Genomic DNA, 57,671 nt, shown 5'->3' with positions numbered 1-57,671 from the left:
CGACGGCGCCAACAGCCTCACCCGCGAGGCGATCGGCGGCGTGTGGGAGGACCTGCGCTTCGAGGAACGCTGGACCGTCATCGACGTTGAGACGACGGGCCCCGTCCGTTGCTGGGAAGGCGTCGACCAGGTCTGTGACCCGGGACGGCCGGCCACCTTCATGCGGGTGAACGACACCCGCTACCGCTGGGAATTCCGGCTCGGCGAAGGCCAGGAGACCGTGCGCGAGCTGATCGCCCCATGGCTGCCGCCCTCGTACGACGGGGACTTCGAGGTCGTCCGCGAGACGCAGTACACCTTCCGGGCCCGCGTCGCCGACCGCTGGCGCGACGGACGGGTCTTCCTGCTCGGGGACGCCGCCCACCTCACCCCGCCGTTCATCGGGCAGGGTCTGTGCGCAGGCCTGCGGGACGCCTACAACCTCAGCTGGAAGCTCGCCCGAGTGCTCCGACAGGGAGCGCCCGAAGGGCTGTTGGACACCTACGAGAGCGAACGCAGGCCGCACGCCCGGCATATGGTCCGACTCGCGGTCGCCATGGGCTGGGCCATGACCGGCGGCCAGGACGGTGGCGCCGCGTTCCGCCGCCGGGCGCTGGCCGCGGCCTGCCGTGTCCCCGGCCTGGCCGAGCTGGCCGGCCGCGACCTCAGCCCGCCCCTGACCGCCGGACCGCTGGTGCGGCGCGGGGTCCGCCGGAGCCTGCCGGGCAGGCACTGTCCACAGCCGTGGGTGGACGCCGACGGCGGGCGCACCCGTCTCGACGAGGTGCTCGGCGACTCCTTCACCGTCCTGACCGCCGCCGAACCCGGGCCCTCGCTCACCGCGCTGGCCCAGGGACTCGGCATACGGACGGTCCCCGTGACCGAACTCGGCGACGACGGCACACTCGCCGCCTGGCTGCGCGCCGGACGCGCGGACGCGGTCCTGCTGCGGCCCGACCGTGTCGTGATGGACGTCGTCCCGTCCGGCGGCCGTGACTTCACCTCGACCGCCGACTGGGCGCCCCTGCTGCACACCACACGAAGCCCGGTTCCTTCCGAACGAACCGCTCCGACAAGCCTGTTGAGGAGTACGACGCGATGAGCACGCCCTTCTTCACCCCCGATCCGGAGACGGCGGCCGGCAGTCGCATCGCCGAGTTCGCCCGGCGGCAGGGCATCGCCCCGGACGACTACGCCGCCCTGCACCGGTGGTCGGTCACCGACCTGGAGGGGTTCTGGGGCGCGGTGTGGGAGTACTTCGACATCGACGCCGACACCCCCTACGAACGGGTCCTGGCCGAGGAGACCATGCCGGGCGCCCGCTGGTTCGCGGGGGCCACCCTCAACTACGCCCACCACGCCCTGCGCAAGGTCGGGGACGACGACGTGGCGATCCTCGCCCTGGACGAGACCGGCTCCGGGTACGAGGTGACGGGGCAGCGGCTGCGCGCCCAGGTGGCCTCCGTGGCCGCCACCCTGCGCGACCTCGGTGTCGGCCGGGGCGACCGGGTCGTCGGCTACCTGCCCAACACCCCGCACGCGATCGTCTCCTTCCTCGCCGCCGCGAGCCTGGGCGCCGTCTGGTCGGTATGCGGGCAGGACTACGCCCCCAAGGCCGCCGCCGACCGTTTCGGCCAGCTCGAACCCACCGTTCTGATCGCGGCCGACGGCTATCTCTTCAACGGCACCACCCACGACCGCCGCGACGCCGCCCTCGAACTGGCCGGCGCGCTGCCGACGTTGAAGGCGACCCTGCTGGTGGACCACATGGGTCTGCCGTGGCCGTCGCGGCCGTATCCGTCGCTGGTCGTCCCCTGGGAGGACGCCTCGACCCGGACCGAGGAACTCGCCTGTGTGCCGGTGCCGTTCGACCATCCGCTGTGGATCGTGTTCTCCTCCGGCACCACCGGTCTGCCCAAGGGCATCGTCCACGGCCACGGCGGGGTCCTGCTGGAGCACCTGAAGACCCTCGGCCTGCACTCCGACCTGGGCCCGGGAGACCGCCTCCTCTGGTACACCACCACTCACTGGATGATGTGGAACCTGGTCGTCTCCACCCTCCTGACCGGCGCCACGACCTGTACCTACGACGGCAGCCCGGCGCCCTTCGCCACACTCGACGTCCTGTGGGAACTGGCCGCCCGGCACCGCGTCACCGTCTTCGGCACCAGCCCCCAATACCTGCTGGGCATGGCCAAGTTCGGCATCGACCCCTCCGGGCACGACCTGTCGGCGATCCGCGTCGTCGGCTGCACCGGCTCGACCCTGCCCGCCTCCGCCTACCCCTGGGTCCGCGACCACGTGGGGAGGCAGGCGCTGCCGGCGTCCATCAGCGGCGGTACGGACGTCGTGTCCGGCTTCGCGGGCAGCGCGCCCAACACCCCCGTGTGGGCGGGTGAGTTGTCCGCACCCCATTTGGGCGTGGCGCTGGCCGCGTACGACGACGCGGGCGAGCCGGTGGTGGACCAGGTCGGCGAGCTGGTCGTCACCCGGCCCATGCCGTCGATGCCGCTGTACTTCTGGAACGACCCCGACGGCACCCGCTACCGCGACGCCTACTTCACGGCGTACCCGGGCGTGTGGCGGCACGGTGACTGGATCACCCTCACCGGCCATGGCTCGGTGATCGTCCACGGCCGCTCGGACAGCACGCTGAACCGCAACGGCGTACGCCTCGGCAGCGCCGACATCCACGACGTCGTCGAACGCCTCCCGGAGATCGCCGAGGCCCTGGTCATCGGCGCGGAGGAGGCGGACGGCGGCTACTGGATGCCGCTGTTCGTGGTCCCGGCCACCGGAGTGGTCCTGGACGACACCCTCCGCGCGCGGATCAAGGACGCGATCCGCACCGGAGCCTCGCCCCGTCACGTCCCCGACGAGATCCTCGAAGTCCCGGGCATCCCGCACACCCGCACCGGCAAGAAACTGGAGGTGCCGGTCAAGCGCCTGCTCCAGGGTGCCCCGGTCGAGCAGGTCGTCAACCCCGCCACCGTGGACAACCCCGAACTCATCGACCACTACGCCCGCCTGGGCGCCGAGCGCCGTGCGGGAAGGGCCACCGCATGACCGTCGTGCTCACCGTGGCGCTGTCCCTGGTCTTCCTGCCGTTGGGCCTGGCGAAGATCGCCGCGGTGCCGTTCATGCGGCAGGCGGCGGCCCACCTGGGAATGTCGGTCCGCCTCTACCGCGTCGTCGGCGCGCTGGAGGTGGCCGGGGTCGCCGGACTGCTGGGGGGACTGGTCCGGCTGCCGCTCGGGGTGGCCGCCGCGGGCGGGCTGGCGGTGCTGATGACCGCGGCCGCCGTGGCCCACCTGCGCCACGGCGACCCGCCGCCCCGGGCCGCCCCGGCCGTCGCACTGGCTCTCGTCGCCGTGACCTACGTGGCCATGGCAGCGGCAGGCTGACGCGCCTCCTGAACGAGCCGGGCGTGGGCAACCCCGTGAGGGTGGCGGCTGCCCTTTGCCTGGCTCCCCGCGGGTCGCCGTCGCACACCGGCCTCCCCCTCCCCCCGGGCCGGGGTGGCCCGCGTCGACGTCCGGGGCCTGCGAGACGGCTGTGCTCGTCAGGCCCCGGACGTGGTGTCCCTGCTCCCGGCGATGTCAGCCGCACCGGAACAGTGGAGGGTTTCGCTCCGCTGTGCCGCGGGCTTGGGCAGGCCGCGTCCGGCGCCCCGACATCTCCCGCGGGTAGGCTCTGTCCGATCAGGGAGACTCTGCGGGGACGGGGCATGGGCGGGGTGGAGAAGACGCGGGGCGGCGGGGCCGAGCGGGCGACCTCGCGGGATGTCGCCCGGCTCGCCGGGGTGTCGCACACGGCCGTGTCCTTCGTCTTCAACGGCCGCGCCGACGGCAACCTCTCCGCCGAGACACAGGCCAAGATCCGCAAGGCGGCCGCACAGCTCGGCTACCGGCCGAACGCGGTCGCCCGCGGCCTGCGCCGACGCCGTACCGCCGTGATCGGTCTGGTGACGGACGAGATCGCCACCTCGCCGTTCGCCGGGCGGCTGCTGCGCGGGGCCATGGACACGGCGTGGAGCAGTGAGCATCTGGTGCTCACCGTCGACTCCGGGCAGGACCCGGTCACCGAGGACGCGGCCGTCGCCGAACTGCTCGACCGGAGGGTCGACGGGATCATCTACGCCGCGCTGTCGCTGCGCCGCGCCCGCGTCCCGGACGGGCTGCACCGCACGTTCGCCGTGCTCGCCAACTGCCTCCCCGAGGACGGCTCCCTCCCCGCCGTCATCCCCGCCGAGCGGGCCGGCGGCCGCAGCGCCGCGCGCGCCCTCCTCGACGCGGGCCACCGCCGTGTCGCCCTGGTGGGTGGCCTGGACGACATCGCGACCGCCGAGCGGCTGCGCGGCTTCCGTGACGCGCTGCGGGCGGTGGGACTGACCGCCGAGAAGGAGTGGCTCCTGCGGACGGGCGGGGAGATCTCCGCCGGGTACGAGGGGGCGTTGCGGCTGCTGGACGGTGTTCCCGCCGATCGGCGGCCCACCGGGATCGTCTGCTACAACGACCGGGTCGCCGCCGGCGTCCTCCACGCCGCCGCGCGCCTGGGCCTCGACGTGCCCGCCGATCTGTCCGTCGTCGGCTACGACGACCAGGAGCACATGGCCGCCTTCCTCAGCCCGCCCCTCACCACGGTCGCCCTGCCCCACCGCGCGATGGGGGAGACGGCCGCCCGTCTGCTCCTGGACGCCATCGACAGCGGGACCGCGCCGCCCGTCACCACCCGGCGGCTGGAGTGCCAGGTCGTCATGCGGGGTTCGGTGGGACCAGCTCCCAGCCCGTGACCTCGACATCCGTCCCCGACACGGTCAACTCCGCGATGTCGTCGTCCCGTTGGTACACCCGTTCCGTCGCTGCCGCGCGGTCGCCCGCGAACAGTTCCAGCAGGGAGCCGTCCACGAGGATCCTTACGGTGAGGGTCTCGCCCGGCGGGGTCGGCAGGACCGGCAGTATCAGGGGGGCCGTGCCGTCCGGGCGGTCGCGTGGCCAGGCCGTGCGGTCCAGGGTCACCGTGCCGGAGGCCGGGTCGAGCCGCACGGTCAGCTCCGCCCCGGACGCGGCCCGCAGCAGAGTCACGGTCGCCGTCGAACGGGCGGTCACCAGCAGGTCGTAGGCGAGGGGGAGCGGACCATGCGGTCCCGGTGCGGTGGTGAACGGGTCTGCCGCCCGCAGGAGTTCGAGTTCCGGCGCCGGTACGACCCGTAGCGTGCCGTCCTCGTGGGTGTCCACCACACGGGGTGCCGTGAGGACGCCGGACCAGCCCGCGCGGGCCACCACCTCGGGCGGGCGCGACTCCCAGGACCAGCCCCAGAGCAGGGCGCGGCCGGACTCCGTGTCCTGGAGGACGGAGGGGGCGTAGAAGTCACGGCCGAGGTCCAGGGGGCCGCCGCCCTTGCCCTCCGTGAACCTCAACTGCCCTTCCTCCACCTTGATCAGACGCCCCGTCAGATACGCCGTGCTCAGCGGGTCGCCGTCCCACAGCGCCACCGCCAGTACCCAGTCGCCCCCGGGGGTCACCCACAGCTGCGGGCACTCCCAGCCGATCGCCCGCGTACCGAAGGCGCGGGCCGCCGCCGGGTCTTGGCCGTCCAGCAGGACCCCGGCGAACCGCCACGCGTACAGGTCCTCGCAGTCGTACACCAGGACGGACGGGGTGCCGTCGGCGTGGCCGGCGCCCACCAGCGCCCAGCGGCGTCCGGCGAAGCGGAAGACGAACGGGTCCCGGAACATCGTCACGTCCAGGCCGGCCGGCGGGCCGGCGACCACCGGCACCGGGAGCTGCTTCCACTGCCGAAGGCCGTCGTCCTCGGCCACGGCGAGACAGATCGTGCTCAGGCCCTGGTGGTCGTGGTCGATCCCGGAGTACACCGCTGTCGGTGCACCACCGTCGTCCACCACGCAGCCGGACCAGCAGCCCGCCTCGTCCGGGCCGCCGGGCGCCGGGCGCAGGGCGATCCCGTGGTCGTCCCAGTGGGCGAGGTCGGGGCTGGAGGCATGGCCCCAGTGGACGTTCGCGTGGACGGGGGCGTCGGGGTTGTGCTGGTAGAAGAGGTGGTACCGACCGCCCCAGCGGAACGGGCCGTTCGGGTCGTTCATCCAGTTGGCCGGCGGCCGGACCCGGAAACGCGGGCGGTGAGCGTCGGTCGACCGGCTGACGGAACGCGAACTCAACGGTTGACTCCTGCGGATGTGATGCCCTCGCGCAGAGGGCGCTGGCCGACGACGAACACGACGACGGCGGGGATCATGGAGAGGACGACTCCGGCGAGGACGACGGAGATCGAGCCGGTGCCGAGGTTGCCCTGAAGGGAGACCAGGCCCAGGGGCAGCGTGAGGTTCTCGGTGGAGGTCTCAAGGATCAACGGCCGGAAGAACTCGTTCCAGTGGTAGTTGAAGGCCAGTACGCCGACGATGGCGAGGCCGGGGGCCGCCAACGGGGCGTACACCGACCGGAAGACGCGCCACGGGCCCGCTCCGTCGATCATCGCCGCCTCGCCCAGGTCCTTCGGCATGCCCAGGAAGTACTGGCGCATCAGGAAGGTGCCGAAGGCCGTCGGGAAGGCCGGGACGATGAGACCGAGCAGGGTGTCGGTCAGACCCAGCGTCTTCAGTTCCAGGAAGACCGGGACCATCGTGACCTGCAAGGGCACCATCATCGTGGCCAGGACCAGCGCGAACAGCGACTTCTTGAAGCGGAATTCGAGACGGGCGAAGGCATAGCCCGCAAGCCCCGCGGTGATCATCTGACCGACCGCGATCAGCGCGGTCACCAGGGTGGAGTTCAGCGCGTACAGCCACACGTCGATCTGGTCGAAGACCCCGCGGTAGGCGTCGAGGGTGGGGTCCGCCGGGATGATCCTCGGCGGCAGGTCGAAGGACTCCGCCGGCGTGCGCAGGGACGTCGACACCGTCCAGATGACCGGGCCGAGCGTCACCAGGGCGCACAGCGCCAGTCCGGCGATCCGGCTCCAGGGCGCCAGCCCGTGCCGTACGCGTGACGCGACTGGGCTCGTAAGAGAGGTCGTACTCATAGGACTCACCCGGCTCACTGGTAGTGGACGTAACGCCGGCTGAGCCGGAACTGGAGTGCGGTGACCGCCATGATCAGGACGAAGAGCAGGACACCCACGGCGGACGCCTCGCCGAAGCGGAGCTGCTCGAAAGCCGTCTCGTAGATGACCATCACGACCGTGCGCGTCGAGTCGCCGGGACCGCCGGCCGTGAGGACGTACGGCTGCTCGAAGACCTGGAGGGCGTTGATGATGCCGACCACGGACGCCACCAGCAGCGTGGGCGACAGCAGCGGCAGGGTGATCGCGAGGTGCTTGCGGATGCCGCTCGCGCCGTCCAGCGAAGCCGCCTCGTGCACCTCCTTCGGGATGGTGTTCAGGCCGCCGACGAACAGCAGGAACGAGAAGCCGAACTGCTGCCAGACATACGCCAGGACCACGGCCGCCATCGCCCCGTTCTCCGAGGTCAGCCACGGGACCGAGGGGATACCGACGGTGCCGAGAAGCCAGTTCACGGGGCCGAAGTCCTGGTTGAACAGGTACTTCATCACCACCGAGATGGACGCGGCGGACAGCACCAGCGGGAAGAAGAACGCCGAACGGAACACCGACCGCAGCCACTTGGGCATCCGGCCGTTCACCGCGATCGCCAGCACGAGCGCGATCAGCAGCTGCAGCGCGACCGCGAGCACCATGAAGACGAGCGTGTTGCGGAAGGAGACGAGGACCGTCGAATCGGTCAGGATCTCACGGTAGTTGGCCGCTCCGGCCCAGCGCGGATCCTCGATCACGTCCCACTGGAAGAGGCTGAGGACGACCGAGCCGACGATCGGTACGACCGTGAAGACGACGATGCCGACGACGGTGGGCGCGAGGAACAGGACGGCGAGCAGGCGGGCGCCCCGACTGCGGGCGGTGGGGGCGGCGGGCTCGGATGCCCTACGGGTCGCACGACTCCTTCGAGGACCGACGGACTCCGGGCGTACGGCCCTGATATCGGTGTTCGTCATACCTCACGCTCCATGGCCTTCTCCAGGTCCCCCTGCAGCCGGCGCAGCGCGGGGCGCACCGCGCCCGGGCTCGCGAGGGCGGTTCCGGTGTGCTTGATCAGCAACTGCTCGACCTCGTTGACCTGCGGCGGGGCCGGGATCGGGCCGGTGCTGGGGATCTTGTCGAGGGTGTCGTAGAAGACCTGCCAGTGAGCCGGGCCGGTCACCCGGTAGCGGGCCGCGTTCACCATGGAACGGCGGGCCGGAGTGGTCTGGTTGGCGGCGAAGAGCTGGGTCATCACGTCCTTGCGGGCGGTGTACTTGATGAACTCCCAGGCCTCGTCCCGCATCGTCGACGTACGCAGCATCGCGTACCCGGCGGCGCCGAACTGGTGACGCCGGGTACGCCGACGCGGGAAGTACCGGACGTCGTAGTCGGTCGGTTTCAGACCGGCTTCATGCAGGCCGCCCGCCCAGAAGCCGCCCGCGGGCGTGACACCGACGCGGCCCGTGGAGAAGACGCCGACGAGGTTCCGGCCGTCGCCACCCTCCGGGCGGGTGCACAGGTCCTCCTGGACGAGGGAGGCCAGGTAGTCGTAGACCTCCGCGACGCGGTCGGTGTCGGCCAGGGGCGTCGTCCACCGGTAGCCGCCGCCCCGGCCGCGCCGATCCGCCTCGGGGTAGAAGGAGTTCCAGAGCCATTCGCCGCCCGGGGCCTTGGACTCGGCGAGGAGGTTGGTGCCGTTGGCGAAGAGCCAGGGGACCACTCCGCCCCACAGCCGGTTGGTCCAGAAGTACGGGGTGAACTGGGCGCCGTTGCTGCGTTTCATCGCCCGCAGCAGCGCCGTGAAGTCGTCGTGGGTCCAGTCGTCGTCGGGGAGTTCGGCGCCCGCGCGCTCCAGGACCCGGGTGTTGAGGTACATGTCGGCCGCGTTGAACTCGACCGGCAGCTGGTAGAGGCTCCCCTCGTACATCATCGACTCGACCAGCGAGGGGTGGACGTCGGCGAAGTACGCGCGCAGCTCGGCCGCGTCCCGCTTCGCCCACTCGTCCAGCGGTACGCCGAGCCGCTGGGCGAAGAGCTGCACGCCCTCGGTGGCGACGTACACCAGGTCGGGGGCCGTGCCCGCGGCGATCTGGGTGAGGATCTTGGAGAAGAAGTCCGACCAGTCGTAGGCCTGTACGGGGTTGATACGGATCCTGATGTCGGGGTGCACCTCGCGGAATCCGTCGCGCAGGGCGCGCTGCGCGTCGAGGTTGAAGGCGGAGCCCAGGGTGGCGATGACGAGTGAGCCGTCGTCGCGGCCGGGGATGTCGGCGGCGGTGAGGCGGTCCCAGCTTGCTGCGACACCGGCGAGAGCGGCGGCACCGGCGCCGTACGCGCCGTAGCGCATCAGGCCCCGGCGGGAGAGGAGCGAGTCGGTCATCGGCGAGCCTAACTCGTGTTAGCCGAAGGATGATGCCCCGATGATGGGAACCTCTCTGCTGCTCTGTCAAGGCATGTGTGGAGAAGAGCAGTTGGCGCGCGAGGGGTTGACCTTTAACGAGTTAGGTATACGGTTCCGGCCACATGAACCATGAACTTTGAACCATGGACCATGAACCATGTCCCGACGACGATGTCGGGGGAGGGAGCCGCACGATGCATGGGATGAAGAGGCGTTCGCTGCTGACGGCATCGGCCTTCGGCGCCGTCGGCGCGCTGCTGCCGGATCTCGCGCGACCGGCGGTGGCGGCGGTGCCGGCGGTGGCCGGTGAGGCGGCGGTGTCGGCGGCGGTCGGCGAGGCGACGGCCGCGTGCACCGGCAGCTACCGCGCCGCGTACCACTTCACGGTCCCCGACCAGTGGATGAACGACCCGCAGCGCCCGGTCTGGATCGACGGCGAGTACCACTACTACTACCTCTACAACTCCGACTACTCGACCGGCGGCACGACGGCCGGCACCGCCTGGCGCCTGGCCACCAGCACCGACCTCGTCACCTTCACCGACCGGGGCATCGCCGTACCGAAGAACACGACCCCGAACGGCGACGTCTGGTCCGGCTCGGCGGTGATCGACACCGGCAACACGGCGGGCTTCGGCGCGGGCGCGGTGATCGTCCTCGCCACCATGGCACCCGGCGACGTCACCCAGGCGCAGTACCTGTACTACTCGACGGACGGCGGCCGTACCTTCACCAACCACGGCACCGCCCCGGTCCTCCCCAACCCCGGCGTACGGGACTTCCGCGACCCCAAGGTGATCCGCGACGAGGAGCGCGGGCGGTGGGTGATGCTGCTGGCCGAGAACGACAAAGTCGGGTTCTACCACTCGGCCGACCTCAAGGCGTGGACGTACGTCGGCGGCTTCATCAAGGGCGGCATCGGCGTCCTGGAGTGCCCCGACCTGTTCCGTATCAGGGCGGAGGACGGCACCTGGAAGTGGGTCCTGGGCGTCAGCGCCAACGGCAAGGGCTCAGGACTGCCGAGCACGTTCGCGTACTGGACGGGTTCCTTCGACGGGACGACCTTCACCGCCGACGCGTCCGATCCCCAGTGGCTGGACCACGGCTGGGACTGGTACGCGGCGGTCACCTTCGACAAACGTGACGCGAACGGGGCCCTGGACCCGGCCGGGCGGTACGCGATCGGCTGGCTGAACCACTGGGACTACGCGGGCACCACGCCCACGATGGAGTGCGACGGCTTCAACGGCACCGACTCGATCGTCCGTGAGATGCGGCTGCGGCGCGCGTCCTCGGGTACGTACTATCTGGCGTCCCAGCCGGTGGCGGCCCTGGACGACCATGTCTCGCGCACGGTGAACCTCGGCGACATCACGGTCGACGGCTCGCGACTGCTCGACTACACGGGTACCGCGTACGAGTTGACCTGCGACATCACCTGGGCCCAACTGACCGGCGCCGGGCTTCAGTTGCGGCGGTCTTCGGACGGCGGGCGGCACATCGACGCGGGGGTCTACGGCGACTACGCCTTCGTCAACCGCGGTTACACGATCGGCCCGGACGTCTCCGGCCGCTGGCAGGAGAGCCGGACGCCCTTCGACCGCTCCGCCGGCACGGTCCGCCTGCGGATCCTCGTCGACCGCACGTCCGTCGAGATGTTCGTGGACGACGGCCGCTACGTGCACTCCACCGAGGTCTTCCCCGACCCGTCCGACACGGGACTGGCGCTGTTCACGATCGACGGGCAGGCGGTGTTCCGGAACACGGTGATCCGGGAGTTCGCGGTCTGACCCGACGTGAGGCGGTGAAGCAATGGACGGGCGCGGGCGCACGCGCCGGCGCAGGTTCGAATCCTGTCGTCCGGGCTACTACTGTCGCGCGCATGGTCGAACACGATGCCCTCCAGAAAACCCACAGCACCCACAGCACCACCACCGCCACCACCCACACCCGCGACGCGTACGACGCCGTTGCCACCACCTATGCCGACATGTTTCGCGACACCCTGCGGGACCGGCCCCTGGACCGGGCGATCTTAGGTGTCTTCGCCGAGGCCGTTCGGGAGAGCGGGGACGGCCGGGTGGCGGATCTGGGGTGCGGGCCCGGTCATGTCACCGTCCATCTGGCCGGGCTGGGGCTGTCGGTGTTCGGCGTCGATGCCTCGCCCGCGATGATCGAGCTGGCCCGGGAGGCCTGTCCCGGCCTGCGGTTCGACGTGGGCGCGATGGAGGCGCTGGACATCGCCGACGGCGCACTGGGCGGCGTCCTCTCCCGTTGGTCCGTCATCCACATTCCGCCGCCCGAACTCCCCGCCGTCCTGGCGGAGTTCCACCGGGTGCTGGCCCCCGGCGGTCATCTGCTGATCGGCTTCCCGGCGAGCGAGGACGCGTCGCATCCGACCCAGGTCTACGACCACGCGGTCGCACCCGCCTACCGATGGTGGCCCGAGCACCTCGCCGCGCTGCTGCGCGACTCCGGTCTGGAGGAGGTGGCCCGTATCGTCCGCGAGCCCCAGCCCACCGACCGACGCCAGTTCCGGGAGGTCCAACTGCTCGCCCGCAAGGCCCAGCCCGACGCTGTCTGATCCCCTGGTGCCGATCCAGGTACCCCTGTCGCTGAGGGCGTGCAGGGGGAGCCGGGATCGGCCGGATGCGGTCTGTGCACGGGCGGGTGAACGCCAGTAACTTGTGCGGCCTTCGCGTCCTGGGGGGTCTCGTGAACGGTCTCCGTACGGTCGTTGTCTGTCTGTTGATCGCGTGTGCGGCGGTCGTGTCACCGGCCGGGGTGGTGACGTCGGCCGGGGTGGTGACGTCGGCTGGGACGGTGACGTCGGCCGCGGCTGATACGACGGCCGTGTCCGTCGCCTCGGCCGCGGTGGTGAAGCCGAGTTGGTCGGCGCTGCCCGTGCCGGCCGCTGCCCCGCCGGTGACCGTCTCCGACCTCGCCGCCCGCGGGCCGCGCGAGGCGTGGGCGACCGGGTTCGAGCAGACCGCCGACGGTCCGCGGCCGACGCTGTACCGGTGGGACGGCACGGCATGGAGCCGGGACACCACCTTCCCCGGCGCCGATGAGCCGGGGACGCTCCGCAAGGTGCAGTTCGTCGGCGACGAGATGTGGATTCTTCATGTCCGCGCGGGGGAGGGGGAGATCCTTCGCCGGACGGCGGGCGGCTGGAGCACCCTCCCGCTGCCGGGCGCCCTGTGGACCTACCAGGACTTCGCCGCCGTACCGGGCGGAGCGTGGGTGGTCGGCGAGGACGCGGGCGGGCTGAAGGTGCTGCATCACGACGGTTCCGGCTGGACCGCACAGCCCACCCCGGACGGCGTGCTGTACCTGATGGGCATCACCGCCCGTACCGCCGACGACGCCTGGGCCTGGGCGACCACCGACACCGGGACGGCCGTCCTGCGCTGGGACGGCACGGTGTGGCGGGACGCGCGGGTACCACTGCCGTCCGACAGCAACATCCACACCATCCTCCTCGAACCGTCCGGCCGGGCCACGATCGGCGGCAGCCAGTACGTCGACGGGGTGGCCCGCACCTACCTGATGACCTTCAACGGCCGTACCTGGCGCACGAGTTACCCACCGCTGGGCGACACCCACACGGCGGCCGTCGTACGCGGCCCGGACGGCGCGCTGTGGCTGCCGGTGCGCAGCGACCGCGCGTTCCAGTCGAAGTACGCCCGCGTGGACGGCGCCCGCACCACCTTCTCCTACGGTCCGGAGCGCACGAACGCCATCGACGTCAAACCGCGCGCCCTGGCGCGAATCGGGCCCTCGCTGCTGTCCTTCGGGACCGTCGAGATCTACGGCTCGAAACCGAACCTCATGAGCGAGCGGCTGGGAGGCTGACCATGGTGCGCAGACCGATGCCACGCAGATCGATGGCACGCGGACCGTTGGCACGCAGACTGTTCGGCGCGGCTCTCGCCGCCGCTCTCACCTGCGCTTTCCTGACCGGCATGGGGTCGGGGTCGGCGACGGCGGAAACCCCGTCCTGGCGGCACGTTCCGGTCCCGGCACAGGTACGCCCGCAGGCCGCGCTGAACGAGGCCGTGGCGTTCGGACCGGACCGGGCCTGGGCGGTGGGGGCCGACGCGGTCGGCCGCGAGGCACCCGGCTTCCCGCTCGTGCTGCGCTGGGACGGAACCGCGTGGCAGCGCCAGTCCCTGCCCGGGATCGGCTGGCAGGGAGAGCTGCTGTCCGTCGCCGCGACCTCACCGGCCGAGGTCTGGGCGGTCGGCCGCGACACCGCGGGCGGCACCCGTCTGCTCCGCCACCACGGAGGCGCCGCCTGGTCCGAGAGCCCGCCGCCACGCGGTGTCGCCGTCACCAAGGCCGTCGCCGGCGGTGGTGAGACCTGGCTGCTCGGGACGCGGGACGGCGTGCCGGCACTGCTGCGCCGGGCCGGGGGCAGCTGGCAGGACATGCCGGTGCCGCCGGGCGCGGTGTACGGCCTGCACGTCCTGGCGGCCGACGACGTCTGGGCCGCGGGCGCCACCGACGCGGGCGCGGCCGTGTCGCACTGGGACGGGCAGGAGTGGCGGCAGACGATCGTCGACGGCTTCCCGAGGTCGGTCGTGAGCAGTGTGCTGGCGGTCTCGCCGACGGAGGTGTGGGCCGGTGGCACCGCCGGGTTCGTCGGCGGCCCGCCGGGCCGGCCGATCCCGCCCCTGCTGGTCCGCTTCGACGGACAGACCTGGAACCGGGTGACCGTACCCACCACCTTCGGCACGATCGGCTCACTGGCGCCCGCCCCGTCCGGCACGCTGGGCTGGGTCTCGGTGGCCCGCTCCCAGAAGTGGGGCCCGCCGGGCAGCACCCCGCCGTTGGTCCCCGGGCCCGCCTTCCTCGCCTGGGACGGACAGGCGTTCACCGCGTACGACGAGCCGGTGGTGGCCGGGGAGGGCGGCTCGTCGGTGCTGCGGCTGGCGCCCGTACCGGGCACGGCGTCGGTGTGGTCGGTCGGCCGCGCCGACGGGCCCGAGGGCACGTTCGCGCCACGGGTCCTGCGGTTCGGCTGAGGAGGCGGTCACGCGGGCTGCGGGGTGAAGGAGCGCATGACGTCCGCTCCGGGGCGGACGACTCCGTAGCTGCTCTCCGGGACCTCGTTCCAGGCGCCGGGCAGATCGCCGAGGGGCTCGGAGACGATCAGACGGGTCTCGTCGGAGACCTCCCGGAGGAAGGCCAGGTCGGGGTGGAGCGAGCGCAGGGTCTCCACCCGGGTGCTGTAGAACAGCGAGCGGGACGTCTTCTGGCTGGAGTAGCGGAAGGCCCACAGCGCCTGTCCGTCCGTCACGGCGATCGTCATCTGGAGCGGGAACTCGATCCCGTGCTCATGGCCGGTCCGCTCCACCAGGCCCGCCATCCGCGCGACGGCGCCCGGCGGGTCCTCCTCCAGGCCCAGGGTGAGCGCCAGGTAGAACATCAGCTCGGAGTCCGTCGATCCCTCGACGCAGGCGAAGAACTCCGGGGCGACGGCCAGCGAGAGGTCCCGCCGGACCAGGTGGAAGTCGGCGATCGCCCCGTTGTGCATCCACATCCAGCGGCCGTGGCGGAACGGGTGGCTGTTGGTCTGCTGCACCGCCGTACCGGTCGAGGCCCGAATGTGGGCGAAGAACAGCGGGGAGCGGACGTGGTCGGCGATCTCCCGCAGATTGCGGTTGCTCCACGCCGGACCGATGTCGCGGAAGACCGCGGGTGTCTCCAGATCCGGCGAGTACCAGCCGATGCCGAACCCGTCACCGTTGGTGGTCTCGACGCCCAGCCGGGAGTGCAGACTCTGGTCGATCAGGGAGTGCGCCGGCCGGTAGAGGATCGTGTCGAGCAGGATGGGCGTTCCCGAATAGGCGAGCCACCGGCACATCGGCTACCGCCTTCCTGGCCGACGGCCGGACAAGCCGTGCGGGACCGTTGGGTGAACCGGCCCTCCCATGGTGGTGCGACCACCCGTTGATCGCCACAGGACGCGGCGTGGGAGGGGGTTGGGGGGGTGGGGCCAGGGGTCCGGGGCCCGGGGGCGCGGGAGGTCGGGAGGTCGGGAGGTCGGGCGGTCCGGGGCCCCGGGGCCGGGCGGTCGGGAGGTTGGGGGTCTCGGAGGCCTGGCGGCGGGGGGCCAGAGGTTGAGTGGCCGGGAGGCCGGAGGGCCGGCTGGCCGGGCGGCCGGAAGTTGGGAGATCGGGGAGGCCCGGAGGACTGGTGTGGGCGGCCGTGTGCGGGCGGTCAGCCGCGGTAGCCGCGCAGCTTCCGGTACAGCGTGGCGCGGGCGATGCCCAGGGACGCCGCCGCGCGGGCCTTGTTCCCTCCGTTGCGGCGGAGGGCCTCCAGGATGGCGGAGCGTTCGGCGTGCTCCATGGGGCTCAGCCGCCGCGCGGCAGGACCCTCACGGACGGCGTCCGGCAGTTCGGCGCGCCGGACGGGCCCCGTCGCACGCCGCTGCTCGGCCAACGCCCTGACGACATGGACGAGTTCGGTGACATTGCCGGGCCACGGATGCTGTTCCAGGGCGCGCAGGGCGTCCAGCGTCCAGGTGAGCGGGGGCTGCCCGGCCGCCGGCTTCGGAGCCAGCGTGGCCAGCAACTCCCTGATGTCCTCCGGCCGTTCACGCAGCGCGGGGAGGGTGACCGAGCGGGCGGCCAGGGTGTCCAGGAGCCGCTGGAGGCAGGGGCCCGGCGGGGTTCCGGGGGTGTAGGTGACCAGCAGAGGGGCGCCCGGGTGGGTGTCGAGGAGTGAGTTGAGGGCCGCGGTGTGGGGTTGCGCGAGGCGCTCGACATGGCGGATCAGCAGCGCGTGGCCGTCCGCCAACTCGTCGATCAGAGGACCGGGTTCACCCTCCGCCGCGTCGACCACCAGCAGTTCGGGAGCCAGTTCGCGCGCGAGCGCGGTCTTCCCGGTGCCACGCTCACCGACGAGCAGCAGCGGCTCCGACGACCGCGCCAACTCCGTCGCGCGCCCCACCGCGTGCCGCCACGGCACCGAACGCCCCGCCAACGCCACGACACCCCGCCCGACCGGAGCGCCCCCACCTTCCTCCAACACCTCCAACACAGCCACCGCACCAATAACAGCCCCCCGATGCGTCACGGTCGCGACCGTAGCCCAACCCCGCACACCGTCCGGCAACCGAATCCTGTAACCACGGGTCCGCGACATGCCGCCCTGCGCCACGTCGGTGTCGCCCACCCCTTGGGGCACAACCGAGAACGTCGCCCCGGCAGCAGCAGCCTCTGGCGCGCCCGAGTCCGCCTCCGCCACCGCAGTAGGCACGCCTTCGGAAGCGGGAACGCTCGTACCCGGCCCGGCTACGCCCCCTACACCAAGGCCCAACTCGGCGCCGTACTCCCGTTGGGGCACGGCCGAGGGCGCCGCCCCGGCAGCAGCGGCCTCTGGCGCGCCCGAGTCCGCCACCGCAGTAGGCACGCCTTCGGAAGCGGGAACGCTCGTACCCGGCCCGGCTACGCCCCCTACGCCGAGACGCGACTCGGCGCCGTACTCCGGTTGGGGTGCGACCGAGGGCGTCGACGCGGCAGCAGCGGTCTCTGGCGTGCCCGAGTCCGCCTCCGCCACCGCAGTAGGCACGACCCCGGAAGCGGGAACGCCCGTACCCGGCCCGGCTACGCCCCCCACACCAAGGCCCGACTCGGCGCCGTACTCCGGCGCGTCCGGCGCGGCAGCCATACCCGGCGCACCCAGCCCACTCGGCGCACCCGGCGCACCCGGGCCAGGCGCCCCCGGCACACCCCCACCACCCCACCCCCCATTCGCGTCCCGCACCACCGCCGTGACCTGGCGCTCCAGCGTGTCCAGGCCCTCCGGTGACAGCAGGCGCCCCGCGGCCTCGTTGAGCAGGCGGTTGCGGCCGTCGAGGGCGACGACGGCCCGGTCCCGCCCCCGGTCCCGCGTGGCCCGCAGGTACGCGTCGAGGAGGACCCGCTCGGCCGGCTGGGACCGCGCCAGCAGCTCCGCCTCGACGGCCCCGGCCGCGGCCTCGGCGAGGGAGGCCCACGGATGCGGAGGGCAGTCGGCGCAGAGCCCGGAGGTGACCGTCACCGTGCCGAGGGTCCGCCCGGTCTCCGGCGCGAGCACGGGCACGCTGACCGAGGACACGTCCTGCCACAGATCGAGGAAGTGCTCCGGCCCGTGCACCTCGGAGCGCCGGCGCGTCCGCAGCGCGAGCGCCGCGCTGTTGTGGCCGACCACCTGCTCGGAGAGGTCCTCGCAACACGGATCACCCGGCGCGCACCCGGTCGCCCACAGCACCCGCAGCCGCTCGTCGGTCAGCAGAAGCGCCGTCCGCCCGCCGCCGAAGGCGGAACCGAGCCGCTCCAGCACCGGCCGCGCCGCCGCCAACAGCGCGGACTCGTCTGGCCGTACGGAATCGCGGGGAGGGTCGCCCGCCGCGCCCGGCCCGCCGTGGAGGACGCCGTCGTGGCGTACGCCGAAGAACCGGGCCCGCCGCCAGGCGGCGACGACCTCCTCCGGTACCCCGTCCGGCAGTTGGCGCCCTTCGAGGAACAACTCACGGGCCCTGCGCAGCGCCGCCAGGGCAGGGTGGACGGGGAGATGCTCTGCGGTGGTCACGACAGCACTCACCGTACCCGCCGAGGTTGAAGAGGCAACAACCGCCCCGAACGCCCCCGTACGACCCCCGCCCCCACCCCACTACTCGTTCCCTCCCCACCCCACCCCCTCCCCTCCCCGTCCGGCAAACCGCACGCACTGTCTCTTATTGAGACACCCACGCTCCCGCGCCGCCCTCCATGATCATGAACGGTCGGTGCCTGTTCTCATGCCCCCTGGAGCGTCCCCCGTGCACACCGTCGAGCCGGTCACAGATCCCGTCACCGAGCCGGTCACAGATCCCGTCACCGAGCCGATCGCAGAGCCGGTCGCAGAGCCGGACGTCGTGACCGACGTACTGATCGTGGGCAGTGGCCCGGCAGGCGCCGCCGCCGCGCTCGCCCTGAGCACGTACGGCGTCCCGAACATCGTCGTCACCCGCTACGCGAGCCTCGCGGACACGCCCCGCGCGCACATCACCAACCAGCGCACCATGGAGGCGCTGCGCGACCTCGGCGTCGAGGACGAGGTCGTCGCGAAGGCCACCCCGCAGCACCTGATGGGCAACACGACCTTCTGCACCAGCCTCGCGGGGGAGGAACTGGGCCGGGTCCGCTCCTGGGGCAACGACCCGCTCGTCCAGGCCGCGCACGAACTGGCCAGCCCCACCCGGATGTGCGACATGCCGCAGCACCTCATGGAGCCCGTCCTCGTCGACGCGGCCGTGGCCCGAGGCACCCACCTGCGCTTCAGCACGGTCTACAAGTCCTTCGCGCAGGACGCCGACGGCGTCACGGTCACCGTCGAGGACCGGCTGCGCGGCGACGAGTACACCATCCGCGCCAAGTACCTGATCGGCGCCGACGGCGGCCGCTCCCAGGTCGCCGAGGACGCCGGCCTGCCCATGGGCGGCCAGATGGGCGTGGCCGGCAGCATCAACATCGTCTTCGACATGGACCTGTCGAAGTACACCGCGCACCGCCCGTCCACCCTCTACTGGGTGCTGGCCCCCGGCGCCACCGTCGGCGGCATCGGCGCGGGCCTCGTGCGCTGCGTACGGCCGTGGAACGAGTGGCTGATCGTCTGGGGCTACGACGTCACCGCGGGCGCCCCCGACCTGACCACCGAGTACGCCGAGTCGATCGTCCGCAGGCTGGTCGGCGACGACGAGATCCCGGTGACCATCAAGTCGTCGGCGGCCTGGACCGTCAACGAGATGTACGCGGAGACGTACGCGAACGGCCGCGTCTTCTGCGCCGGCGACGCCACGCACCGCCACCCCCCGTCCAACGGCCTCGGCTCCAACACCTCCATCCAGGACGCCTACAACCTGGCCTGGAAGCTCAAGCTCGTCCTCGACGGCACCGCGTCCCCGGCCCTCCTCGACACCTACACCGCCGAACGCGCCCCGATCGGCAGGCAGATCGTCACCCGCGCCAACAAGTCCATCGGCGAGACCGCCCCCGTCTTCGAGGCCCTCGACGGACTCTCCCCGCAGACCCCCGAACAGCTCTGGGCCAACATCGCCGCCCGCAAGGACGCCACCGAGGCCGCCGAGAAGCAGCGCGCGAGGCTCCGCGAGGCGATCGCGTTCAAGGTGTACGAGTTCAACGCGCACGGCGTCGACCTCAATCAGCGCTATTCCGCCGAGAGTTCCGCGGCGATCGTCCCCGACGGCACACCGGACCCCGGCTTCGACCGCGACCCCGAGCTGTACCACCAGCCGACCTCCCGCCCCGGCGCCAAACTCCCGCACGCCTGGATCACCTCCGGCACCCGCACCCTCTCCACCCTCGACACCGTCGGCCGGGGCCGCTTCACCCTGCTCACCGGCATCGGCGGCGCCGACTGGATCCGGGCCGCCGAGGCCCAGGACCTGGAGATCGCCACCGCCGTCATCGGCCCCGGCCAGGAGTACGAGGACCCGTACGGCGACTGGGCCCGCCTCCGCGAGACCGCCGACGGGGGAGCCCTCCTCGTACGACCGGACGGGTACGTCGCCTTCCGCCACGCCACCGCGGCCGCGTCCCCGGCGGACGCCGAGCGGCTGCTGACGCAGGCGGTGCGGCGGATCCTCGGCCGTGCCTGAAAGAGGGTGACCGCGGTTTGCCTGGAAAGGGACAACAGTCGTAGGAGTGGGGCATGACCACCGAATTCACCACCCGGATCACCGAGGCCGTCGTCGACAGCCTCGACGGCACGGCCGACCCGCGACTGCGGGAACTGCTCGCCGACCTCACCCGCCATCTCCACGCCTTCGTCCGCGAGACCGAGCCGACGATGGCCGAGTGGGAGCGGGCGATCGCCTTCCTCACTGCGACGGGGCAGGCCTGCACGGAGACGCGCCAGGAGTTCGTCCTGCTCTCGGACGTCCTCGGCGTCTCGATGCTCGTCGAGACGATCAACAGTGGGACGATCCGCGGCGGCAAGGGCGACGAGCACCGGAGTGAGAGTGACGAGCACCGGAGCGAGGCGCCCGGCGGCGTGACCGAGTCGACCGTCCTCGGCCCGTTCCACATGACCGAGTCACCGGTCCGGGAACTCGGCGCGGACATCGACCTGGTCGGCGGCGGCGAACCGTGTGTGATCAGCGGGCGCGTGCTGTCCCGGGACGGCACCCCGCTGCCCGGCGCGGTCCTCGACGTCTGGCAGGCGAGCGCCGAGGGCTACTACGACGTCCAGCAGCCCGAGGTCCAGCCGGCGGGCAACGGCCGCGGGCTGTTCACGGCGGATGCCGACGGCCGCTTCTGGTTCCGTACCTGTGTGCCGAGCCCGTACCCCATCCCCACGGACGGCCCGGTCGGCGACCTCCTCCGGGCGACCGCCCGGCACCCGTACCGCCCGGCCCACATCCACTTCATCGTCTCGGCCGAGGGGCACACCCCGGTCACCACGCACATCTTCGTGGCCGGCAGCGACCACCTCGACTCGGATGCGGTCTTCGCGGTGAAGGACAGCCTCGTCCAGGACTTCGCGGAGACCGACGACCCGTCCCTGGCAAGGGAGTTCGGCATCCCGAACCCGTTCCGTCACGCCCGCTTCGACCTGGTGCTCAACGACCGGACGCTCGGGGCCGGCGTACACAACTCGGGGCGTGCGTGATGGAGTTCGAGTACGAGGCACGGCCCATGCGGGTCGTCATGCGCGTGGGCGCGGCGGTGACGGCGGTCGCGGGGGAGGCCGAACGGCTGGGCCTGCGGCGGCTGTTGGTGGTGTGCGGCCCGAGGGGCGCGGAGACGGCGCGGGCCGTCGCGGACTCGCTCGGTGACGCGTGCGCCGGACTGTTCACCGGGGCTCGCCAACACCTACCGGTGGAGGTCGCCGACGAGGCGGAGCGCGCGGCGCGGGCCGTGGACGCGGACGGCTGCGTGGCGGTCGGCGGCGGCTCGGCGATCGGACTGGGCAAGGCGATCGCCCTGCGCACCGAACTGCCGCTGATCGCCGTGCCGTCCACCTACTCCGGCTCCGAGATGACCCCGGTCTGGGGCCTGACCGAGCACGGCGCCAAACGCACCGGCCGCGCCCCGTCCGTCCTGCCGCGCAGCGTCGTCTACGACCCCGAACTCACCCTCTCCCTCCCGGTCCCCCTCTCCGTGACCAGCGGCGTCAACGCGCTGGCCCACGCCGCCGAGGCCCTGTACGCGCCGGACGCCTCGCCGCTGGTGTCGCTGACGGCGGAGGAGGGCGCCCGGGCCATGGCAGGCGCGCTCCCCGGCGTGGCGGCCGACCCTGGCGACCTGGAGGCGCGCGGCCGGGCCCTCTACGGCGCCTGGCTCTGCGGCAGCGCGCTCGGCGCGACCACCATGGGTCTGCACCACAAGCTGTGCCACGTCCTCGGGGGCACCTTCGGCCTCCCGCACGCCGAGACCCACACGGTCGTCCTCCCGTACGCCCTCGCGTACAACGCCCCGGCCGCGCCGGCCGCCATGACGGCTCTGGGGCGCGCCCTGTCCACCGACGACGCCCCCGTGGCCCTGTGGACCCTGGCGGGCAGCCTCGGCGCCCCTCGCTCCCTGGCCGAACTGGGCCTGCACGAAGGCGACTTGGCGAAGGCCGCGGCTCGGGCGACCGCCGAGGCGTACCCCAACCCCCGCGAGATCACTCCGGCGGGCGCCCTGGAGGTCCTGAGAGCGGCGTACGGAGGCGGCCGACCTCCGACCTGGTCCTGACAGTCACCGACGGGCCGCAGACCACCACAGATCGATCGAACACACAAGAAACCGAAAGGTGATCACCATGGCCCTCGGACTGCTCCGGCGGCGCTTCAGGCATGCCCCCGGAGGCGCCCCGGCCGCCACGTTCCCGGTCCCGGACGGCGCGGGTGTCGTCCTGCGCGAGGTACTGGACCCGGTGAACCAGCCGATGGGCGCGGCCGATGTGACGGTGACGGAACTGCGCAGCCATCGCGTGGCCGCACGCGGTGCGACGGACCCGTACGGCTTCTTCACGGCCGTGCTGCCCCCGGGCACCTACAGCCTGCTGGTCATGGCCGAGGGCCTGGAACCGCACCGCGAGACGGTCGAGGTCCTCCCCGACGCCGGTGTCTCGCGGGAGCGGGTGTGGCTCCGGTCCGCGAGGGCGCTCGAACTCCCGGCCCCCGGCACCTGGCTCTTCGACCCGCCGCACACCGCGATCCGCTTCATCGCCAAGCACGTCGGGATGGCCCATGTGCACGGCCGCTTCGAACGCTTCGAGGGCGGTCTCGCGATAGCCCAGGACATGACGCAGTCCCGCGTCCACGTCCGGATCGACGCGTCCAGCATCACCACGGGCAACAACACCCGCGACACGCACCTGCGTTCCGCCGACTTCCTCGACGTCGAACGCTTCCCGTACATCGACTTCGCCGGCACCCGCTTCGCCTACCGCGGCGGCAGCAAGTGGACCCTCCAGGGCAGCCTCACCATGCACGGCGTCAGCCGCTCCGTCTCCCTCGACACCACCTACCTCGGCACCGTCAACGGCGGCTACGGCGAGGAACTCCGCTGCGCCGCCCTCGCCAAGTCCGAACTCCACCGCGAGGACTACACCCTCAACTGGCGCTCCATGCTCGCCCGAGGCATCGCGGTCGTCGGCCCCACCATCCAACTGGAACTGGACGTCCAGGCGATGTACCGCACCCACGACACCCCCACACCGCCGGAATAGCCCGGATCGCCGATGTGTGTAGAGGCCAGCTGACGTCTTCTGCCTTGTGGACGTGCGAAGAGCACTGACAGAGCATGGACAGGGAATACATCCGGGCGGGGCACCTTCTCCGCACTCAGCGGCTCTCAGGGAGGCAGCAAGGCATGGACGCGCCTCGGAACAGCCACAACAGCACACGACTGGTCGACATCTCCTCGGTGCCGACCGGTCGGCTGAAGGTGGTGGCCCGGAAGGACACGGTGCTGGGTCACACCGTCCGACGTCACCTGGAGGAACGAGACGGTGAGACGAGGACGACCGATGTCGTCTTCGACAGCGCGCTGTGATGCGGGAGGAAACCGGGCCCGGGGGTTTACCCGTGGTCCCTCTCCGGCAGTTCCTGCTGAAAATACACAGCTTATGCAATTTGTCCTGCGACTACTGCTACGTATATTTCGCCGCCGACCAGAGCTGGCGCCGACGACCCACGTCGATGCCTCTCGACACCGTGCGACAGGCCGTGGACCGGATCGCCGAACACGTCCGTGAACACCGGCTCCCCGAGGTGCGGATCATCCTCCACGGCGGAGAACCCCTGCTCGTCGGCAGGGCGCGCCTCGAAGCCGTGCTCACCGTCATCGAGGAGCGGCTCGCCACCACGGTACGGGTGCACTGCTCGATGCAGTCGAACGGCACCCTCCTCGACGAGGAGTTCCTCGATCTGCTGCGCCGCCACCACGTGGGCGTGGCGGTCAGCCTCGACGGTTCACGCGTGGCACACGACCGGCACCGGCGGTACGCGAACGGCCGTCCCAGCCACGCCCGGGTCGCCGCGGCCCTGCGTCTGCTGAACAGCCCCCGGAACAGAGACCTGTTCCGGGGGCTGTTGTGCACGGTGGACCTGGCCAACGACCCCGTCGAGACGTACGAGGCGCTGCTCGACTTCGCCCCGCCCCGCATCGACTTCCTTCTGCCGCACGGGACCTGGGAACATCCGCCGCCCGGCCTCGAACACCGCGGCGTACCCCCGGCCCGGCCCCCGCTCCGCACGCCGCCGGACGAGCCGACACCGTACGCCCGCTATCTCATCGCCGCGTTCGACCGCTGGTTCGACGCCCCCCGCAAGGAGACCCAGGTCCGGATGTTCGAGGAGATCCTGTCCGGGGTGCTCGGCGGAACCGTCAACACCGAGGGGCTGGGGCTCGCCCCGGTGGACCTCGTGGTCGTGGAGGCCGACGGGAGTCTGGAGCACTCCGACTCGCTCAAGGTCGTCGCCGAGGGGGCACCCGAGACCGGCCTCGACGTCTTCCGGCACTCCTTCTCCGACGCCCTCACGACGGAGACGATGCGCGGCAGACAGGCCGGCCTCCTCGGCCTCGGCCCCGTCTGCCGCCGGTGCGCGCTGGTCGACACCTGCGGAGGAGGCCTGTACGCGCACCGCCATCACCCGACGACCGGCTTCGCCACCCAGTCCGTCTACTGCCACGACCTCGCCGTTCTCATCACCCACGTCGGCTCCCGTGTCCGCACGGCGATGGCACAGCTCACGGAGGCTCCACCGGAACGCCCGTCAGCCCTCTCCTGAGCCGGAGCGCGACTCAGGGCGCACGCACAACGGTCGTGCCGCATTCCGTGAACAAGCACGCGGTGAACGGGAGTTGGATGCGGAGATCGGGGGAAGCATGGATTCGGGTCCTGCCGAAAAGGGGCCTGTCCGGCCGGACAGGGGTATCGTTCTCTGTCTCGGCACGACTCAACCAAGGCCAAGGCTGAGGGGTACCGGTTGGGGGGTGAGGAGGTGTGGGAGGCGACCGAACCGCGTGCACTTCCGCCGGTGTCGGCCCCCTTCCGAGGCGAGAGAATCCATCCACCCCACGATAGGGACCCCGCGGACGCGTCACCTCGGGGGCTCCTTGGAACCGGAACCGTACTTCTTCCTCAGCTACGCACGCAGGCGCGGACCCAAAGTCCTCGTCAAGCGTTTTTACGACGACCTGTGCGCGGAATTGCGCCAAGAATTACGGCGATTACACCAGGGCAATGCCGTGCCCTTCGACCGCCCATTCCTCGACGTACAGTCCATTCAAGTCGGACAGGACTGGAACGCGGCCCTCGGCGAAGCCCTCGGACACTGCCGCACGATGCTTGCCCTCTACACCCCCGACTACTTCAGAAGCGACTTCTGCGGCCGCGAGTGGAAGGCGTTCGAGGACCGGCAGCGCAGCCACAGAGAAGTGACGGGAGTGGACGCGAAGGCGCTCATCCCCGTTCTGTGGGAGCCGGTGCAGAACATCCCCCCGGGCGCGGCCCACATCCAGTACGACAACCTCGATCTCGGCGAGAACTACGCGCAATGGGGCCTGCGCCGCATCCTGGTCGCGGACCCCGGCGGCGAGGAGTATCGCCGCATCGTGAACCTCATCGCGCACCAGATCCTCATCGCCGCCGAACACTTCCGCATACGGCCCGTCAACGGCCTGGACATCAGTGGCCCGGACTCCGCGGGCCCCTTCCCGTCCGCCACCGAACGCGCCGAACCGGGCAGCCGGGCCCTGCTGTTCGTGGCCGCCCGGACCTCGGCGAACGCCCACCGGAAGGCGACGGACCCGGGCTGCCACGGGGAGAGCCCGACCGACTGGAACCCCTACCACGCCGATTCTCCGGAACCGCTGGCCGAGAGAGCGAGCCTCCTGCTGAGAGAGCGTGGCTTCACCGTACGGACCGAGATCGTCTCGGACGTGCTCGGCGCCACGCTGGACGAGGCTCGGGGGCAGGGGCAGGTCGCGGTCCTCCTGGTGGAGGCCTCGGCCGCCGCGGACGAGCCGTACGGACGAGCGCTCCGCGCCTACGACCGGAGCAATCATCCGGGCAGCGCGGCCATAGTCCCGTGCGCCCCCGACGAGGCGGGTGACGGCCCCCGGAGCAAGGCTTACTGGGAGGCGGTCCGTGGCGCCCTTCCGTTCAACTGGGCGAAGGGAACCGGGGATCCCCTGCCGTTACTGCAGTCGGGGATAGGTTCGGACGATTTCGACGGAGCCCTGCACGCCGTGGTCGCGAAGGCGCAGAACCATCTCGTCTCCTTTCTCGAGACCCTCACGTTCACCTCTCTGGAGATGTCCCGGATCACGTCCGCCTCGCTCCCCGTGCTGACCACGGCGGCCACCCCGCGCACCCGTACCGGGCTGGCACCCCCGATCACTGCCCGCGCCTCCTCCACACCGCAGCCCTTTGAGAAGGAGCAGGAAGATGACCCATGACGACCGCGGCCGGGGCACCATCATCACCTTCTACTCCTTCAAGGGCGGTACGGGCCGCACCATGGCGCTGGTCAACACCGCCTGGATCCTCGCCAGCAACGGTCTGCGCGTCCTCGTCGTGGACTGGGACCTCGAAGCCCCCGGACTGCACACCTATCTCCAGCCCCTGCTCGCCGACCCCGAACTCACCGAGAGCGCGGGAGTCATAGAGATGGTCAGCGACTTCGCCCGGCACGCGGTCACCCCACGGGTGGGCTCCGGCGTCGACGGCGGGGGCGCGGCCGGTCCACCCCGGCCCAACGGGGGCGGCCTGCCCGAGGAACCCGACCACCGGGAACGGGCCCGCGTCGACCGGTACGCCGTCGGCACGGAACTACGGCTGCCGCCGGGCGGAAAACTGGACCTGCTGCCCGCCGGCGTACAGGACCCGGACACCTATGCGGTCACCGTCAGCACCTTCGACTGGGGCACCTTCTACCGCATGGGCGGCGCCGACTTCCTCACCGCGCTCCGCGACGACATGGCCGCACGCTACGACTACGTCCTGATCGACAGCAGGACCGGCCTCAGCGACACCGCGAGCATCTGCACGGTCGTCATGCCGGACATCGTCGTGGACTGCTTCACCCTCAGCCGTCAGGGCGTCAACGGCGCCGCGCACGTCGCACGTTCGATCCGCCGCGTCTCCCACACCCAGCGCGACATCCGTATCGTCCCCGTCCCCATGCGTGTCGAGGACGCCGGCCGCGACCGCCTGGAAGCGGGCCGCTACCAGGCACGCAGCCTGTTCGCCCCCTTCCTGGACTGGGTGCCGTCCGAGGAGCAGGACCAGTACTGGAGCAGCGTCGAGATCCCGTACAAACCCAGCTACGCGTACGAGGAGATCCCCGCGACCGTGGGGGAGCGCCGCCAGGACGGCACCCTGCTGGCCGCGTTCGAACGGCTGACCGCCCGGCTCACCGACAACCGGGTGACCCGTCTGAGCAACATGCCGGAGCCGTACCGCCAGACGCTGCGCGCGGAGTACGAGCGGACCTCCCCGATCATGCGCAAGGACTTCTACGTCAGCTACGCCGCGACCGACCGGCTGTGGGCCGACTGGACCGTCACCGTGCTCCGGGCGGCCGGCTACGAGGCGACGCTCGCCCCGATCGAGGTGGACGACGTCACGGCCGGCTCCGTCACCCCGACGGGCCTCGACCGCACTCTGGCCGGTGAGGGACGCATGGTCGTGCTGCTCTCCCCGCAGTACACAGCGCTGCCCCACGCGCGGGAGATCTGGCAGCGGACCAGCCGCAGGGATCCGTCCGGCCAGATCGGCATGATCGTCCCGCTGAGGGTCGACGACACACCACCCCCGCCCGAGTTCGCGCCCCTTTCGGCCGTCAGCCTTGCGAGTGTCACCGCCGAGGAGGCCGTGGCCCGCCTCCTGACCACCGTCGACCGCGCCGGTTCGGTCGAACCGGGGTCCCGTCCCGCCGCCGTCGGACTGGCGGCGGCGGCCCGGCTCCCCGGTACTCCACCGCAGGTCATCGGGGGCCGACCGCAGCGCAACGCCGTCTTCACCGGCCGCCGGACACTCATCGAACGACTGCGCGACAGCCTGCTCTCCGGCCCCACCGCCGTGCTGCCACAGGCGCTCTACGGACTGGGCGGCGTGGGGAAGACGCAGCTCGCGCTCGAGTACGCGTACCGCTTCGAGTCGGACTACGATCTCGTCTGGTGGATCAACGCCGCGGAGCCGACGCAGATCCGCCAGGACCTGAACACGCTGGCCGGGCATCTCGGTGTGCCCCTTGGTGGCAAGGACTTGACGGCCGTATGCAACGAGGTTCTGGACAAGCTGCGTCGCGGCACCCCCCACGCGCGTTGGTTGCTCGTGTACGACAACGCCGAGAAACCGGCCGACCTGGATGGTCTGGTTCCGGTCAGTGGGCCCGGTCACCACATCCTCATCACCTCGCGAAATCCCGCCTGGGCCGAACGCGCCGCGCGCATCGAGGTGGACCTCTTCACCCGTGAGGAGAGCGTCGCCCTGCTGCGCCGCTACAACCAGGCACTCGAACCCGCAGAAGCGGCTCGAGTGGCCGAGGAACTCGGGGACTTCCCGCTGGCCGTGAGCCTCGCCGCCGCCTCACTCCAGGAATCGGCGATGCCCGTGGACACCTATGTGGAGATGCTCCGTACCCAGATGACCGACATCCTGCGCAGCCAGTCTGCCCCCGACTACCCGACCTCGGCAGCGGCCAGCTGGTCACTCGATCGGCTGAAGTCCCGCACGCCCGCCGCGGCCGCACTGCTCCAACTGTGCGCGTTCTTCGGGCCGGATCCGATCCCACGGGACATGCTCAGCAGCCGACCCGCCCTCGAACTGCTCGAACGGCACGACCCCAGCCTCTCCGACCCGCTGCTGATGAGCCGGCTCTACGGCGAGATCGTCCGCAACGGCCTCGCCCAGGTCGACCAGCGGACCGACACGCTGACCCTGCACCGACTGATCCAGCGGGTCCTGCGGGACCAGCTCACCCCCGACGAGCAGACCGCCATGCGCGAACGGGCCCAGGCCGTACTGGGCCAGGCCAACCCCAAGGACCCCGACGAGTCCGACACCTGGCGGCGGTACGCCACCCTGCTTCCGCACCTGTGGCCCACCCAGGCCAAGGAGAGCGACAACCTCCCGGTACGGCAGTGGATCTGCGACACCGTCCGCTACCTCTGGCGCAGCGGCGACGCCGACACCGCCGACAGCACCGCCGAACGGGTCCTCGCCAGCTGGCTGCCCCGCTTCGGTGAGGACGACGCGCTCGTCCTGCGGCTGCGCACCGAACTCGGCAACGCCCTCCGCGACCAGGGCCGCCTGCCCGAGGCGTACGAGGTGACACGAGACGTCTACGAGCGGGGCAGCGCGATTCTCGGCGGGGACCACCCCTACACCCTCGGCGCCGCCATGAGCCTCGGCGCCGACCTGCGCGGTGTCGGCCGGTACGCCGACGCCATGGAGAGCGACCGGGAGACCCTGCGGCGGACCCGGCGGATCTTCGGCGACAGCCACCAGCGGACCCTCCAGGCGGCCAACAACCTCGCCGTGTCCGAGTTCCTGTCCGGCAACCGGCAGGCCGCCCGCGAGACCAACCGGGACATCCTCAAACAGCGCCGCGAGATCTTCGGACCCGACCAGCGCTCCACCCTCAACTCCGCCACCAACTACGCCCGCGACCTCCGTGCCGCCGGAGCGTTCCGGGAGGCGTCGAAGCTCATCGAGGACACGCTGAAGCGCAGCCGCCGCGCGCTGGGGCCCGACCACCTGATCACCTTCCGGGCCTCCCTCGGCGCCGCCATCCTGTACCGGAGGCAGGGCGAGTACGAGAAGGCCTACACCGCGACGAACGAGACGTTCGAGCAGGCGCTCAAGCAACTGGGCCCCGACCACCCCGACACCCTGGCCGTCGCGACGAACCTGAGCGCGGACCTGTACGACCGGGGGGAGTCCGTTCGGGGCCGCGAGCTGGCCAAGGAGACCCTCGACCGCTACGAGCGCCGCTTCGGTCCCGACCACGTCTTCACCCTCGCCTGCGCCACCAACCTGGCCGTCCTGCTCCGGCTGACCGGTGAGCCGGAGGCCGCCCTGGAGCTGTCGACCCGCACCGTCGACCGCTTCCGCCGCCTCCTCGGCCCGCGCCACCCCTACACCCTCACCTGCCGGCTGAACCACGCGACGGACCTGTCCGAGAACGGCGCGCACGCACGGGCCGTGAAGGCGGGCCGTGAGGCGCACGAGGGACTGACCGAGGTCCTCGGCCCCGATCACTACCTCGCCATCGCCGCGGCCTCGAACCTGGCGGCCGCACTGCGGCGGGACGACTCGGACGAGGCCGAACTGCTGCACGAGGAGGCCGGCCGGCTCCACGAAGAGGCGGAACGGCGCGCCCGCGAGAGCCGGGAACTCGGCGGCGACCATCCCATGACCCGGGCGGTCACCCGCTGGCAGCCGATCGACGCGGACATCGAGCCGCCGGTCACCTGACGGCCGGCGCGTCGGACGGAGCACGAGGAACAGCGACCGGACCCCGCGGGCGATCCCGCCCGCGGGGTCCGGTTGCTTCGGGTTCGCCGGCCGCGGTCACGGTCGCGGTCACCGTCACGGTCGCCGGGTGTTCACTCGACGGTCGTCCGTATGTCTGAGATCGGCGGCGGCAGGGTAGGACCTTCGATGCCGTCGATGCGGTGCGGCATGCTGGGGGGCGCCTTGGATCAGCCGTATTTCTTTCTCAGTTACGCCAGGCGGGACGACCGGGCGGCGTATGTGGGGCGGTTCTACGAGGACCTGCTGGAGGCCCTCGACCTCCCGGGCTCGGTATCGGCCCGGCAGCCCACCTTCCGTGACGTCGTCAACATCATGCTCGGCGACGACTGGCTGCTGGAGCTGAGCCGCGCTGTCGGCTCCTGCAAATCCATGGTCGCGCTCTACTCGCCGGCGTACTTCCGCAGCGAGTACTGCGGCAAGGAGTGGACCCACTTCGCCGCACGGGTGAAGCGCTACCAGGAGAAGACCTCCGTGCCGCCGCGCGCGCTGGTCCCGGTGCTCTGGGAGCCGGTGCCGCAGCGCAGGATGCCCGCCGAGGTCAAGGCCGTGCAGTACACGGAACCGGGGCTGGGGCAGGAGTACCTCCGGCACGGGCTGCTGCAACTGATGCAGTCGGACCCGGGCGGACCCGCGTACCGGCATGTCGTCGAGGAGATCGCCCGCCGGGTGCGCGACGCGGCGGACCCCTTCAACCTTCCCGTCGACGCGCCTCCCGCCTTCGACCTCTCCGAGGTCCGGGGCTGTTTCCCCGTCAACGAGACGCCGGAACTCACCGGCCACGTACGGATATTCGTCGCGGCCTGCACCAAGGAGCAGCCCCCGCTGGGCCGTTCGCACACCGCGTACTACGGGGAGGCGCCGTGGATGTGGGCGCCCTACAGCCCGCCGCGGGTCCCGACCGTCGTGGAGCGGGCCAGGCGGGTCATCACCGGCGACGGGCACACCACGAGCGTCGAGGCGGTGAGCCCCCAGTTGATCCGCCATCTCAACCGGGCCCGCCACCTCAACCAGGCGTGTGTCCTGCTCGTCGACGCCTGGTCGGCGCGCGAGGCGCCGTACCGGGGGGCGCTGCGCAGATACGACGAGCTGTACCACCCGACGACCGCGGTCCTGGTGCCCTGCCACGAGCACGACAGGGAGTCGGGCGCGGAGAACGAGGCGCTGTGGGACGCGGTCAGAAGGGTCTTCGAACGGAACTGGATGCGGCGCAACGACCCCCATGACCCGGTCTTCTGGGCCCCCGTGGACCAGCACGAGTTCGACGACATGCTGGCCCGGGCGGTGACGGTCACGCAGAACCGGATCGCCGCCAGCGGCCATGTCCGACGCCTGCCGCCGGGTGAGCCCCCGCCGTCGATGCCCCGCCTCTGACCGCCCGCCCCCGCCGACCACCGCCCGGCCGACCGCCCGGCCGCCCGACGAACCGTACGCCCGATGACCACGACTGCCCAGGAGACCGGATGAGCCCCTCCAGCGCCCCGGACGGCCGAGGCCAGGTCGTCACCTTCTACTCGTTCAAGGGCGGCGTCGGCCGCACCATGGCCCTGGCCAACGTGGCCTGGATCCTGGCCAGTCGGGGCAAACGCGTGCTGGCCGTCGACTGGGACCTGGAGGCCCCGGGCCTGCACAGCTACTTCCACCCACTGCTCACCGACCCCGAACTGCGCGACACCGACGGGCTGATCGACCTGCTGCGCGCCTACCAGCAGGCGGTGCTCCTGCCCGGCCGCGAGGAGGTCCCGCAGGACGACGGCTGGTTCCGCCGGACGCTCGACCTCACACCGTACGTCGTCGGCCTCGACCTCAGATTCGCGAGCGGCGGACGGCTGGACTTCCTGCCCGCCGGGCGGCAGAACGCCGCCTACTCGGACTCCGTGACCTCCTTCGACTGGCACGCCTTCTACGAACGGCTCGGCGGCGGATCGTTCCTGCTGGAGATGCGCGAGGAGATGGCCGCCCGCTACGACTACGTCCTGATCGACAGCCGCACCGGCGTCACCGACAGCTCGGGCATCTGTACGGTGCTCCTCCCGGACACCCTCGTCCTGGGCTTCGTCTACAACGTGCAGAACATGCGCGGCTCCGCGCACGTGGCCCGCGCCGTGACCAAGGGCTCCCGCCGGCCGATACGCCTGCTGCCGGTGCCCATGCGCGTCGAGGACGCGGAGCGCGAGCGCCTGGAGATCAGCCGCGACCGCGCCCGGGAGGTCTTCGGCGGCCATCTGTCGTGGCTGGAGGAGGGCAGCGTCGAACGGTACTGGGGCGATGTGGAGATCCCGTACAAGACGTTCTACGCGTACGAGGAGATCGTCGCGCCCGTCGGTGACCGTCCGTTGCAGGAGGGCACCGTGCTCAAGGCCTGCGAACGGCTCACGGACTGGCTCACCGACGGCGAGGTCCGTCGCGGCGTCCCCCTGCCCGACGAGGACCGGCAGAGGCTGCTCACCGCGTACATGAACAAGAGCCGGGCCATCAGCGCCTGTCTCTTCGTCAGCTACGCGCCCGAGGACCGGGTCTGGGCGGAGTGGGCGGCCTGGCACCTGGAATCCGCCGGCTTCCGTGTGACCCTGCACGACATCACCGCCACCCCGCCCGGCGAGACCGCCCCGGAGGTGGTGCGTGCCCTGGCGGAGGAGGGCAGGGTCCTCGCCCTGCTGTCCGAGGCGTACGCCGAGGTGCCGCAGTCCGCCGCGCTCTGGCGGGCCCTGACCGGCCGAGAGCGCGCGCTGGCGCCCGAACTGATCGCCGTCCGCGTGCACGGCGGCGAACGGGCCCTGGACCCGCCCTTCGACCTCGCCGCCGCCCCCAGCATCGCCCACCTCACGTCGGTGAACGCGGTACGGCGGCTGCGCCAGAGCGTCGGCCCGCCGCCGTCGGCACCGACCCCGGCACGCGGAACCCCCACCCTTCTGACCCCGGAACCCCCGCGCTATCCGGGCACCAACCCGCCCGTCGAGTCGCTGCCCCCGAGGAACAACGGCTTCACCGGCCGGAACGCGTTGCTGCACGAGCTGCGGGACCGGCTCACCACCGCCGAGGACTCCGCCTCGCCCCAGGTGCTCGTCGGCCTCGGCGGGGTCGGCAAGACACAGACGGCACTGGAGTACACCTATCGCTTCCGCGGTTCCTACGACGTGGTGTGGTGGGTTCCGGCCGCCGAACCCACCGTCATAGCAAGCGAGTTGGCCCGTCTCGCACCCCAACTCGGCATCGAACACGGCGAGGACACCGCGCTCACCGCCCAACGGGTGCTCAGAGCCCTGGCCGGCGGGACTCCGTACCGCAGCTGGCTGATCGTGTTCGACAGCGCGGGCTCACCGGAGGAGACCGCCGAGTGGCTCCCCGCCGAGACGCCGCCGGGCGGACATGTGCTCGTCACCTCCCGCGACCGCACCTGGGAAGAGGCCGGAGACGTCCTGGCGGTCGAGGTGTTCAGCCGGTCCGAGAGCGTGGCCCTCCTCGCGCGGCACAACCCGGGCCTCGCCCCGGACAGCAGCCGGCAGATCGCCCACGAACTCGGCGATCTCCCGCTCGCCGTCCACCAGGCAGCCGTATGGCTGAGCGCCACGGCCATGCCCGTCGACCGGTATCTGCGACTGCTGCGCACCCACGCGACCGAGCTGCTCAAGCGCACGGAGAAACGCTCGCTGGAAATGGCGGGCTGGCTGGTGTCGTTGGAGGAGATCCGGGCCAACAGCCCGGCGGCGGCGGACCTGTTGGAGATCTGCTCCTTCTTCGGCGCCGATCCCGTCCCCATGGAACTGCTCTACACCCGCTCCCTGATGGACGCCCTCACCCTCGACGAGGACGAGCCCCGGGACGAGGTGACCATCAGTGAGGTCTTCCAGGAGATCAACCGGTTCGGGCTGGCCCAGGCGGACCAGGAGGAGGGCACGGTCGTCGTCCACCGCCTGGTACAGGCCGAGATCCGCCACTCGATGCCCCTGGAACGACGCCTGGAGCTGCGGGCCGTGGTGCACTCCGCGCTGGCCGCAGGCAACCCCAAGTCCCCTGGCGCGCCCGAGAGTTGGTCGCGCTACGCACAGCTCCTGCCCCATCTGTGGCCCAGCCGGGCGGTACGCAGCGACGATCCCGAGGTGCAGCAGTGGATCATCGACACGGTCCGCTGTCTGTGGCGCCGCAATCTGCTGGGGTCCGCCCGGGACACCGCCGAGCGCGTCCTCGCCGAGTGGACCGAACGCCTGGGCCCGGACGACATCCAGGTACTGAGCCTGCGCACCCAGCTCGGCAACATCCTGCGCTCACAGGGCGCCTCACGCGACGCCTGGGACAACGACCTCGACGTCCACCGACGGCTGGCGGCCCTCATGGGCCCCGGCCGCCGCCGTACGCTGATCGCCGCCGCGAACGTCGCCGCCGACCTCAACGCCCTGGGCCGTTACGCCGAGGCCCGGGAGTGGGACCGGGCCACGTACGAGGCCAGCAAGGCGGTGTGGCCCCCCGACGACCTGCGGCTGTCCATGCACGCCAGCAATCTCGGGGTCTCCGAGTATCTGTGCGGGGACCGGCGCGCGGCACTGGAGATCCACCGGCGCGTCTACCGCGACCGCCTCGACCTCAAGGGCCCGACCGACATCTACACCCTCAGCGCGGCCTCCAACTACGCCCGCGACCTGCGCGAGACCGGCGACCTCCGGGCCGCGCTCGCGCTGCTGGAGGAGACCTGCCAGTTGCTGTGGGAGCGGCTCGGCCCGCGCCACGCCCAGACCCTGTCCACCCAGCGGAACCACGCGGTGGCGCTGCGCCGGGCCGGCCGCTACGAGGAGGCCCGTGAACTCGTCGCGTCCGTCCATCTGATGTACGCGGAGGACCGGGGCCGCGACCACCCGGACACCCTGGCCGCCCGTGCCGACCTGGCCAATGTGCTCGCGGCGCTCGGCGACGTCGACACCGCCCGCGACCACGCCGATCACATCCTGACCCGTCAGCGGCAGACCCTCGGGGAGTCGCACCCCTACACCCTCGGCTGCCAGAACAACCTGGCGATCTATCTGCGGCTCGGCGGCCACGCGGCGGCCGCCCGTGCCACCTCCGAACGCGCCCTGCGAGCGCTGACCGACACCCTCGGAGAACGGCATCCGTACACCCTGGACGCGATGATCAACCATGCCAACTGCCTGGTCGACACCGGTGAGACGGAAGCCGCCATCGCCCTCGAACGCGAGGCCCTCGCAGGGGTGTTGGAGACTCTGGGCGCCGATCACTACGACGTCGTCACCCTGCGTTCCAACCTCGCGGTCGACCTCGCGGGGGCTGGTGTGACGCAGGAGTCGGAGGAGCACTACAGTGGGGCCCTGCAACTCGCCGCCCAGACCTTGGGAGTGGACCACCCGACCTACGAGGCGGTGGACAGCGGGGTGCGACTGGACGCGGACATCGAGCCACCCTTCACCTTCTGATTCCGTGCCCCGGGGAGCGGTGTGAGTCCCATCCGGAAGGGTGAGGTCTTCTTTACGGTGCTTTGTGTTGATTCCTGCCGTTTTCCTTAGCTTCGCTGCTATTCTCCGCTCACCGCCACGGGCGCCGTCCGCCGGGCGGCACCCCCGTGTCAGCATGGCCCCTAGGAGTGCGGTGTCACCCTTCTTGTCCTCGCCGGATGTGTCTGCGGGACGCGCCCCTGCCGGCGCGGGTCCGATCAGGCCTGCCGAGGGCCACCCCGGTACCGTCGTCGAGGACAGCGCCCTCGGTCATGTGCTGCGTCGTGTCGCCTGGGAGGCCGCGCATCCGGAGGTTTCGTATCTCGCCGAGTTCGAGTCCTCGCTCGCGGGCGAAGCGGAAGCGTCGATGGGGTGACGTCCCCGTCGGTCCGTTCGACTCCCGTGTCCCCGCGTCCCGTGTCCTTACGGCAGTTCGTGCTCAAGGTGCACAGCCGCTGCAACCTGGACTGCGACTACTGCTACGTCTATCACTCCGCCGACACCAGCTGGCGTGCCAAGCCCCGGGTCATGGAACCGGTCGTCGCCGAGCAGGTGGCCCGGCGTATCGCGGAGCACGCGGTGACTCATGGGCTGCCCGACGTCCGGATGGTGCTGCACGGTGGGGAGCCGCTGCTGCTCGGGGCGGGGCGGTTGCGGGAGTTGCTGGAGATTCTCCGGGCCGGGCCGGAGCGGGTGGGTGTGCCCGTCCGGTTCTCGATGCAGACCAACGGTGTGCTGCTCACCCCCGACATCCTGGACGTGCTGCACCGTTGTCGGGTGGGCGTGAGCGTCAGCGTCGACGGCACCCGCGCCGGCCACGACCGGCACCGGCGCTTTCCGGCGGGTGAGGGGAGTCACCGGCGGGTGATGGAGGGGCTGGGGCGGCTGGGTTCCGCCGAGTATCGCTCCTTGTACGCGGGCCTGCTGTGCACGATCGACCTGGCCAACGACCCCGTCGACACCTACGAGGCCCTGCTCGCCTCCCGTCCGCCCCGCATCGATCTCCTGCTGCCACACGGCACTTGGGACACACCGCCCCCGGGCCTCGCGCATCGGCGCGACCGTACGCCGGCCGCGCCGCCGGTCGACGCCGGGGGCGCGACGGCTCACCAGGGGGAGGCGCCGTACGCCGACTGGCTGCGGCAGGTGTTCGACCGCTGGTACGACGCCCCCGTTCGGGAGACCGGGGTGCGGCTCTTCGAGGAGCTGATGGCGGGCATGCTGGGCGGCTCGATCCGTACCGAGTCCGTCGGGCTGGCCCCGGCGACGCTGGCCGTCATCGAGACCGACGGCTCCATCGAGCAGTCCGACTCCCTCAAGGTCGCCTACGCGGGGGCGCCGGAGACCGGGCTCGACGTCTTCCGGCACACCCTCGACGACGTCCTCGACCAGCCGGTCATCCGGCAACGGCAGTCCGGAGCCGCTGGGTTGGGACCGACCTGCGGGGGCTGCCCGCTGCTCGCCGTCTGCGGGGGCGGTCTCTTCGCCCATCGGTACGCCTCCGCGAGCGGCTTCCGCAATCCGTCCGTCTACTGCGCCGACCTCGCCGCGCTGATCCTGCACATCCGCGACCGGCTACGAGCCGATCTGACCGGGGCGTCGCGGGGTCTGCCCGAACCCGACGTCCGGGGTGCGCGGGGCAGGGGTCCGGGCGTCGTGGGGTAGGGTTTACCTGCGCGTTCACACAACACTTCGTGTACGACGCGACGGGACGTGGCGCAGCTTGGTAGCGCACTTGACTGGGGGTCAAGGGGTCGCAGGTTCAAATCCTGTCGTCCCGACTCGAAAGAGTCGCAAGAGTACGCAGCTCAGGGGCCGTTTTGGAGTCATCCGAAACGGCCCCTTGGTTATTGGTTCACCCTCAGCCGCCCCCGTCGAGGTCGTCACGGCGGCGCAGCACGCTCAGTTCTTCGCCGTCGAGCCGCATCTCGTAGAGCTTGCCGCGGGCGTTCTCGAAGGGGCGGTGGAGGATCATCAGCAACCGGCCGTCGAAGGTGTGGAACAGCATGCCGTGGCCGCTGTCCTCCCTTACCAGGGGCCGCCGTTGGGTCCACGGCCCCTCGATCCCGCCGGACGCGGAGACGGCGTAGGTCTGCACATAGCCGCCGCTGACGGTGCCGTCGTCGCCGGCCACGTTCTTCTCGTACGTCGACCACAGCATCAGCAGGGAGCCGTCGGGCGTCCGGTGCAGTTGGGGGCCGTCGGTGATGTACGGCGCGAGCTGGTGCGGCACCCCGGCGGGGATCTCCTCGCCGAGCCAGGACGCGTCCGAGGCCTTGAAGAGGAAGACCGGGTCGCCGAGGGTGCGGGTCAGGTCCGGGGCCAGCCGGATCGCCTCCATGGTGCCGTCGACGGTCTGCAGCCACTCGTGCGCGTACACCATCCAGGGCTGCCCGGACGGGTCTACGTAGAGGGTGCCGTCGAGGGTCATGAGGTGCGCGGGCGGGGTGGGGCGGGTGGGGTCCACGACGGTGAAGGGGCCCAGCAGGGAGTCGGACACGGCGGTGATAGTGCCGCGCATGTGGTTCGGGAGCTGGAAGGGCGTGCCCCACCGGCCGGCCGGCGGCACCTTGAGCGGCTTGTTCTCGTCGTGCAGCGTGGTGAACAGGTAGTACCTGCCGTTCCACGCGTGCACCTCCGGCGCCCACGCCCCGTCGGTCGCCCAGATCCCCTGCTGGTCGGCCGTCCGGAAGACGACGACGGGCCGTGTCCAGTCCCGCAGATCGGCGCTGCGGTAGACCATCGTGCCGGTGCCGTCCACACCCGAGACGGCCGGGTCGTTGGACGTGTAGAGGTGATAGGTGCGGGTCTCGGCGTCGGCGACGACGAACGGATCGTGCAGCGGCATGTCGGGAAGCCGCAGCTCCGCGAGGAGTCTGGGTTCGGTCTCGGTCACAGCCGAACAATAGTGAGCGCGGAACGGTCCGCGAAGGGCGTTGACTTTGCGTGCGCTTCAAGTTGAAGACTCCCCTTCGAGCCCGAGAGCCGGGCGGAACGGGAGGCGCCATCATGAAGTACCGCACGATCGGCAGTGATCCGGAGACCCGCCGCGAGGTGAGCGTGCTCGCGCTCGGCGCGATGCTGTTCGGCTCGCGGACGGACGAGAAGACGTCCTTCGCCCTGCTCGACCGCTATGTCGAGGCGGGCGGGAACTTCATCGACACGTCCGACAACTACGCGTTCTGGACCGACGGCGGACAGGGCGGCCAGAGCGAGGAACTGCTCGGCCGGTGGCGGCGCAGCCGGGGCGTGGGCGAGGAGATCGTCATCGCCACCAAACTCGGCGCCCGCCCCCTCGCGCCTGGCACCGGATATGTCGACAACGCCGAGGGCCTGTCGGCCAAGGTGATCCGGGAATCGGCCGAACGCAGCCGGGAACGCCTCGGCGTGGAGCGGCTCGACCTGCTCTACGCGCACATCGAGGACCGTACGGTGCCGGTCCGGGAGACCGTCGAGGGGTTCGCGGAACTCGTCGCCGAGGGCACGGTCGGACTGCTCGGCGTGAGCAACCACGCCGTGTGGCGGGTGGAGCGGGCCCGTGCCCTCGCCGCCGCGGCCGGGCTGCCCGGCTACGAGGTGCTCCAGTACCACCACAGCTATCTGCGGCCACGGACCGACATCCCCGGAGACCTCTGGGCGCACGGCACGCTCGGCGCCGCCACCGGCGAACTGCTGAGCTATCTGGAGGACGAACCGGACCTCACCCTGGTCGCGTACTCTCCGCTGCTCACGGGCGGGTACCTACGGCCGGACAGGCTCCAACGGGACTACAACCACCCGGGCACCCCCGCCCGGACGAAGGTGCTCGGCGAGGTGGCGCGGGAGACCGGCGCGACCGTCAACCAGGTCGTGCTCGCCTGGCAGTTGGGGGGACCGTTCCCGATCGTTCCGTTGGCCGGGGCGTCGTCGCTCGCCCAACTGGACGAGAACCTGGACGCGGTGGAGCTGGAGCTGACGGAGGAGCAGCGGGACAGGCTGGACACCACGCACTAGGCCGAGCTCGCGTCAGCGCACTGGGCCGAGCTCGCGTCAGTCCCGGCTGACGTTCGCCGTGAGCAGTCGGAGCAACTGCTTGGCCATGGTGTGCTGTTCGGGGGTCAGCCCCATGGCCGCACCGATGTCGACGGGGACGGTCCGGGCCCGCTCCTCCAACTGGGCGCCGGACTCGGTGAGCCGGATGGCGACGGAACGCTCGTCGTCCGTACGGCGTTCACGGCGCAGCAGCCCGCCGGCCTCCAGGCGTTTGAGGAGCGGGGACAGCGTGCTCGACTCCAGCTGCAGCGCGGCGCCCAGGTCGCGTACGGAGATCGAGTCCTGCTCCCACAGCACCAGCATGACCAGGTACTGCGGATAGGTGAGCCCCAGCTCGTCGAGCAGCGGCCGATAGCGGGCCGTGACCGCGCGCGAGGCGGCGTACAGGGCGAAACAGAGCTGGTCGTCCAGAAGCAGGCTGTGCCCCTGCGCCGGCTGTGCCCCGGTCGTGTCCACGATGTCGCCGACTGCGCTCACGGTGTCGCTCCTCCGCCCTGTGCTCCGCATGACGATGCTGATGATGCCCGACGATCTCCAACCCTACCGTCAGGCTCCCGGTTGCGGCGAGAGCTATTCAGTTGTGCACGACTTAATCGCGCGCTACTGTCATGGTGTGCCGCCGCCTCGGCGAACCCCGCCGGCCGAGCCTGCCCGTGGCACCCCACCCGAGGAGATCTGCCATGTCCGCAACCACCACCGGCATCGCCACCGCCACCGGTCCCCGCCCCGTCCTGGAGCCCGCCGCCGCTGCCTTCGCGGAGGCGACCGCGAACCCGCCGTACCTCTTCGACCTCGGTCCGGTGGAGGGCCGTAAGACCGTCGACGAGGTGCAGTCGGGGGACGGCATCGAGAAGCCGGCCGTCGACGAGGAGTGGGTGACCGTGCCGGGCGGGCCCACCGGCGAGGTCAGGGCCCGGATCGTCCGCCCCGCGGGCGCCCGGGGCACGCTCCCGGTGATCCTTTACATCCACGGCGCCGGCTGGGTGTTCGGCAACGCCCACACGCACGACCGGCTGGTGCGTGAGCTGGCCGTGGGCGCCCGGGCCGCCGTGGTCTTCCCCGAGTACGACCTCTCGCCCGAGGCCCGCTATCCGGTCGCCGTCGAGCAGAACTACGCGGTGGCCCGCTGGATCGTCGCCGAGGGCGCAGCTCACTACCTGGACGCCACCCGTATCGCCGTGGCCGGTGACTCCGTCGGCGGCAACATGACTGCCGCGCTGACCCTGATGGCGAAGGAACGGGGCGATGTCCCCCTGGTCCAGCAGGTGCTGTTCTACCCGGTGACCGACGCCGCCTTCGACACCGGCTCGTACGAACAGTTCGCCGAGGGCTACTTCCTGCGGCGCGACGCGATGCGGTGGTTCTGGGACCAGTACACGACCAGCGAGCAGGAGCGCGCCGAGATCACCGCCTCACCGCTGCGCGCCACCCCCGAGCAGCTCACGGGGCTCCCCCCGGCCCTCGTCGTCACCGCCGAGGCCGACGTGCTGCGCGACGAGGGCGAGGCGTACGCGAACAGGCTCCGCGAGGCCGGGGTGCCGGTGACCGCCGTGCGGTACCAGGGGATCATCCACGACTTCGTGATGCTCGACGCGCTGCGCGGGACGCACGCCGCCGAGGCCGCCATCGGGCAGGCGGTCGCGACCCTGCGGACGGCCCTCGGCACCGCCTGACCGTGCGGAGCCGGACGTGACAACGGACCGCCCCGGCCGGGAAGGATCCCGGCCGGGGCGGTCCGCTGTGCGCTGGGCGCTGTGAGTGAGGCTCAGGCGAAGTTCGCCAGCGCCTCGTTCCACGTGGCCGACGGGCGCATGACCGCGGCGGCCTTGGCCGGGTCGGGCTGGTAGTAGCCGCCGATGTCGGCCGGCTTGCCCTGGACGGCGATCAGCTCGTCGACGATGGTCTGCTCGTTCGCCGTGAGGGTCTCGGCGAGCGGCGCGAAGGCCTTCGCGAGGTCGGCGTCGTCGGTCTGGGCGGCCAGCTCCTGGGCCCAGTACAGGGACAGGAAGAAGTGGCTGCCGCGGTTGTCGATGCCGCCGACGCGACGCGAGGGGGACTTGTCCTCGTTGAGGAAGGTCGCCGTGGCGCGGTCCAGGGTGTCGGCGAGGACCTTGGCCTTGGTGTTGCCGGTGGCCGTCGCGTACTGCTCCAGGGACGGGACCAGCGCGAAGAACTCACCGAGGGAGTCCCAGCGCAGGTAGTCCTCCTTGACCAGCTGCTGCACGTGCTTCGGGGCGGAGCCGCCGGCGCCCGTCTCGAAGAGGCCGCCGCCCGCCATCAGCGGGACGACCGACAGCATCTTGGCGCTGGTGCCCAGCTCCAGGATCGGGAACAGGTCGGTGAGGTAGTCGCGCAGCACGTTGCCGGTGACGGAGATCGTGTTCTCGCCGCGGCGGATGCGCTCCACCGACAGCTTGGTGGCCTCGACCGGGGCGAGGACACGGATGTCCAGGCCCTCGGTGTCGTGCTCCGGCAGGTAGGCGTTGACCTTGGCGATCAGGTTGGCGTCGTGCGCGCGGGTCTCGTCCAGCCAGAACACGGCCGGGTCGCCGGTGGCGCGGGCGCGGGTGACGGCCAGCTTGACCCAGTCGCGGATCGGGTCGTCCTTGGTCTGGCAGGCGCGGAAGATGTCACCGGCGGAGACCGTCTGCTCGATGACGACGTTCCCGGCCTGGTCGACGAGGCGGACCGTGCCCGTGGTCGGGATCTCGAAGGTCTTGTCGTGGGAGCCGTACTCCTCGGCCTTCTGCGCCATGAGGCCGACGTTCGGGACGGAGCCCATGGTCGACGGGTCGTAGGCGCCGTTGGCGCGGCAGTCGTCGACGACGACCTGGTAGACACCGGAGTACGAGGAGTCCGGGAGCACCGCGAGGGTGTCGGCCTCCTGGCCGTCCGGGCCCCACATGTGGCCGGAGGTGCGGATCATGGCCGGCATCGAGGCGTCGACGATGACGTCGGACGGCACGTGCAGGTTGGTGATGCCCTTGTCGGAGTCGACCATCGCCAGCGCCGGGCCCTCGGCCAGCTCGGCGTCGAAGGCGGCCTTGATCTCGGCGCCCTCCGGCAGGGCCTCCAGGCCCTTGAAGATCCCGCCCAGACCGTCGTTGGGGGAGAGGCCGGCCGCGGCCAGTTGCTCGCCGTAGCGCGCGAACGTCTTCGGGAAGAAGGCGCGCACCACGTGACCGAAGACGATCGGGTCGGAGACCTTCATCATCGTGGCCTTGAGGTGCACGGAGAACAGCACGCCCTCGGCCTTGGCCTTGGCGACCTGCGCGGTCAGGAACTCGCGCAGCGCGGCGACCCGCATCACGGAGGCGTCGACGACCTCGCCCGCGAGGACCGGTACGGACTCGCGCAGCACGGTGGTGGAGCCGTCGTCGCCGACCAGCTCGATCTTCAGGGAGCCGGCCTCGGAGATCACCGCGGACTTCTCGGTGGAGCGGAAGTCGTTCTCGCCCATGGTCGCGACGTCGGTCTTCGAGTCCGACGACCAGGCGCCCATGCGGTGCGGGTGGGTCTTGGCGTAGTTCTTGACCGAGGCGGGGGCACGGCGGTCGGAGTTGCCCTCACGCAGGACCGGGTTCACGGCGGAACCCTTGATCTTGTCGTAGCGGGCGCGGATCTCGCGCTCCTCGTCGGTCTTCGGGTCGTCCGGGTAGTCCGGCAGCGCGTAGCCCTGGCTCTGCAGCTCCGCGACGGCGGCCTTGAGCTGCGGGATCGACGCCGAGATGTTCGGCAGCTTGATGATGTTCGCCGCGGGCGTCTTGGCCAGCTCGCCCAGCTCCGAGAGGGCGTCCGCGATGCGCTGGCCCTCCTCCAGGTACTCCGGGAAGACGGCGATGATGCGCCCGGCCAGCGAGATGTCACGGGTCTCGACGGAGACACCGGCCTGCGAGGCGTACGCCTTGATCACGGGCAGGAACGAGTGGGTCGCCAGGGCGGGCGCCTCGTCCGTGTGTGTGTAGATGATGGTCGAGTCAGTCACCGGGTGCTCCGCTCCACGTCTGCAACATTGCTCGACATCAAGATATCTCGAACGGGGGAGCTACTCGACAGGGGCCGGGGTGTGGGGACCGCCACGGCGGGTGGTCTTCTCGGGTGCGGGTCCGGTGGGGCTTCTCGCGCAGTTCCCCGCGCCCCTGAAAAGCAGGGGCTGCGCCCCGTGCTTTTCGCCCTGAAAGGGCTGCAGGCCCGTCAGGGCCTGCAGCCCTTTCAGGGGCGCGGGGAACTGCGCGACCAGCCCCCACTCACCCGCACCCGACAGACTTCCCTCTTCCCTTACGGCGCCGTCTCGACGGCAGCCCCCCGCTGGTGCGGGATCTCCACGCCGCCGCCCCCCGTCTGCAGCGTGATCGCCCGCCGGGGCACCGGCACACTGATCCCCTCGGCCCGGTACCGCTTGTGCAGCCGCTTGATGAACTCGTGCTTGATCCGGTACTGGTCGCTGAACTCCCCGACCCCGAGGATCACGGTCATCCCGATCCGCGAGTCACCGAAGGTGTGGAACCGCACGGCCGGCTCATGATCGGGAACCGCCCCCTCCACCTCCTTCATCGTCTCGGCGATCACCTCGTTGGTCACCCGCTCCACATGCTCCAGATCGCTGTCGTAGCCGACCCCCACCTGCACCAGCAGCGTCATGTCCTGCTCGGGCTGGTTGAAGTTGGTCATGTTCGTGCCGGCGAGCTGCCCGTTGGGGATGATCACCAGGTTGTTGGAGAGCGACTTGATCGTCGTCTGCCGCCAGTTGATGTCGACGACATAGCCCTCCTCACCACTGCTCAGCTTGATGTAGTCACCGGGCTGGACCGTCTTCGAGGCGAGGATGTGGATGCCCGCGAAGAGGTTGGCGAGGGTGTCCTGGAGGGCCAGGGCCACCGCGAGACCACCGACACCGAGGGCGGTGACCAGCGGCGCGATCGGTATGCCCAGCGTCTGGAGGATCACCAGACAGCCGATGGCGAGGACCGTGACCCGGGTGATGTTCACGAAGATGGTGACCGAGCCGGCGACCCCGGCCCGCGACTGGGCGAGCGTGCGCACCAGACCGGCGATCACCCGGGCCGACGTGACGGTGGCGACGAGGATGAACAGCACCGTCAGCGACTGGTTCACGTTGTGCTGCACGGTCTTCGTCAGCGGCAGCACCGCCGCCGCGGCCGCCGCGCCGCCGACGAACGCGCCCCACGGCACCAGCGACCGCAGCGTGTCGACGATGACGTCGTCACCGCCCCAGCGGGTCTTCGTCGCGTGGCCGCCGAGCCAGCGCATCAGCAGCCGCAGCAGGAACGCGGCCAACAGGCCCGCGGCCAGGGTGATTCCGGCCACCAGGTAGTCGTCGAGGGTGAGGGCCCGGGTCATCGGTCGCCTCCCGAGGGACGCGGGGACCGGCCGGCGAGCCGTATGTCAGGTCCCATGGGCCGAATGTGATGTGTCGTCACTTGCCACCTGCTCGAATCCGTAATGCACGATCAGCACCTGCCCGGACGTGTGTACGACGTCGGGCGCGACCGCTCATCCTGCCGTATCCGCACAGGTGATCGGCACCGGACCTGCGCGGATCGGCCGACGGACCGGCCCCGCTTCCCGGGGATTGTCCGGATGTGCACCGCGGTACGGCCGCCTCCTCTTCCCCGGCCCGCGCGGGCGTCCCACCCGGTGTCAGATCACCTTCAGCCGCACCAGCGCGCCCAGCGTCAACGCGCCCGGCAGCAGCGGCAGCCAGACCGTGATGATCCGGAACGCCAGCACCACCGCGGTCACCACCGCCACCGGGCCGCCCGCCGCCACCAGGGCGACCACGAGCGCGGCCTCCACCGAGCCCAGACCGCCCGGGGTCGGTACGAGAGCGACCGCGACCGTGGCGGCGAGATAGGCGAGCGCCATGTGCGTCACCGGGATGTCGAGCCCCAACGCCAGCCCCACGGTGACCAGTACGCCCGCCTGGAGCGCCGGGAACGCGAGCGAACCGCCCCACAGCGCCAGGACGCGCGTCGGCCGGGTGTGGATCGCACGGGCCTCGCCGAGCGCCGTGCGCACGAAACGGAACACGGCCGTACGCAGCCGCCGCACCAGGAGCACCACGGCCACGGCGGCGCACGCGACGGCGACCGCAGTGACCAGCAGGGGGGCCGAGGTGCCGTCCGGGAGCAGCGGGCCCAGCCGCAGCGCCTGCGGGAAGGCGAGCAGCAGGGCCAGCAGGAGACCGACGCGGGCGACGGACTCGGCCAGCAGATACAGCGCGAGCGCCGCCGAGGAACGGGACAGTGACACCCCGCACACCGTCATGAACCGCAGGTTCACCGCGCTCGCGCCCAGCCCGGTCGGCAGCAGGTGGTTCGCCGCGCCCGCCGCGAACTGGGTGGCCAACAGCCGCCCGGCGGGCAGCCGTTCGACGAGCGCGCCCTGCCGGGTCACCGCCGCCGCGACCCAGGTCAGACAGGTCACGCCGAGCGCCGCGACCAGCCAGGGCCACCGCGCGGTCGCGAGACGGTCGAACCCCTCGACGAGGACGGAGCGGTGCCGCACGGCGACCACCAGGACCAGGACGAGCGGGAGCAGACAGAGGATCCGCCGTACCGGAACACGTCGGGTGAGTCGTCGTGGGAGTGGTATCGCTGTCACACCGGGAGAGGTTCTCCGCCCCGGGCCAACAGGGAGTTGCGGCCATGGGGACACCGGTTGACCGACGGTGGACCAGGCCGGGTGCCCCGCTTCGGCGCGACCTTGACCTCAAGCTTGGTCGAGGTTCTAACGTCCTCCGTATGAGTATGGAGACCACCGCCTGGACCCAGCTGCAGGGCATGATGACCGCCCAGCGGCACAGCCGCCCCCTCGCCCGCGCGACGCTACGGCGCGTCGGCGCCTTCGCCCGTCCACATCGTCGCCGTATCGCGTGGTTCGTCGGCATCGGTGTCGTGACCGCGCTGCTCGCCGTGGCGACGCCGGTGCTCGCGGGCAACGTCGTGGACGTGATCGTGTCGGACGGGGACGAGACACTCGTCGTCCGCCTTGCCGTGCTCATCGCCCTGATCGCGGTCGCCGAGGCGGCCCTCGGGCTGGTCGGCCGACGCCTGTCGGCGACGCTCGGCGAGGGACTCATCCTCGATCTGCGGACCGCCGTCTTCGATCATGTGCAGCGCATGCCGGTCGCGTTCTTCACACGTACTCGTACGGGAGCGCTCGTCAGTCGTCTCAACAACGACGTCATCGGCGCCCAACGGGCGTTCAGCAACACCCTGTCCGGCGTGGTCAGCAACGTGGTCACCCTGCTGCTCACCCTCGCCGTGATGCTGACCCTGTCCTGGCAGATCACCCTCCTCTCGCTCGTCCTGCTGCCCGTCTTCGTGGTCCCCGCCCGGCGCATGGGCAAGCGGATGGCCCGGCTCCAGCGGGAGGCGGCCGACCTCAACGCGGCCATGGGCACCCGGATGACCGAGCGCTTCTCCGCGCCCGGCGCCACCCTGGTCAAGCTCTTCGGACGCCCCGACGACGAGTCCGCCGAGTTCGCCGAACGGGCCGCCCGGGTACGGGACATCGGCGTGCGTACGGCGATGGCGCAGTCGGCGTTCATCACCGCCCTCACCCTCGTCTCGGCCCTCGCCCTCGCCCTGGTGTACGGCCTCGGCGGCTGGTTCGCGCTGCGCGGCACCCTGGACGCGGGCGCGATCGTCTCCCTGGCCCTGCTGCTCACCCGGCTGTACGCGCCGCTCACGGCGCTCGCCGGGGCGCGCGTGGAGATCATGAGCGCCCTGGTGAGCTTCGAGCGCGTCTTCGAGGTACTGGACCTCAAACCGCTGATCGAGGAGAAACCGGACGCCCGCGAGGTCCCCGACGGCCCGGTGGCCGTGGAGTTCGACGACGTCCGCTTCGGCTATCCCTCCGCCGACAAGGTCTCCCTGGCCTCCCTGGAGGAGGTGGCCGCCCTCGACACCCGGGGCGGCACCGAGGTCCTGCACGGCGTCTCCTTCCGCGCCGAACCCGGCCGGACCGTCGCCCTCGTCGGCTCCTCCGGTGCCGGCAAGTCGACCGTCGCCCAACTGCTGCCCCGGCTCTACGACACCGACGCGGGCACCGTCCGCGTCGGCGGCGTCGACGTACGCGACCTCAGCGCGGCCTCACTGCGCGCCACCCTCGGCATGGTCACCCAGGACGGCCACCTCTTCCACGACACCGTCCGCGCCAACCTGCTCCTCGCCCGCCCCGACGCCACCGACGACGACCTGTGGGACGCACTGCGCCGGGCCCGCCTCGACGACCTCGTGCGCGCCCTGCCCGACGCCCTCGACACCGTCGTCGGCGAACGCGGCTACCGGCTCTCCGGCGGCGAACGCCAGCGCATGACCATCGCCCGGCTCCTCCTGGCCCGCCAGCGCGTCGTCATCCTCGACGAGGCCACCGCCCACCTCGACAACACCTCGGAGGCCGCCGTGCAGGAGGCACTCGCCGAGGCGCTGGCGGGCAGGACGGCCGTGGTCATCGCCCACCGGCTGTCGACCGTGCGGACCGCCGACCAGATCCTGGTCGTCGAGGCGGGCCGGATCGTCGAACGCGGGCGCCACGAGGAGCTGCTGGCCGCGGGCGGACGGTACGCGGAGCTGTACCGGACCCAGTTCGAGAAGTCGGCGGAGTCCGCCGCGGAGTCCGCCGCGGAGTCTGCTGCGGAGTCGCCGGTCGCCGCCGTGTGAGAGGAGCGCGCGTCCCCGGGGTCAGCCCTCGACGCCGGTCGCCGCATGGGCGGCCCCGACCGGCTTGGACTCCGGGGAACCGCGCTGCCGCAGATAGATCGAGAGGATCGCCATGGAGGCGATCGCCAGGAACTCCGACTGCCAGTTCTGCAGCGTACGGTTCCAGAAGTCGGCCGAGACGAGGTACTCGGCCCAGCTGTCGGGCGCCTGAAGCCCCCTCAGCTGCTCCTCGTTGTACGCGGCCACACCCGTGATCGACTGGGCGAGCCACGACAGCACGAAGATGGTGCCCATGACGTACCCCAGCGAACTGGCGTACAGCTTGAGGCGGACACCGCCGGCCGCCGCCCAGCGGGGGGACTCGGGGCGCGCGTGCCGCCCCACCCGCTGGTCCCGGTCGGACTCGACGCCGATGCTGTCGGGGTGCTTGGATTCCGGTGAACCGCGCTGCACCAGCCAGACGGTGAGCAGGAGATACAGGAAGAACTGCAGATACTCGGACTGCCAGTTCTCCATCACGTCCACGGCGAAGTCCGACGACGTCATGTACTCGCCGAGGGTGATCTGCTGGAGATCCTCCGCCGCCAGTTGGTTGTCGAAGTCCGCGTGCCCGGCGAACGCCTGGCCGACCAGGGCGAGGGCGAACAGCGCCAGGAAGGTGAGCCCCAGGCCGTTGTCCCGCAGGAACCCCCGGAGCCCGTGCAGGGAGCGTACGGAGCGGTTCATCGGTGCAGCACCCCCAGCGTGACGCAGTAGGCCAGACCGCCCGCGATGATCAGCAGGCACAGCACGAACATGACGCGCACGACGTCCTCACCCCCCTTTCAGCAGACACCGGTAGGGCCGCTCGGGACGCGGCACGCACCCGGCGGCGACGACCTTCCACCCGCCGGAGAACCGCGACAGGAACACGGTGTCCGCCGAGAACACCACCCGGGCCTGCCGCCCGGCGACATCGACGCCCTCGACCGCCTCCTCCGCCGCCGGCACGACCGGAACGTCCTCCTCCAGGACACCGTCCGCGCACGGCAACCGGGCGGACTGCTCCACCTCGTCCCGGACACCCGGCGCCAGCACCGCGCACACCGCGACCCCGTCCTCGGCGTCGAGCGCCCGTTCGAAGTCGAGGGCCGCGTCCAGGGCCGCCGTACGCCGCTCCTCGACCGAGCCACAGCCGGTCGTCAGCAGCAGGACCGCCCCCGCCGCCACTGCCCACCGCCGGTGCCAGGGCATCCAGAGCCTCCCGTTCGGCCGATCAGGTCGGTGTCGACGGACGGTAACCCCGCCCCGGGGACCGCCACCCGTGCCGCGCGACGGATCGGCGTGGCCGTCCCCCGGCCGGGGCAACCGGTGCTACGAACCGCCGGCCCCCGCGTCGCGGGACCCGTCCACCGGCAGCCGGTACACCGCGAACGCGCGCCGGATGACCGGCTGGGCCACATTGCGCACCCGTACCCCACCGCTGGTGATGCCGTGCTCGGTGCCCAGATGGGCGTGCCCGTGCACGGCGAGGTCCGCGCCCGCCTCGTCCATCGCCTCGGCCAGCAGATAGCTGCCGAGGAACGGATAGATCTCCAGCGGCTCGCCGACCAGCGTGTCCGGCACGGGGGAGAAGTGGGTGAGCGCGATCCGGACCGCGCAGCCGTCCGCCGCCAACGCGTCGAGCGCGCGCCGCAGCCCGTCCGCGAGCCCCCGGGTGTGGCGGACGAAGGCCTTCATCTCGGGCTCGCCGAACTCGCTGCCGCTGCGCCCGGCGAAGCCGCCGCCGAACCCCTTGGTCCCGGCGACCCCGACCCGTACACCGTCGACCCGCACGACGGTGCCCTCGCCCTCCAGGACGGTCACGCCCGCCTCCCGCAGCACGGCCGTCACCTCCTCGGGCCGCTCGGCGTGGTGGTCGTGGTTCCCGAGGACGGCGACCACCGGCACCGGCAGTCCCGCCACCTCGCCGGCGACGACCCGGGCCTCCTCCGGGGTGCCGTGGCGGGTGAGGTCCCCGGCGAGCAGCAGCAGATCGGCGTGGTCGGGCAGGGTGTCGAACGCCGGCCGCAGCAGACCCCGGCCGTCCACCCCCAGATGGATGTCCCCGACGGCCGCGACCCGGATCACGACAGCTCCTCGGGCCGCCGGTCGGGCGCGGTGACATCGGCGAGCGTGATGTCCGCCCGTACGGTCACGCCCGGCAGCTCCTCCGCCGCGATGCGCAGGATCGTCTCGCGGTCGGCCGCGGTGGACGCCGTACCGGTGATGTGCACGGCGTCGCCGCGCGCCTCGATCCGCATCCCCAGCTCGGCCGGCCCGCTCCGGGCGAGCCGCTCCTCCAGGTGGGCTATGCGGTACTCGGTGTGCGCCGCCCGGCCCCCCGTCTCCTCCGGCCGGTTCTCATGTCCTGTCGCCATCGCCGGTCTCCTCCGGCTCGCTCACGTCGTCGCTCCCGCTCCCGCCGTCGATCACATGGAGGCGCTCCAGCAGGAACAGGAAGGCGGCCGGCATCGGCTCGGCACCGCACTCCTCGCGCACCCGGCCCCAGTCGATCTTCTCGCGCAGGGTGCGGGCGATCGGCAGCACGGCGCCGAAGTCGCAGTAGTGCTCGGAGAACGCCAGGAGACGCCCGACGAGCAGATCCGTCGCCGCCAGTACGGGCATCCACACGGACTGGACCGAGAGCACCTCCGCCCGGTCCAGCAGCGCGCGGCTGACCGGCGCCCGGGACGGCCGGAAGATCAGATCGACCTCCTGGCCCTGGCTCCGGGTCTTCAGCAGCCAGTCCTCGGGCGGCTCGACGACGGTCAGCCCGGCCGCCTCCAGCGTCCCGGTGACCGCCCCGATGTCCTCCGGCAGCACACAGAAGTCGACGTCGTGCTGAAGGGTCCCCGGCCCGCCGTGCGCGTACACCGCGACGCCACCCGCCAGCGCGAAAGGATGCCCACCGGCCTTGAGCAGCGAAGCGACCTCCTTGGCCGCTTCGAGGATGGCCTGGGTCCGATCGGGGGGAAGCCCGTCGTCGTCCGGGCCGGCGAGATCGCCCATGCCTCCCACGATAGTGCGGCCCCGCCCGATGGCCAGACGTGGCGACGCCGGTCCCGGGCTTCCTCCGGGCCTCTCCGGCGACCGCCCGGTGCGGAACTGGATCAAGAGAGGGACAATGACCGTACGGGGAAAGGTCGTTGGGTACGGCCGTCACATGGACGGGCTCGGGGCGTCCCCCGAGTCGCTCGGGCGGTGGCCCGGCGAGACCGCCGAGGACTGGATCGCCGCGCGGAGGGCGAGTCGGCCCGGCCGGAACTCTGCTATTGCGGGTACGCCGTTCAGCCCGACTGGAATCATGATCACTGCTATCCCGGCATCATCGTCGACTGACTCGACTGACTCGACCGAGTCGACTGAACGGCGCCGCCAGCCGGGCGGACGAGGGGGAGATTCGTGGGGGACATGGCCGACCTCGGTACGACGGTCGTGGAGGTCGTGCGGGAGCGCTGGGGCGTCGTCCTGCCCACCGAGGGTCTCATCGCCCGTTTCACCGAACCCGGTTGGGCCTACGAGGAGGAGGTGGCCCGCCCCTGCCCCGCCTGCGACGGCCGGACGCACGCGCTGCGCCGACCGTACGAGTCGGCGGGGAGGGTCTACCGCTACGTGGCCGTCGTCTGCCCGGTCTGCCCGGCGGCGTACACCCTCGCCGACCTGGGCGTGCAGACCTACGAGAAGCTGTCCGCAGGGCCCGGTACGGCGAAGCCGGGGGCGGCGTGGACCGGTGGGGCGGAGGCTGGTGGGGCGAAGCCGGGGGCTGCGCGGCCCGGTAGGGCGGAGGCCGGTGGGGTGAAGTCGGACCCGGCGCGGGCCGGTGGGGCGGAAGCCGGTGGGGCGCGCGGGTCCGGGTCCGTGCCGACGGTCGCGCGCGCCGGGGCGGCGGCGGCACGACCGCACCCGTCATGGCGGCCCGAGGGGGCACGAGGGCTCGAAGGGTTCCTGGGCCCCTGCCCCACCGAACCGGGTGTCACCATCACCGCCGTGCCGGTCTCCCCGACCCCCGCGTGGCCGGCGGACCTGGTGATGCCGACCGAGCCGGAGAAGCGCCATCTGTTCTGGCGGAAGGTCACCGACCCCGCCTGGCGGCCGCCCGAGGGCGCGGTCACGGCGGCCGACGACGTCCGGGTCATCCTGCCCGAGGGCCCCGCCTTCGACGACCTCCGCGCCCACCTGGCCGAGCGGGGCATTCCGTACCGCGGGGTCCGGCACTGGGCGGAGGACGAACAGGTCGGCACGGTGGGCGAGTTCGGCGGCCCCACGGACCTGGTGGCCCACCCCGCGCGCGCGTTCACCACCCCGGGCGCCGACATGCCGCCCTCGCCCGTCGCGGGGCCCGGGGCGCACGCCGCCCGGGACGCGTTCGAGGCCCAGTGGGACGCCCTCGCGGACCTGCCGGACACCGACGAGGCACCGTACGTACCCGTCACCGAGCTGGTCCCCGGGGACTGGGCCCGGCTGCTGCCGCACCCCACCTTCAACCCGGCCCAGGCCGACGCCGTGCCCGCCCTGCTGAAGGACGACGGGCATGTCATGGTCGTCGCCCCGACCGGCGCGGGCAAGACACCCATCGGCATGGTGGCGGCCCTGCGGGCCCTCGCACAGGGCCGCAAGGCGGCCTGGCTCGTCCCGCAGCGGTCGCTGACCGACGAACTCGACCGCGAACTGGAGAAGTGGCGGCGGCACGGCATCACGATCGCCCGGCTCACCGGCGAGTACGCCACCGACACCGAACTGGTCCGCGAGGCCGGTATCTGGGTCGCGACCACCGAGAAGTTCGAGGCGATCTGCCGCAGCGGCTCGCTGGGCGGCGTCCTCGCCGAGGTCGGCTGTCTGGTCGTCGACGAGATCCATCTGCTCGGTGACCCGGGGCGGGGCGCCGTCCTCGAAGCGGTCCTCACCCGGGTCCGCGAGGACAGCGCCCAGACCCGCATCGTCGGCCTGTCGGCGACCGTGGCCAACGCCGACGAGGTCGCCGACTGGCTGGGGGCCCGGCTGATCCGTACGGCGTGGCGGCCGACCCGGCTCACCTGGCAGATCCCCCTGCTGCCCGCCGCACGCGACGGCGCGCGCTCCACGCGGGCCACCGCCGCGCGGACCTCCGCCGCCGTACGGCTGGTGCGGACCGTGACCGACGAGGGCGGCAGCGTCCTCGTCTTCTGCAGCAGCAAGCGCGGCGTGCGGGCCACGGCCCTCGCCGTCGCCGCGGACCGCGGGGCCCTCACCCGAGGCGTCGACGCGGACGACACGGAACGCGTCGAGCGGCTGTGCGGCAGCGTCGGTGTCGGACTGCACTACCGCGACTGGCCGTACAAGCGCGAGGCCGAGAAGGCGTTCCGGGCCCGGGAGACGGACGTCCTGGTCGCGACCTCCACCGTGGCGGCCGGGGTGAACCTCCCGGCCCGCGCCGTCGTCGTACGCGACGTCCGCCTCGGCCGGAACCGGATCGAGGTGTCCATGGTGCAGCAGATGTTCGGCCGCGCCGGACGGGTCGGCGCGGGGGAGCGCGAGGGCTGGGCCTACCTCCTGGCGGACGAGACGGAGCGCCCCGAGTGGCAGGCGCGGCTGACCGCCGGCTACACCGTGCGGTCCCGCATCGGCGACCGGCTGCCCGACCATGTGCTGGCCGAACTGGTGCAGGGCCGCGTGACCTCGCTGGAGGAGGCCGAGGACTGGTGGACCGACACCTTCGCCTTCCATCAGGGGCATGACAGCGTCGAGCCGCTCCACGACGCCGTGGAGTATCTGCGGGAGGCAGGCTTCCTGCGCCGGCATGCCGGACCCGGCGGCGACACCTTCCTGGAGCCGACCGAACTGGGCACGCTGACCAGCCGTTTCATGGTGGACGCCGTCCTCGCGCACGAGCTGTCCGCGGCGGTGCGTGCCCTGCCCGTACCGGACGACCCCGACCACGCCGAACGGGCCCTGTCCTGGCTGCTGGCCACCCGGCTGCCGGACCTGACCGAGGCCGCGTTCGGCGACCGTGACCGTGCCGTTCTGCGCAGGGTGCTGCGCCACCAGGGCCGGGCGGAGCGCCTGGAGGAGGACCAGGAACCACCGGACCAGGACGAGCCACTGATCCCGGGCGACCTGGCGTACGCCGTGCTGCTGCTGGTCGCCACCAGCCCCCGGGCGTTCACCTCGCGCGCCGGGTACGTGCTCGGCATCCCGGCCGAGAGCCTGACGGCCGTCCTCGACGAGGCCCAGCGCTATCTGGCGTGGCTGGGCGCCCAGGGCAGGCTGGGCACCCTCCACCCCTGGGCGGCCGTCGTCGCCGCCGACCTCGCCGAACGCCTTTGCTGGCGGGCCCTCGGCCCCGGTCGTGGCGCCGGCCGGCTGCTGTGGATGTGCGGCCGGATGGCGACACCGAGGCTGGCCCCGAAACTCGTCCCGCTGATGTGGCGCGCGGCCCGGGGGAGCGGGATCGACTCCCCCGACTGGAGGGGCACCACCCCGCCGGGCCACAACGCGCTCACCCCGGCCCGCTATCAGGCCCTGCTCGGGCAGCGGACCACCGGGACCGTCCTCGCCCCGCACTCCGGCGCACTGCGGGTGACTGCCCCGCCCGACGCGGTGATCTGCCTCTGGGACGGCAGAACGACGACGCGGTACGCCTCCGACGGCACCCCCGCCCTCCTCGACCACCCGCACGGCGACCCCGACGACCCTTCCAGGGGCCGCACAGGAGCCGCCGTCTTCACCCGAGGCGACCACCACGCCACGGACTGGCTCACGCCCTACAACGGCATCGCCTGACCTCTCCCCGCGCAACCCTCCCCGCAGGGGCGTTGCAGCGGTGTTTCTCACCCACCGGAGACCTGTCCGTCGCGCGGGGGGCCGTTGTAGGCTGACAAACAGCCCTTGACCTGCAAGAACGCAGGCAGGGAGCCTAGTTTTCGGGAGTGCCCCATGCTGCGTACCATGTTCAAATCCAAGATCCATCGCGCCACGGTCACCCAGGCCGACCTGCACTACGTCGGGTCCGTGACCATCGACGCCGAGCTGCTCGACGCCGCTGATCTGCTGCCGGGTGAGTTGGTGCACATCGTCGACATCACCAACGGTGCCCGGCTGGAGACGTACGTCATCGAGGGCGAGCGTGGCTCGGGGGTCGTCGGGATCAACGGTGCCGCGGCCCATCTCGTCCATCCCGGGGACCTGGTGATCATCATCAGTTACGCTCAGGTCCCCGACGCCGAGGCCCGCGCCCTGAAGCCCAGGGTCGTGCACGTGGACGGCGGGAACCGGATCGTGGCCCTGGGCTCGGACGCCTCCGAGCCGGTGCCGGGTTCGGACCAGCGGCGCAGCCCGCAGGCCGTCACCGTCTGAGTCCGCGAGGGCCGCCCGGCGCCACGATCCGCACGCGAGGAGTGCCATGAGCGACGTACAGATCCGCGACGACCGGGCGGCCGGCCGGCTGGAGGCCTTCGCCGGTGGCGAACTGGCCGGTCACATCCAGTACTTCGTCCTCGAATCCCCGCAGCGCGCCCTCGTCCCGGTGCACACGATCGTCGAGCTCGCGCACGAGGGACAGGGAGTCGCGGGCTCGCTGGCCCGCGAGTTGTACGGCATCGCGGCCCGCGAGGGCATCGTCGTCGCCCCGCTGTGCCCGTACGTCGTCAGGTGGGCCGAACGGCACCCCGAGGAGGCCCCGGCCGTCGACCCCCAGCTGCTGCGGGCCGCGAAGGACTGGCTGATCGCCCACCCCGAGGGCTTCTGAGGAACCCGTCGGCGGGGTCCGAGGCCGCGGCGGCCGGGTGAGTGGCCGCGCGGCCGACGGGTACCCGTGCGCCAGGTCCATGGCCGACGTACCCATGGCTGGAGGACGCGATGACACACCCCGACCCGGACCCCATGAAGCCGGGCCCCACCCCGGGCCCGGGCCCCGACCGCCCCGAACCCTTCCCGACGCCCCCGTTCCCCGACCCGGTCCCCACCCCCGACCCGGACCCCGTCCCCAACCCCCCGGGCCCCGAACCGGTCCCGGGCGAACCAAGGCCGGACCCGCTGTCGTAGGGAAGTAAATAGAGCGGTGGAAAAGGAAGTGTGGCCCGGCGTGAACGTCTCACGCCGGGCCACATCAACAAGGTTCAGGGGCGCGGGGAACTGCGCGACCAGCCACCGACAACCCGCAGCCGCCGACCGATCTGCACCCCCACCCCCTTAGGCAACTCTCAGGCTTCGATCTCGGACCGCCCCTGCCCCCACAACGTGTGGAACGACCCCTCCCGGTCCACCCGCCGATACGTGTGCGCCCCGAAGAAGTCCCGCTGCCCCTGCGTAAGCGCCGCAGGCAACCGCTCCGCACGCAGCGCGTCGTAGTACGCCAGCGCCGCCGCGAACCCGGGCGTCGGCACCCCCTGCCGCGTCGCCGCCACCAGCACCTCGCGCCAGTCGTCCTGCGCCGCCGCGATCTCCTGGGCGAACGTGTCGTCGGAGAGCAGGCTCGGCAGGTCGGGCCGGGCGTCGTACGCGGCCCGGATGCGGTCGAGGAAGGCCGCGCGGATGATGCAGCCGCCGCGCCAGATCGAGGCGACCTTACCGAGGTCGATGTTCCAGTCGTACTCGTCGCGGGCGGCGTCGATCTCGTGGAAGCCCTGGGTGTACGACACGATCTTGGAGGCGTACAGCGCCTGCTCGACCCGGTCGGCGAAGGCACCCGCCTCGGCCGCGCTGAGCGGCGTGGCCTTCGGGCCGGCCAGCGAGCGGGACGCGTCACGCAGCGCGGCGTGGCCCGACAGGGACCGCGCGAAGACCGCCTCGGCGATACCGGAGACCGGAACACCCAGGTCCAGCGCGATCTGCACGGTCCAGCGGCCGGTGCCCTTCTGCTCGGCCTGGTCGACGACCACGTCCACGAACGGCTTGCCGGTGGCCTCGTCGACGTGCGCCAGCACCTCGGCGGTGATCTCGATCAGGTACGAGTCGAGGCGCCCGGTGTTCCAGGTGCGGAAGATCTCGGCGATCTGCGCGGGCGTGTAGCCGGCCACGTCGCGCAGCAGCTGGTACGCCTCGCCGATCAGCTG

At 71.6% G+C, this 57,671-nt stretch carries 43 protein-coding genes and 1 tRNA gene (2 of these 44 cut by a window edge); 27 read left to right on the top strand and 17 right to left on the bottom strand.

The features are described from left to right. The 4 genes from mhpA to ACZ7MG_RS22180 form a co-directional block, all read left to right on the top strand. Positions 1-1,081: the 3' portion of a bifunctional 3-(3-hydroxy-phenyl)propionate/3-hydroxycinnamic acid hydroxylase MhpA gene (gene mhpA, locus ACZ7MG_RS22195; RefSeq protein WP_471391112.1), read on the top strand. The gene continues 500 nt to the left of window position 1, outside the view; the window shows 1,081 of its 1,581 coding nt (coding positions 501-1,581); the start codon falls outside the window, past its left edge; it ends in the stop codon at positions 1,079-1,081. Beyond that, complete coding sequence (locus ACZ7MG_RS22190) at positions 1,078-3,045, top strand: acetoacetate--CoA ligase (protein ID WP_471391114.1); 1,968 nt, start codon at positions 1,078-1,080, stop codon at positions 3,043-3,045. The genes mhpA and ACZ7MG_RS22190 overlap by 4 nt, the downstream gene beginning before the upstream one ends. After that, positions 3,042-3,383 (top strand): DoxX family protein, encoded by a 342-nt coding sequence (locus ACZ7MG_RS22185; protein ID WP_471391116.1) that lies wholly within the window; start codon positions 3,042-3,044, stop codon positions 3,381-3,383. The genes ACZ7MG_RS22190 and ACZ7MG_RS22185 overlap by 4 nt, the downstream gene beginning before the upstream one ends. Before the next feature lie 323 nt (positions 3,384-3,706). Next, the gene (locus ACZ7MG_RS22180; protein ID WP_471391119.1) at positions 3,707-4,771 is read left to right on the top strand and encodes a LacI family DNA-binding transcriptional regulator; all 1,065 of its coding nucleotides are present in this window, start codon (positions 3,707-3,709) and stop codon (positions 4,769-4,771) included. Here the strand turns inward: ACZ7MG_RS22180 and ACZ7MG_RS22175 are convergent. Genes ACZ7MG_RS22175 through ACZ7MG_RS22160 form a run of 4 tightly spaced genes read right to left on the bottom strand, consistent with a single transcriptional unit; the run spans position 4,734 to position 9,413 of the window. Continuing rightward, positions 4,734-6,158 carry a glycoside hydrolase family 32 protein gene (locus ACZ7MG_RS22175; protein ID WP_471391122.1) on the bottom strand — a complete coding sequence of 475 codons (1,425 nt, stop codon included), beginning with the start codon at positions 6,156-6,158 and terminating at the stop codon, positions 4,734-4,736. The genes ACZ7MG_RS22180 and ACZ7MG_RS22175 overlap by 38 nt on opposite strands. Then, positions 6,155-7,018 carry a carbohydrate ABC transporter permease gene (locus ACZ7MG_RS22170; RefSeq protein ID WP_471391125.1) on the bottom strand — a complete coding sequence of 288 codons (864 nt, stop codon included), beginning with the start codon at positions 7,016-7,018 and terminating at the stop codon, positions 6,155-6,157. The genes ACZ7MG_RS22175 and ACZ7MG_RS22170 overlap by 4 nt, the downstream gene beginning before the upstream one ends. Positions 7,019-7,032: 14 nt before the next feature. Further along, positions 7,033-8,007, bottom strand: coding sequence for a carbohydrate ABC transporter permease (locus ACZ7MG_RS22165; RefSeq protein ID WP_471391127.1), 975 nt, complete (start codon positions 8,005-8,007; stop codon positions 7,033-7,035). Continuing rightward, positions 8,004-9,413: an ABC transporter substrate-binding protein gene (locus ACZ7MG_RS22160; protein ID WP_471391130.1), complete on the bottom strand. Its 1,410-nt coding sequence runs from the start codon at positions 9,411-9,413 to the stop codon at positions 8,004-8,006. Before ACZ7MG_RS22160 ends, ACZ7MG_RS22165 begins: the two co-directional genes overlap by 4 nt. Positions 9,414-9,628: 215 nt before the next feature. Here ACZ7MG_RS22160 and ACZ7MG_RS22155 point away from each other — a divergent pair, with 215 nt between their 5' ends. From ACZ7MG_RS22155 to ACZ7MG_RS22140, 4 genes are all read left to right on the top strand, one after another. Continuing rightward, positions 9,629-11,224 (top strand): glycoside hydrolase family 32 protein, encoded by a 1,596-nt coding sequence (locus ACZ7MG_RS22155; protein WP_471391132.1) that lies wholly within the window; start codon positions 9,629-9,631, stop codon positions 11,222-11,224. A gap of 92 nt (positions 11,225-11,316) precedes the next feature. Then, the gene (locus ACZ7MG_RS22150) at positions 11,317-12,018 is read left to right on the top strand and encodes a class I SAM-dependent methyltransferase (protein WP_471391135.1); all 702 of its coding nucleotides are present in this window, start codon (positions 11,317-11,319) and stop codon (positions 12,016-12,018) included. A 131-nt stretch (positions 12,019-12,149) separates the two neighbouring features. Beyond that, complete coding sequence (locus ACZ7MG_RS22145) at positions 12,150-13,289, top strand: hypothetical protein (RefSeq protein ID WP_471391138.1); 1,140 nt, start codon at positions 12,150-12,152, stop codon at positions 13,287-13,289. 47 nt (positions 13,290-13,336) lie between these two features. Then, complete coding sequence (locus ACZ7MG_RS22140; protein ID WP_471391369.1) at positions 13,337-14,461, top strand: hypothetical protein; 1,125 nt, start codon at positions 13,337-13,339, stop codon at positions 14,459-14,461. An 8-nt stretch (positions 14,462-14,469) separates the two neighbouring features. Here the strand turns inward: ACZ7MG_RS22140 and ACZ7MG_RS22135 are convergent, their stop codons facing one another. Then, on the bottom strand, positions 14,470-15,303 hold the full coding sequence (locus ACZ7MG_RS22135) for a class II glutamine amidotransferase (RefSeq protein ID WP_471391141.1): 834 nt from the start codon (positions 15,301-15,303) through the stop codon (positions 14,470-14,472). 356 nt (positions 15,304-15,659) lie between these two features. Then, positions 15,660-18,017 (bottom strand): helix-turn-helix domain-containing protein, encoded by a 2,358-nt coding sequence (locus ACZ7MG_RS22130; protein WP_471391144.1) that lies wholly within the window; start codon positions 18,015-18,017, stop codon positions 15,660-15,662. Positions 18,018-18,312: 295 nt separating this feature from the next. Between ACZ7MG_RS22130 and ACZ7MG_RS22125 the strand changes: the two genes are divergently transcribed. From ACZ7MG_RS22125 to ACZ7MG_RS22065, 13 genes are all read left to right on the top strand, one after another. After that, a complete protein-coding gene (locus tag ACZ7MG_RS22125; protein WP_471391372.1) occupies positions 18,313-20,085 on the top strand; it encodes an FAD-dependent oxidoreductase in 1,773 nt (590 codons plus the stop codon). A 53-nt stretch (positions 20,086-20,138) separates the two neighbouring features. Then, positions 20,139-21,098: a dioxygenase family protein gene (locus ACZ7MG_RS22120; RefSeq protein WP_471391147.1), complete on the top strand. Its 960-nt coding sequence runs from the start codon at positions 20,139-20,141 to the stop codon at positions 21,096-21,098. Further along, the gene (locus tag ACZ7MG_RS22115; protein ID WP_471391375.1) at positions 21,098-22,165 is read left to right on the top strand and encodes a maleylacetate reductase; all 1,068 of its coding nucleotides are present in this window, start codon (positions 21,098-21,100) and stop codon (positions 22,163-22,165) included. Before ACZ7MG_RS22120 ends, ACZ7MG_RS22115 begins: the two co-directional genes overlap by 1 nt. A 67-nt stretch (positions 22,166-22,232) precedes the next feature. Then, positions 22,233-23,144 (top strand): YceI family protein, encoded by a 912-nt coding sequence (locus tag ACZ7MG_RS22110; RefSeq protein ID WP_471391150.1) that lies wholly within the window; start codon positions 22,233-22,235, stop codon positions 23,142-23,144. A gap of 143 nt (positions 23,145-23,287) precedes the next feature. Continuing rightward, complete coding sequence (fxsA, locus tag ACZ7MG_RS22105) at positions 23,288-23,470, top strand: FxSxx-COOH cyclophane-containing RiPP peptide (RefSeq protein ID WP_471391153.1); 183 nt, start codon at positions 23,288-23,290, stop codon at positions 23,468-23,470. After that, on the top strand, positions 23,470-24,708 hold the full coding sequence (locus ACZ7MG_RS22100; protein WP_471391156.1) for an FxsB family cyclophane-forming radical SAM/SPASM peptide maturase: 1,239 nt from the start codon (positions 23,470-23,472) through the stop codon (positions 24,706-24,708). The genes fxsA and ACZ7MG_RS22100 overlap by 1 nt, the downstream gene beginning before the upstream one ends. A 328-nt stretch (positions 24,709-25,036) precedes the next feature. Next, positions 25,037-26,380 carry a TIR-like protein FxsC gene (locus tag ACZ7MG_RS22095; protein ID WP_471391158.1) on the top strand — a complete coding sequence of 448 codons (1,344 nt, stop codon included), beginning with the start codon at positions 25,037-25,039 and terminating at the stop codon, positions 26,378-26,380. Then, positions 26,370-30,404 carry an FxSxx-COOH system tetratricopeptide repeat protein gene (gene fxsT, locus ACZ7MG_RS22090; RefSeq protein ID WP_471391161.1) on the top strand — a complete coding sequence of 1,345 codons (4,035 nt, stop codon included), beginning with the start codon at positions 26,370-26,372 and terminating at the stop codon, positions 30,402-30,404. The genes ACZ7MG_RS22095 and fxsT (ACZ7MG_RS22090) overlap by 11 nt, the downstream gene beginning before the upstream one ends. A gap of 222 nt (positions 30,405-30,626) precedes the next feature. Further along, complete coding sequence (locus ACZ7MG_RS22085) at positions 30,627-31,835, top strand: TIR-like protein FxsC (RefSeq protein ID WP_471391164.1); 1,209 nt, start codon at positions 30,627-30,629, stop codon at positions 31,833-31,835. A gap of 89 nt (positions 31,836-31,924) precedes the next feature. Further along, a complete protein-coding gene (gene fxsT, locus ACZ7MG_RS22080; RefSeq protein ID WP_471391166.1) occupies positions 31,925-35,884 on the top strand; it encodes an FxSxx-COOH system tetratricopeptide repeat protein in 3,960 nt (1,319 codons plus the stop codon). A gap of 172 nt (positions 35,885-36,056) precedes the next feature. Next, positions 36,057-36,278 carry a hypothetical protein gene (locus ACZ7MG_RS22075; RefSeq protein WP_471391169.1) on the top strand — a complete coding sequence of 74 codons (222 nt, stop codon included), beginning with the start codon at positions 36,057-36,059 and terminating at the stop codon, positions 36,276-36,278. A 41-nt stretch (positions 36,279-36,319) separates the two neighbouring features. After that, the gene (locus ACZ7MG_RS22070; protein WP_471391172.1) at positions 36,320-37,567 is read left to right on the top strand and encodes an FxsB family cyclophane-forming radical SAM/SPASM peptide maturase; all 1,248 of its coding nucleotides are present in this window, start codon (positions 36,320-36,322) and stop codon (positions 37,565-37,567) included. Between the two features lie 42 nt (positions 37,568-37,609). Beyond that, positions 37,610-37,683 (top strand) — tRNA-Pro (locus ACZ7MG_RS22065). 80 nt (positions 37,684-37,763) lie between these two features. Here ACZ7MG_RS22065 and ACZ7MG_RS22060 read toward each other — a convergent pair. Next, the gene (locus ACZ7MG_RS22060; protein ID WP_471391378.1) at positions 37,764-38,750 is read right to left on the bottom strand and encodes a glycoside hydrolase family 43 protein; all 987 of its coding nucleotides are present in this window, start codon (positions 38,748-38,750) and stop codon (positions 37,764-37,766) included. A 161-nt stretch (positions 38,751-38,911) separates the two neighbouring features. On the opposite strand from ACZ7MG_RS22060, the gene ACZ7MG_RS22055 reads away from it, so the two are divergent. Beyond that, complete coding sequence (locus ACZ7MG_RS22055; protein ID WP_471391175.1) at positions 38,912-39,895, top strand: aldo/keto reductase; 984 nt, start codon at positions 38,912-38,914, stop codon at positions 39,893-39,895. Positions 39,896-39,931: 36 nt separating this feature from the next. Here the strand turns inward: ACZ7MG_RS22055 and ACZ7MG_RS22050 are convergent, their stop codons facing one another. Continuing rightward, positions 39,932-40,351: a MarR family winged helix-turn-helix transcriptional regulator gene (locus ACZ7MG_RS22050; RefSeq protein WP_471391381.1), complete on the bottom strand. Its 420-nt coding sequence runs from the start codon at positions 40,349-40,351 to the stop codon at positions 39,932-39,934. 263 nt (positions 40,352-40,614) lie between these two features. Between ACZ7MG_RS22050 and ACZ7MG_RS22045 the strand changes: the two genes are divergently transcribed. After that, positions 40,615-41,607 (top strand): alpha/beta hydrolase, encoded by a 993-nt coding sequence (locus ACZ7MG_RS22045; RefSeq protein ID WP_471391177.1) that lies wholly within the window; start codon positions 40,615-40,617, stop codon positions 41,605-41,607. Positions 41,608-41,699: 92 nt separating this feature from the next. Here ACZ7MG_RS22045 and ACZ7MG_RS22040 read toward each other — a convergent pair whose 3' ends face one another. The 3 genes from ACZ7MG_RS22040 to ACZ7MG_RS22030 form a co-directional block, all read right to left on the bottom strand. After that, positions 41,700-43,919: an NADP-dependent isocitrate dehydrogenase gene (locus ACZ7MG_RS22040; RefSeq protein WP_471391179.1), complete on the bottom strand. Its 2,220-nt coding sequence runs from the start codon at positions 43,917-43,919 to the stop codon at positions 41,700-41,702. 293 nt (positions 43,920-44,212) lie between these two features. Beyond that, a complete protein-coding gene (locus tag ACZ7MG_RS22035) occupies positions 44,213-45,295 on the bottom strand; it encodes a mechanosensitive ion channel family protein (RefSeq protein ID WP_471391182.1) in 1,083 nt (360 codons plus the stop codon). A gap of 300 nt (positions 45,296-45,595) precedes the next feature. Then, positions 45,596-46,558, bottom strand: a complete 963-nt coding sequence (locus ACZ7MG_RS22030) for a lysylphosphatidylglycerol synthase transmembrane domain-containing protein (RefSeq protein WP_471391185.1) — start codon at positions 46,556-46,558, stop codon at positions 45,596-45,598. Between the two features lie 146 nt (positions 46,559-46,704). On the opposite strand from ACZ7MG_RS22030, the gene ACZ7MG_RS22025 reads away from it, so the two are divergent. Continuing rightward, entirely contained in the window at positions 46,705-48,621 is a 1,917-nt protein-coding gene (locus ACZ7MG_RS22025) for an ABC transporter ATP-binding protein (protein WP_471391383.1), read from the top strand. A 21-nt stretch (positions 48,622-48,642) separates the two neighbouring features. Here ACZ7MG_RS22025 and ACZ7MG_RS22020 read toward each other — a convergent pair whose 3' ends face one another. From ACZ7MG_RS22020 to ACZ7MG_RS22000, 5 genes are all read right to left on the bottom strand, one after another. Beyond that, positions 48,643-49,347 carry a DUF6766 family protein gene (locus ACZ7MG_RS22020; RefSeq protein WP_471391188.1) on the bottom strand — a complete coding sequence of 235 codons (705 nt, stop codon included), beginning with the start codon at positions 49,345-49,347 and terminating at the stop codon, positions 48,643-48,645. Positions 49,348-49,434: 87 nt separating this feature from the next. Beyond that, positions 49,435-49,854 (bottom strand): hypothetical protein, encoded by a 420-nt coding sequence (locus ACZ7MG_RS22015; RefSeq protein WP_471391190.1) that lies wholly within the window; start codon positions 49,852-49,854, stop codon positions 49,435-49,437. Between the two features lie 120 nt (positions 49,855-49,974). After that, the gene (locus ACZ7MG_RS22010) at positions 49,975-50,730 is read right to left on the bottom strand and encodes a metallophosphoesterase family protein (protein ID WP_471391193.1); all 756 of its coding nucleotides are present in this window, start codon (positions 50,728-50,730) and stop codon (positions 49,975-49,977) included. Continuing rightward, positions 50,727-51,020: a BON domain-containing protein gene (locus ACZ7MG_RS22005; protein WP_471391196.1), complete on the bottom strand. Its 294-nt coding sequence runs from the start codon at positions 51,018-51,020 to the stop codon at positions 50,727-50,729. Before ACZ7MG_RS22005 ends, ACZ7MG_RS22010 begins: the two co-directional genes overlap by 4 nt. Further along, positions 51,004-51,651, bottom strand: a complete 648-nt coding sequence (locus ACZ7MG_RS22000; RefSeq protein WP_471391197.1) for a nucleotidyltransferase family protein — start codon at positions 51,649-51,651, stop codon at positions 51,004-51,006. Before ACZ7MG_RS22000 ends, ACZ7MG_RS22005 begins: the two co-directional genes overlap by 17 nt. 402 nt (positions 51,652-52,053) lie before the next feature. Between ACZ7MG_RS22000 and ACZ7MG_RS21995 the strand changes: the two genes are divergently transcribed. The 3 genes from ACZ7MG_RS21995 to ACZ7MG_RS21985 all read left to right on the top strand — a co-directional run bounded on the left by ACZ7MG_RS21995 (position 52,054) and on the right by ACZ7MG_RS21985 (position 56,365). Continuing rightward, on the top strand, positions 52,054-55,401 hold the full coding sequence (locus ACZ7MG_RS21995) for a DEAD/DEAH box helicase (protein ID WP_471391386.1): 3,348 nt from the start codon (positions 52,054-52,056) through the stop codon (positions 55,399-55,401). Positions 55,402-55,554: 153 nt separating this feature from the next. After that, positions 55,555-55,974, top strand: a complete 420-nt coding sequence (panD, locus tag ACZ7MG_RS21990; RefSeq protein WP_471391200.1) for an aspartate 1-decarboxylase — start codon at positions 55,555-55,557, stop codon at positions 55,972-55,974. Between the two features lie 46 nt (positions 55,975-56,020). After that, the gene (locus ACZ7MG_RS21985; RefSeq protein WP_471391202.1) at positions 56,021-56,365 is read left to right on the top strand and encodes a GNAT family N-acetyltransferase; all 345 of its coding nucleotides are present in this window, start codon (positions 56,021-56,023) and stop codon (positions 56,363-56,365) included. 454 nt (positions 56,366-56,819) lie between these two features. Here ACZ7MG_RS21985 and gndA read toward each other — a convergent pair whose 3' ends face one another. Then, positions 56,820-57,671, bottom strand: the 3' portion of a protein-coding gene (gene gndA, locus ACZ7MG_RS21980) for an NADP-dependent phosphogluconate dehydrogenase (RefSeq protein WP_471391203.1). It continues 588 nt past the right edge of the window; 852 of the gene's 1,440 nt are visible here — the last part of the coding sequence; its start codon lies off the right edge, out of view — the gene reads right to left on this strand; it ends in the stop codon at positions 56,820-56,822.

The sequence above is a fragment of the Streptomyces sp. NPDC107538 genome, from assembly GCF_055657445.1.
Note: the sequence above shows the minus strand (reverse complement) of the source record. Positions and strands in the feature narration are given on the sequence as shown.

Bases quoted from the DNA above. Each gene is read 5' to 3' on its own strand.
- ACZ7MG_RS22000 (WP_471391197.1), bottom strand. From the start codon at position 51,651: ATGGGCGATCTCGCCGGCCCGGACGACGACGGGCTTCCCCCCGATCGG.
- ACZ7MG_RS22060 (WP_471391378.1), bottom strand. From the start codon at position 38,750: ATGCCGCTGCACGATCCGTTCGTCGTCGCCGACGCCGAGACCCGCACC.
- ACZ7MG_RS22015 (WP_471391190.1), bottom strand. From the start codon at position 49,854: ATGCCCTGGCACCGGCGGTGGGCAGTGGCGGCGGGGGCGGTCCTGCTG.
- fxsT (WP_471391166.1), top strand. From the start codon at position 31,925: ATGAGCCCCTCCAGCGCCCCGGACGGCCGAGGCCAGGTCGTCACCTTC.
- ACZ7MG_RS22110 (WP_471391150.1), top strand. From the start codon at position 22,233: ATGGCCCTCGGACTGCTCCGGCGGCGCTTCAGGCATGCCCCCGGAGGC.
- panD (WP_471391200.1), top strand. From the start codon at position 55,555: ATGCTGCGTACCATGTTCAAATCCAAGATCCATCGCGCCACGGTCACC.
- ACZ7MG_RS22115 (WP_471391375.1), top strand. From the start codon at position 21,098: ATGGAGTTCGAGTACGAGGCACGGCCCATGCGGGTCGTCATGCGCGTG.
- ACZ7MG_RS21995 (WP_471391386.1), top strand. From the start codon at position 52,054: ATGGCCGACCTCGGTACGACGGTCGTGGAGGTCGTGCGGGAGCGCTGG.
- ACZ7MG_RS22170 (WP_471391125.1), bottom strand. From the start codon at position 7,018: ATGAGTACGACCTCTCTTACGAGCCCAGTCGCGTCACGCGTACGGCAC.
- ACZ7MG_RS22005 (WP_471391196.1), bottom strand. From the start codon at position 51,020: ATGGCGACAGGACATGAGAACCGGCCGGAGGAGACGGGGGGCCGGGCG.
- ACZ7MG_RS22045 (WP_471391177.1), top strand. From the start codon at position 40,615: ATGTCCGCAACCACCACCGGCATCGCCACCGCCACCGGTCCCCGCCCC.
- ACZ7MG_RS22155 (WP_471391132.1), top strand. From the start codon at position 9,629: ATGCATGGGATGAAGAGGCGTTCGCTGCTGACGGCATCGGCCTTCGGC.
- ACZ7MG_RS22100 (WP_471391156.1), top strand. From the start codon at position 23,470: ATGCGGGAGGAAACCGGGCCCGGGGGTTTACCCGTGGTCCCTCTCCGG.
- ACZ7MG_RS22165 (WP_471391127.1), bottom strand. From the start codon at position 8,007: ATGACGAACACCGATATCAGGGCCGTACGCCCGGAGTCCGTCGGTCCT.
- ACZ7MG_RS22135 (WP_471391141.1), bottom strand. From the start codon at position 15,303: ATGTGCCGGTGGCTCGCCTATTCGGGAACGCCCATCCTGCTCGACACG.
- ACZ7MG_RS21985 (WP_471391202.1), top strand. From the start codon at position 56,021: ATGAGCGACGTACAGATCCGCGACGACCGGGCGGCCGGCCGGCTGGAG.
- ACZ7MG_RS22180 (WP_471391119.1), top strand. From the start codon at position 3,707: ATGGGCGGGGTGGAGAAGACGCGGGGCGGCGGGGCCGAGCGGGCGACC.
- ACZ7MG_RS22025 (WP_471391383.1), top strand. From the start codon at position 46,705: ATGGAGACCACCGCCTGGACCCAGCTGCAGGGCATGATGACCGCCCAG.
- ACZ7MG_RS22120 (WP_471391147.1), top strand. From the start codon at position 20,139: ATGACCACCGAATTCACCACCCGGATCACCGAGGCCGTCGTCGACAGC.
- ACZ7MG_RS22150 (WP_471391135.1), top strand. From the start codon at position 11,317: ATGGTCGAACACGATGCCCTCCAGAAAACCCACAGCACCCACAGCACC.
- fxsA (WP_471391153.1), top strand. From the start codon at position 23,288: ATGGACGCGCCTCGGAACAGCCACAACAGCACACGACTGGTCGACATC.
- ACZ7MG_RS22160 (WP_471391130.1), bottom strand. From the start codon at position 9,413: ATGACCGACTCGCTCCTCTCCCGCCGGGGCCTGATGCGCTACGGCGCG.
- ACZ7MG_RS22185 (WP_471391116.1), top strand. From the start codon at position 3,042: ATGACCGTCGTGCTCACCGTGGCGCTGTCCCTGGTCTTCCTGCCGTTG.
- ACZ7MG_RS22190 (WP_471391114.1), top strand. From the start codon at position 1,078: ATGAGCACGCCCTTCTTCACCCCCGATCCGGAGACGGCGGCCGGCAGT.
- ACZ7MG_RS22020 (WP_471391188.1), bottom strand. From the start codon at position 49,347: ATGAACCGCTCCGTACGCTCCCTGCACGGGCTCCGGGGGTTCCTGCGG.
- ACZ7MG_RS22055 (WP_471391175.1), top strand. From the start codon at position 38,912: ATGAAGTACCGCACGATCGGCAGTGATCCGGAGACCCGCCGCGAGGTG.
- fxsT (WP_471391161.1), top strand. From the start codon at position 26,370: ATGACCCATGACGACCGCGGCCGGGGCACCATCATCACCTTCTACTCC.
- ACZ7MG_RS22035 (WP_471391182.1), bottom strand. From the start codon at position 45,295: ATGACCCGGGCCCTCACCCTCGACGACTACCTGGTGGCCGGAATCACC.